Origin of the sequence: Algibacter agarivorans (genome assembly GCF_039543245.1) — a bacterium.
Lineage (GTDB): Bacteria > Bacteroidota > Bacteroidia > Flavobacteriales > Flavobacteriaceae > Algibacter_G > Algibacter_G agarivorans.
This window is the reverse complement of record NZ_BAABJJ010000029.1, coordinates 57672-115342: the sequence shown is the minus strand read 5'-3', so window position 1 is coordinate 115342 and position 57671 is coordinate 57672. Positions and strand designations below refer to the sequence as shown.

At 32.6% G+C, this 57671-nt stretch carries 55 protein-coding genes (2 of these 55 cut by a window edge); 26 read left to right on the top strand and 29 right to left on the bottom strand.

Annotation, left to right across the window (positions count from 1 at the left end; translation table 11 throughout):
• Window positions 1-304, top strand: partial view of a hypothetical protein gene (locus ABD935_RS09860; protein WP_345191811.1) — the 3' portion only. It extends 53 nt beyond the left edge of the window; only the last 304 of its 357 coding nucleotides appear in the window; the start codon falls outside the window, past its left edge; its stop codon occupies window positions 302-304.
• Window positions 305-309: 5 nt separating this feature from the next.
• Here ABD935_RS09860 and ABD935_RS09855 read toward each other — a convergent pair whose 3' ends face one another.
• The 5 genes from ABD935_RS09855 to ABD935_RS09835 all read right to left on the bottom strand — a co-directional run bounded on the left by ABD935_RS09855 (window position 310) and on the right by ABD935_RS09835 (window position 3799).
• Window positions 310-1074: an exodeoxyribonuclease III gene (locus ABD935_RS09855; protein WP_345191810.1), complete on the bottom strand. Its 765-nt coding sequence runs from the start codon at window positions 1072-1074 to the stop codon at window positions 310-312.
• Window positions 1075-1203: 129 nt separating this feature from the next.
• Window positions 1204-1704: a hypothetical protein gene (locus ABD935_RS09850; RefSeq protein WP_345191808.1), complete on the bottom strand. Its 501-nt coding sequence runs from the start codon at window positions 1702-1704 to the stop codon at window positions 1204-1206.
• 184 nt (window positions 1705-1888) lie between these two features.
• A complete protein-coding gene (locus tag ABD935_RS09845; protein ID WP_345191807.1) occupies window positions 1889-2704 on the bottom strand; it encodes a hypothetical protein in 816 nt (271 codons plus the stop codon).
• Between the two features lie 157 nt (window positions 2705-2861).
• Entirely contained in the window at window positions 2862-3248 is a 387-nt protein-coding gene (locus ABD935_RS09840) for a hypothetical protein (protein ID WP_345191805.1), read from the bottom strand.
• 200 nt (window positions 3249-3448) lie between these two features.
• Complete coding sequence (locus ABD935_RS09835) at window positions 3449-3799, bottom strand: carboxymuconolactone decarboxylase family protein (RefSeq protein ID WP_345191804.1); 351 nt, start codon at window positions 3797-3799, stop codon at window positions 3449-3451.
• 130 nt (window positions 3800-3929) lie between these two features.
• Between ABD935_RS09835 and ABD935_RS09830 the strand changes: the two genes are divergently transcribed.
• The 4 genes from ABD935_RS09830 (at window position 3930) to ABD935_RS09815 (ending at window position 9929) form a co-directional block, all read left to right on the top strand.
• Window positions 3930-4319 (top strand): hypothetical protein, encoded by a 390-nt coding sequence (locus ABD935_RS09830; protein ID WP_345191802.1) that lies wholly within the window; start codon window positions 3930-3932, stop codon window positions 4317-4319.
• Window positions 4320-4370: 51 nt separating this feature from the next.
• Window positions 4371-4859, top strand: a complete 489-nt coding sequence (locus tag ABD935_RS09825) for a hypothetical protein (RefSeq protein ID WP_345191801.1) — start codon at window positions 4371-4373, stop codon at window positions 4857-4859.
• 383 nt (window positions 4860-5242) lie between these two features.
• Complete coding sequence (locus ABD935_RS09820) at window positions 5243-8206, top strand: CheR family methyltransferase (protein WP_345191799.1); 2964 nt, start codon at window positions 5243-5245, stop codon at window positions 8204-8206.
• Between the two features lie 4 nt (window positions 8207-8210).
• On the top strand, window positions 8211-9929 hold the full coding sequence (locus ABD935_RS09815; RefSeq protein ID WP_345191797.1) for a sensor histidine kinase: 1719 nt from the start codon (window positions 8211-8213) through the stop codon (window positions 9927-9929).
• A 95-nt stretch (window positions 9930-10024) separates the two neighbouring features.
• Here ABD935_RS09815 and ABD935_RS09810 read toward each other — a convergent pair whose 3' ends face one another.
• Window positions 10025-10402 carry an arsenate reductase family protein gene (locus ABD935_RS09810; protein ID WP_345191795.1) on the bottom strand — a complete coding sequence of 126 codons (378 nt, stop codon included), beginning with the start codon at window positions 10400-10402 and terminating at the stop codon, window positions 10025-10027.
• A 300-nt stretch (window positions 10403-10702) separates the two neighbouring features.
• Between ABD935_RS09810 and ABD935_RS09805 the strand changes: the two genes are divergently transcribed.
• The 3 genes from ABD935_RS09805 (at window position 10703) to ABD935_RS09795 (ending at window position 15405) form a co-directional block, all read left to right on the top strand.
• On the top strand, window positions 10703-11578 hold the full coding sequence (locus ABD935_RS09805) for a universal stress protein (protein ID WP_345191794.1): 876 nt from the start codon (window positions 10703-10705) through the stop codon (window positions 11576-11578).
• Window positions 11579-12268: 690 nt separating this feature from the next.
• Window positions 12269-13789, top strand: coding sequence for a cytochrome c biogenesis ResB family protein (locus ABD935_RS09800; protein WP_345191792.1), 1521 nt, complete (start codon window positions 12269-12271; stop codon window positions 13787-13789).
• Window positions 13790-13890: 101 nt separating this feature from the next.
• Entirely contained in the window at window positions 13891-15405 is a 1515-nt protein-coding gene (locus ABD935_RS09795; RefSeq protein ID WP_345191790.1) for a cytochrome c biogenesis protein, read from the top strand.
• On the opposite strand, the gene ABD935_RS09790 is transcribed toward ABD935_RS09795, so the two are convergent.
• The 6 genes from ABD935_RS09790 to ABD935_RS09765 are packed head-to-tail and all read right to left on the bottom strand — an operon-like array spanning window position 15398 to window position 23008.
• On the bottom strand, window positions 15398-16201 hold the full coding sequence (locus ABD935_RS09790; protein WP_345191788.1) for a hypothetical protein: 804 nt from the start codon (window positions 16199-16201) through the stop codon (window positions 15398-15400). The two genes, ABD935_RS09795 and ABD935_RS09790, sit on opposite strands and share 8 nt — an antisense overlap.
• Before the next feature lie 4 nt (window positions 16202-16205).
• A complete protein-coding gene (locus ABD935_RS09785; protein WP_345191786.1) occupies window positions 16206-17786 on the bottom strand; it encodes a hypothetical protein in 1581 nt (526 codons plus the stop codon).
• Between the two features lie 51 nt (window positions 17787-17837).
• On the bottom strand, window positions 17838-19064 hold the full coding sequence (locus ABD935_RS09780) for a hypothetical protein (RefSeq protein WP_345191785.1): 1227 nt from the start codon (window positions 19062-19064) through the stop codon (window positions 17838-17840).
• A complete protein-coding gene (locus ABD935_RS09775) occupies window positions 19043-20878 on the bottom strand; it encodes a cytochrome c3 family protein (RefSeq protein ID WP_345191784.1) in 1836 nt (611 codons plus the stop codon). The genes ABD935_RS09780 and ABD935_RS09775 overlap by 22 nt, the downstream gene beginning before the upstream one ends.
• Before the next feature lie 7 nt (window positions 20879-20885).
• On the bottom strand, window positions 20886-22235 hold the full coding sequence (locus ABD935_RS09770) for an NAD(P)-binding domain-containing protein (protein WP_345191783.1): 1350 nt from the start codon (window positions 22233-22235) through the stop codon (window positions 20886-20888).
• Window positions 22223-23008, bottom strand: coding sequence for a hypothetical protein (locus ABD935_RS09765; protein ID WP_345191782.1), 786 nt, complete (start codon window positions 23006-23008; stop codon window positions 22223-22225). The genes ABD935_RS09770 and ABD935_RS09765 overlap by 13 nt, the downstream gene beginning before the upstream one ends.
• 284 nt (window positions 23009-23292) lie before the next feature.
• Here ABD935_RS09765 and ABD935_RS09760 point away from each other — a divergent pair, with 284 nt between their 5' ends.
• Window positions 23293-23778 carry a hypothetical protein gene (locus ABD935_RS09760; protein WP_345191780.1) on the top strand — a complete coding sequence of 162 codons (486 nt, stop codon included), beginning with the start codon at window positions 23293-23295 and terminating at the stop codon, window positions 23776-23778.
• A 29-nt stretch (window positions 23779-23807) separates the two neighbouring features.
• Here the strand turns inward: ABD935_RS09760 and ABD935_RS09755 are convergent, their stop codons facing one another.
• Window positions 23808-24899, bottom strand: a complete 1092-nt coding sequence (locus ABD935_RS09755; RefSeq protein ID WP_345191779.1) for a hypothetical protein — start codon at window positions 24897-24899, stop codon at window positions 23808-23810.
• Between the two features lie 71 nt (window positions 24900-24970).
• Between ABD935_RS09755 and ABD935_RS09750 the strand changes: the two genes are divergently transcribed.
• From ABD935_RS09750 to ABD935_RS09740, 3 genes are read left to right on the top strand one after another with little or no spacing between them, the layout of a single operon-like run.
• Entirely contained in the window at window positions 24971-25522 is a 552-nt protein-coding gene (locus tag ABD935_RS09750) for an RNA polymerase sigma factor (protein ID WP_345191777.1), read from the top strand.
• A gap of 17 nt (window positions 25523-25539) precedes the next feature.
• A complete protein-coding gene (locus ABD935_RS09745) occupies window positions 25540-26451 on the top strand; it encodes a FecR family protein (protein ID WP_345191776.1) in 912 nt (303 codons plus the stop codon).
• The gene (locus ABD935_RS09740; RefSeq protein ID WP_345191774.1) at window positions 26444-28939 is read left to right on the top strand and encodes a TonB-dependent receptor plug domain-containing protein; all 2496 of its coding nucleotides are present in this window, start codon (window positions 26444-26446) and stop codon (window positions 28937-28939) included. Before ABD935_RS09745 ends, ABD935_RS09740 begins: the two co-directional genes overlap by 8 nt.
• A gap of 53 nt (window positions 28940-28992) precedes the next feature.
• Here the strand turns inward: ABD935_RS09740 and mnmE are convergent, their stop codons facing one another.
• The 6 genes from mnmE to ABD935_RS09710 form a co-directional block, all read right to left on the bottom strand.
• Complete coding sequence (mnmE, locus tag ABD935_RS09735; protein ID WP_345191772.1) at window positions 28993-30423, bottom strand: tRNA uridine-5-carboxymethylaminomethyl(34) synthesis GTPase MnmE; 1431 nt, start codon at window positions 30421-30423, stop codon at window positions 28993-28995.
• 12 nt (window positions 30424-30435) lie between these two features.
• Complete coding sequence (locus ABD935_RS09730) at window positions 30436-31266, bottom strand: CvfB family protein (protein ID WP_345191771.1); 831 nt, start codon at window positions 31264-31266, stop codon at window positions 30436-30438.
• Between the two features lie 483 nt (window positions 31267-31749).
• Entirely contained in the window at window positions 31750-32088 is a 339-nt protein-coding gene (locus tag ABD935_RS09725; RefSeq protein ID WP_345191769.1) for a DUF2853 family protein, read from the bottom strand.
• A 96-nt stretch (window positions 32089-32184) separates the two neighbouring features.
• Window positions 32185-33945: a 2-succinyl-5-enolpyruvyl-6-hydroxy-3-cyclohexene-1-carboxylic-acid synthase gene (menD, locus tag ABD935_RS09720; protein WP_345191767.1), complete on the bottom strand. Its 1761-nt coding sequence runs from the start codon at window positions 33943-33945 to the stop codon at window positions 32185-32187.
• A gap of 49 nt (window positions 33946-33994) precedes the next feature.
• Complete coding sequence (locus ABD935_RS09715) at window positions 33995-35125, bottom strand: chorismate-binding protein (protein WP_345191765.1); 1131 nt, start codon at window positions 35123-35125, stop codon at window positions 33995-33997.
• On the bottom strand, window positions 35125-35550 hold the full coding sequence (locus tag ABD935_RS09710) for a PaaI family thioesterase (RefSeq protein ID WP_345191763.1): 426 nt from the start codon (window positions 35548-35550) through the stop codon (window positions 35125-35127). Before ABD935_RS09710 ends, ABD935_RS09715 begins: the two co-directional genes overlap by 1 nt.
• A 51-nt stretch (window positions 35551-35601) precedes the next feature.
• On the opposite strand from ABD935_RS09710, the gene ABD935_RS09705 reads away from it, so the two are divergent.
• Window positions 35602-36237 carry an alpha/beta hydrolase gene (locus ABD935_RS09705; RefSeq protein WP_345191762.1) on the top strand — a complete coding sequence of 212 codons (636 nt, stop codon included), beginning with the start codon at window positions 35602-35604 and terminating at the stop codon, window positions 36235-36237.
• A gap of 134 nt (window positions 36238-36371) precedes the next feature.
• Window positions 36372-36947 carry a GNAT family N-acetyltransferase gene (locus ABD935_RS09700; protein WP_345191760.1) on the top strand — a complete coding sequence of 192 codons (576 nt, stop codon included), beginning with the start codon at window positions 36372-36374 and terminating at the stop codon, window positions 36945-36947.
• A 100-nt stretch (window positions 36948-37047) separates the two neighbouring features.
• On the opposite strand, the gene ABD935_RS09695 is transcribed toward ABD935_RS09700, so the two are convergent.
• Both ABD935_RS09695 and ABD935_RS09690 read right to left on the bottom strand, forming a co-directional pair.
• Window positions 37048-38280: a DUF6161 domain-containing protein gene (locus tag ABD935_RS09695; RefSeq protein WP_345191759.1), complete on the bottom strand. Its 1233-nt coding sequence runs from the start codon at window positions 38278-38280 to the stop codon at window positions 37048-37050.
• A 193-nt stretch (window positions 38281-38473) separates the two neighbouring features.
• Window positions 38474-39079 (bottom strand): pyridoxamine 5'-phosphate oxidase family protein, encoded by a 606-nt coding sequence (locus ABD935_RS09690; RefSeq protein WP_345191757.1) that lies wholly within the window; start codon window positions 39077-39079, stop codon window positions 38474-38476.
• Between the two features lie 156 nt (window positions 39080-39235).
• On the opposite strand from ABD935_RS09690, the gene ABD935_RS09685 reads away from it, so the two are divergent.
• Window positions 39236-39592: a hypothetical protein gene (locus ABD935_RS09685; RefSeq protein ID WP_345191756.1), complete on the top strand. Its 357-nt coding sequence runs from the start codon at window positions 39236-39238 to the stop codon at window positions 39590-39592.
• Here ABD935_RS09685 and ABD935_RS09680 read toward each other — a convergent pair.
• A complete protein-coding gene (locus tag ABD935_RS09680; protein WP_345191754.1) occupies window positions 39585-40532 on the bottom strand; it encodes an NAD(P)H-dependent flavin oxidoreductase in 948 nt (315 codons plus the stop codon). The two genes, ABD935_RS09685 and ABD935_RS09680, sit on opposite strands and share 8 nt — an antisense overlap.
• A gap of 173 nt (window positions 40533-40705) precedes the next feature.
• Here ABD935_RS09680 and ABD935_RS09675 point away from each other — a divergent pair, with 173 nt between their 5' ends.
• Window positions 40706-41206, top strand: coding sequence for a nicotinate-nucleotide adenylyltransferase (locus ABD935_RS09675; protein ID WP_345191753.1), 501 nt, complete (start codon window positions 40706-40708; stop codon window positions 41204-41206).
• A 97-nt stretch (window positions 41207-41303) separates the two neighbouring features.
• Here ABD935_RS09675 and ABD935_RS09670 read toward each other — a convergent pair whose 3' ends face one another.
• Both ABD935_RS09670 and dnaK read right to left on the bottom strand, forming a co-directional pair.
• Complete coding sequence (locus ABD935_RS09670; RefSeq protein WP_425550214.1) at window positions 41304-42533, bottom strand: class I SAM-dependent rRNA methyltransferase; 1230 nt, start codon at window positions 42531-42533, stop codon at window positions 41304-41306.
• Window positions 42534-42802: 269 nt separating this feature from the next.
• Window positions 42803-44707, bottom strand: a complete 1905-nt coding sequence (gene dnaK, locus ABD935_RS09665) for a molecular chaperone DnaK (RefSeq protein WP_345191750.1) — start codon at window positions 44705-44707, stop codon at window positions 42803-42805.
• A 490-nt stretch (window positions 44708-45197) separates the two neighbouring features.
• Between dnaK and panB the strand changes: the two genes are divergently transcribed.
• Genes panB through ABD935_RS09645 form a run of 4 tightly spaced genes read left to right on the top strand, consistent with a single transcriptional unit; the run spans window position 45198 to window position 48561 of the window.
• Window positions 45198-46016: a 3-methyl-2-oxobutanoate hydroxymethyltransferase gene (panB, locus tag ABD935_RS09660; RefSeq protein ID WP_345191749.1), complete on the top strand. Its 819-nt coding sequence runs from the start codon at window positions 45198-45200 to the stop codon at window positions 46014-46016.
• 52 nt (window positions 46017-46068) lie between these two features.
• The gene (locus ABD935_RS09655; RefSeq protein WP_345191747.1) at window positions 46069-46422 is read left to right on the top strand and encodes a four helix bundle protein; all 354 of its coding nucleotides are present in this window, start codon (window positions 46069-46071) and stop codon (window positions 46420-46422) included.
• 19 nt (window positions 46423-46441) lie between these two features.
• Complete coding sequence (locus ABD935_RS09650) at window positions 46442-47140, top strand: RluA family pseudouridine synthase (RefSeq protein WP_345191746.1); 699 nt, start codon at window positions 46442-46444, stop codon at window positions 47138-47140.
• A 41-nt stretch (window positions 47141-47181) separates the two neighbouring features.
• Window positions 47182-48561 (top strand): aldehyde dehydrogenase, encoded by a 1380-nt coding sequence (locus ABD935_RS09645; protein WP_345191745.1) that lies wholly within the window; start codon window positions 47182-47184, stop codon window positions 48559-48561.
• 114 nt (window positions 48562-48675) lie between these two features.
• Here the strand turns inward: ABD935_RS09645 and ABD935_RS09640 are convergent, their stop codons facing one another.
• From ABD935_RS09640 to ABD935_RS09625, 4 genes are all read right to left on the bottom strand, one after another.
• On the bottom strand, window positions 48676-49476 hold the full coding sequence (locus ABD935_RS09640; RefSeq protein WP_345191743.1) for a sensor histidine kinase: 801 nt from the start codon (window positions 49474-49476) through the stop codon (window positions 48676-48678).
• Window positions 49477-50167: 691 nt separating this feature from the next.
• A complete protein-coding gene (locus ABD935_RS09635; RefSeq protein WP_345191741.1) occupies window positions 50168-50686 on the bottom strand; it encodes a hypothetical protein in 519 nt (172 codons plus the stop codon).
• 100 nt (window positions 50687-50786) lie between these two features.
• Window positions 50787-51413: a CPBP family intramembrane glutamic endopeptidase gene (locus ABD935_RS09630; protein ID WP_345191740.1), complete on the bottom strand. Its 627-nt coding sequence runs from the start codon at window positions 51411-51413 to the stop codon at window positions 50787-50789.
• Complete coding sequence (locus tag ABD935_RS09625; protein ID WP_345191738.1) at window positions 51414-51872, bottom strand: Lrp/AsnC family transcriptional regulator; 459 nt, start codon at window positions 51870-51872, stop codon at window positions 51414-51416.
• A 158-nt stretch (window positions 51873-52030) separates the two neighbouring features.
• Here ABD935_RS09625 and ABD935_RS09620 point away from each other — a divergent pair, with 158 nt between their 5' ends.
• The gene (locus tag ABD935_RS09620) at window positions 52031-53236 is read left to right on the top strand and encodes an aminotransferase class I/II-fold pyridoxal phosphate-dependent enzyme (RefSeq protein ID WP_345191736.1); all 1206 of its coding nucleotides are present in this window, start codon (window positions 52031-52033) and stop codon (window positions 53234-53236) included.
• A gap of 53 nt (window positions 53237-53289) precedes the next feature.
• Here ABD935_RS09620 and ABD935_RS09615 read toward each other — a convergent pair whose 3' ends face one another.
• Window positions 53290-54312, bottom strand: coding sequence for a metal-dependent hydrolase (locus tag ABD935_RS09615; protein WP_345191734.1), 1023 nt, complete (start codon window positions 54310-54312; stop codon window positions 53290-53292).
• Between the two features lie 94 nt (window positions 54313-54406).
• Here ABD935_RS09615 and ABD935_RS09610 point away from each other — a divergent pair, with 94 nt between their 5' ends.
• The 5 genes from ABD935_RS09610 to ABD935_RS09590 all read left to right on the top strand — a co-directional run.
• A complete protein-coding gene (locus ABD935_RS09610) occupies window positions 54407-55879 on the top strand; it encodes a Na+/H+ antiporter NhaC family protein (RefSeq protein WP_345191733.1) in 1473 nt (490 codons plus the stop codon).
• A gap of 146 nt (window positions 55880-56025) precedes the next feature.
• Window positions 56026-56670, top strand: coding sequence for a peroxiredoxin (locus ABD935_RS09605; RefSeq protein ID WP_345191732.1), 645 nt, complete (start codon window positions 56026-56028; stop codon window positions 56668-56670).
• 73 nt (window positions 56671-56743) lie between these two features.
• The gene (locus ABD935_RS09600; RefSeq protein WP_345191731.1) at window positions 56744-57058 is read left to right on the top strand and encodes a thioredoxin family protein; all 315 of its coding nucleotides are present in this window, start codon (window positions 56744-56746) and stop codon (window positions 57056-57058) included.
• Window positions 57039-57296 carry a DUF6952 family protein gene (locus tag ABD935_RS09595; protein WP_345191729.1) on the top strand — a complete coding sequence of 86 codons (258 nt, stop codon included), beginning with the start codon at window positions 57039-57041 and terminating at the stop codon, window positions 57294-57296. Before ABD935_RS09600 ends, ABD935_RS09595 begins: the two co-directional genes overlap by 20 nt.
• Before the next feature lie 238 nt (window positions 57297-57534).
• On the top strand, window positions 57535-57671 hold the start of the coding sequence (locus ABD935_RS09590) for a serine hydrolase (RefSeq protein ID WP_345191727.1). It continues 1318 nt past the right edge of the window; only the first 137 of its 1455 coding nucleotides appear in the window; the start codon lies at window positions 57535-57537; its stop codon lies off the right edge, out of view.

The following is a 57671-nucleotide window of genomic DNA, read 5'->3' as shown; positions in this document are numbered from 1 at the left end:
CTTTTTAGATTTTTATTATGGTTTAGATATGCAGTTTTTGGCAAGCGATTTATTAAAGATAGGCTTAACGCCTAAAGAAATATCTGACGCTGTTCTTAAAGCTATTAAAACAGGGAAAACTTCAGGAATAGAAATACGTAAGCATTTTATGCCCGTTTTTACTCAAGTCAATACAAGTATTGTAAATGATTGTAAACTTTCAAAAATGGGTTACGGTTTGGTTTTGCTTAATGCCAATTCAGAGTTATCCTCGGTTGCGGAGTGGCAGATAAAAATATTAAATAACTTCTTTGATTTGGCATAGTATAGCTATAGCAAAATTTCAAGTCCAATTGGGCAATGATCGGATCCATAATATTCTGTGTGGATCGTTACTGATTTAACTTTACCCACAAAAGATTTGCTCACTAAAAAATAATCAATACGCCACCCTGTATTTCGTTCTCTAGCTTTAAACCGATAGCTCCAATAGCTATAAGCTATTTTATTAGGGTGCAAATATCTAAACGCATCTACAAAACCGGCATTAATTATATTGGTCATTCCATCAATTTCAATTTGGGTATAACCAGCAGTTTTGTTGTAGTTGGCTTTATCGTTTTTTAAATCAATAGGTTGATGTGCTACATTAAAATCACCAGCAATAATTACGGGCTTTATCTCTTCAAGATTTTTTAAATAGTTAAGAAAATCGGTATCCCATTTTTTTCTATAATCAAGCCTTTCTAGTTGTTGCCCGGAATTTGGCACATACACATTAACAAGATAGAAATTTGGGTATTCGGCACAGATTACTCGGCCTTCATGATCGTGTTGGTCAATGCCCATGTCATTGGTTATTTTAATGGGCTTCGTTTTAGAAAGCAACACTGTACCGGAGTATCCTTTTTTAGTTGCTGAATTAACGTAAAGATTGTAATTTGTTAATCGAGCTATAGCCAGCTCTACCTCTTTATCCTGAGCTTTGGTTTCTTGAAAACAAATAATATCTGGATTCATTTTTTTGATATCTTCAAAAAAGTCCTTTTTCACGATGGCTCTTATGCCATTTACGTTCCAGGAAATGATGGTCATCTTGATTTAGATTTAGTGATCTACTTCTAATACCAAATTAAACATATAATGTCGCATATAAATCGTTTCTTTTTACGTCATTATATATTCAAATTAGTATAATACCAATTATCTATTGGATTAAACGGTTCAATTAAGGTTGTCTTTAAACAGATTTTTTAATGCCATTCCTAAAACTTTCATATCGTGGTTAAATTCACGTTCAAATTCTTTTTCACTTTCTTTTGTCTTCTCATTGAACTCAATCAAATTATCTTTGAATCTTTGGCTTCGAATAGCTAATTTATCTTTTAGAACTATGCTCTTTTGTTCTAATTCATCCAGTTCTTTAGTAAGCTTTTTTTGTTCCTTTTTACTGATTTTCGCAATTCTTTCCCGTAAATTTTCTATCTCTTTTTCAGTATTCTGAATGGTATTTTCTGAAGTGATTTTAAAATTTTCCCAATCGTTTTTTATGGTCATCTTAATTTCTTCGGCCGTATCTATCGCCCCTTGTTTTAAGTCTTTATTTAGTTCCGTTACATCTTCTTTGACTTCTTGTGCGTCTTTTTTGTATTTTTCACCACAACTTGCCAAAAGGATTCCTGCCATAAGACCTATTATGGTTAAGGATAATATGCGCTTTTTCATAATTTCATTTTATATAAAATAATTTATTTATAAAAATGGTGAGACTGTCTGAAAAGTGAATTTTTAGTCTAAATGTCATATTGAGTGAAGTCGAAGTTTTAACACCTTTACAGTCAATCTATTTCGACTGCGCTCAGTTCGACAAGTGCTAATTCACTTTTCAGATAGCCTCTTTATCTTTAATTCAATCAAGAACTTCTTCCAACTGATGATTTAACTTGTTTAACTTCGACTTTTGTCTGTTGATTCTTCTTTTGAGCCTATCTATCCTTGTTTGTTTGATGGTATCAAAAATGGTATCCTCGTAATTATCTAGTTTCGATTGTAATTTCTTAATTTTGGCTTTAGTCTTATCCTTGATGCTTTTTAGAGTAGACTTTCTTTTTGCCTCCATATCTTCAATCTTTGCTTTACGTTTAGTTTTCAATTCGGTAATTTTAGCAGTGATCTTTGTTTTTGCATCATCAGTGGCCTTTTTAAGCTTTTTACGTTCGTCTTCAATTTTATCTTCTAAATCGTCAATCTGATCCTCTATAAAATCATCGAATTCTACATCTGCTTCACTTCTAATAATTTCAGAATTAAAGGATTTAAGAGCATTGTCAATAAATATAGGATTTTCTTCGCCAACCTCAGCAACTATGGTTATGTCACCAATTTTCATTTTGTTATTTATTTTTCTTAAAAAGTCTTCTTCAAAATCATAACGGGAAAAATCAAGGATAGCGCCTACAGTAGTTCCAGAAAACAAACCAACAACCAGACCTATTGGACCAACCAAAGCACCTATTAGGCCACCTAATGCCATTCCTGTAAACGTTCTCCATCGTTCTTCCTTTGTTTCATCCTTCAAGACTTCATACTGGTCGTCCTCTTTTTTACGAAACATCATGTACTCATATAACGTGATGTCTCCATAATTGTCCAATTCTTTTATTTTGTGCAAAGCTTCTATAGCTTTAGTTTCTTCCTTAAAAGAAACGATAATAATGTTTGCCATTTTTTTAATTATTAAATGTTATTTAATTTCTTATTTGTACTCCATTATGGGTTATTGGATTAAAACTAATTTATTGAAATAATGAAGCCAATGATCTAGATCAGTAAAACAGAACAATCTTACGTGATTTTTGTTTTTTAATAACCGCACCTATGACCTAAATATGCTTAGAAAGAAAACGAAAAAACGCCTTTTTTAAGTCGGCATAAATCTGTCTTTGCGTTTCCATTCTGTTTCTAAACGCCATGTGTTTTTTAACAAATGATTGGTTTAGTACGTCTTCTCCTTTTTTGCTGTGATCGCTCATATTGATCTCGTGCAAAGCAATATCGTCCTGCAATTTATCTATAACGGTTCCATGAAGTGTAAACTGGTTTTGAAAATGTTCCAATTGCACTAGAACGTTTTTATCAGTCCATTGCATTACTAATTCGCTTAACCTTTTGTTGAAAGATTTAAGTTCATCTTCCCAAAAGGCAAGTTCGCTTCTCCATTGTTTATGCTCAAAATGCAAGCTCGAATTATAAATAACTTCTGTTTTCATTGGTTTATTTTTGTAGTTAAAACTAGACTGATATTCCTTATACCATTTCCGCATTGAAATCACCGTAATAAAACGCCCTTTTTCCCTTTCTACTTTAACATAAAAAGAAACCGTAACTAAGGCTATGCTTTATTTTTCTATTTCGTATAAAGAAAAAATTCATCATTTTATTTTACAGTAATTTCAATGCGGAAATGGTATTACTGTTCTAAAACAACAAATTGTCCTAGAGCTGCCATAGCCTCACAACCATATACCATTGCTGGACCTCCTCCCATAAGTATGGCTACGCTAATGGTTTCCATGATTTCTTCGGAAGTGGCTCCTGCCTTAAGCGCATCGTGCACATGAAACGCAATACAACCATCGCACCTTACGGTTATGGCAATGCCCAGGGCTATAAGTTCTTTTGTTTTTGTAGGCAAAACACCTTCTGCAATACTTGCTTTATGAAGGTCATTAAACCCTTTCATCGTATCGGGTATTTTAGTTCCCAATTCATCCATTAATTTGGTGAGGTCGTTATAATTTTTTGAATAATCTTTTACCATAGCTCAAAATATTAAGTGTTTAGTCACTGCTCTTAACAAAGCTATTTTAAAAAAGAAACCCTTAAAATGACGTAGGTCATTTCTGTTCTTTCGGCTCTTTATTTCCTTTGTTATCATAAACACAACCGTAATGAAAAAAAGAAATTATGCAATAGCATTGCTTATAATAATTAGTGCATTAGCGGTACAAAGCTGTGGTCCAATAGTCATTTCCTCCAGACCTGATATACCTCCACCACCTTGGTTTTATCCAAATAGAGTTGAGAATGTACGCTATGTGTACTTTCCTGAGTTTATGATTTATTATGACCTCACATTGAGGAATTATATCTATCGAAACAATAATGTATGGGTTCGAGTAAATGTATTACCCCCACGTTATAGAACCATTAATTTAAACCGAAGCAGGTTTGTAAGGGTTAAGACTTATCGTGGCGATAACATAAGTAAGTATCATCGGGAAAACAATACTACTCGAAGACGAACAAATACAAGCAGTACAAGAAGCAGAAGGAACTAGAAAGCCGCTTTATAAATTTAAACTGAAAATGAATTAAAAACTAAAAGTATCATGAAAAAGGCAATAATCTTATTACTGGTTTTTACTATTACAGGATGTAATAGCCAAGACAAACAGAAAAAGCAAGCTACAAGTGATAAAATCGATACCACGATTGTTAAGCCCAAGGAAGCGTGGGATGTTCATAAAGAATATGATGAATTTGGAAATCTCATAAAGTATGATTCCATTTATTCTTGGTCATACTCAAACATCGCGGGAGATTCTCTTCGTGTAAATTTAGATAGTATTATGGATTCATTTAAAGGCTATTTTAATAAAAACCAAGCTTTTAAATGGCAAGACGATTTTTCATATTTTCCTGAAAATGATTCTCTTTTAATGAATGATTTTTTTAAGAAGGATTATTTCTTTAGAAATTGGCAATCTCAGCATTCTGAATTAGATAAAATGATACAGAAAATGGATTCTTCCCGTAATGCGTTCTTAAAGCGTTTTCATCCAGGACTGTTAGAATCTAATAGTAAATCTAAGTTGTAACAATTAGGGTTTTATTGGTTTACTTCAATTTTTAAAAATTGAATCCATGACATTATTAGATTATAGGAATCTTTAGTTTAAAATTGAAGATGACTCATATCAATAGTAAATACCTGCCTTTTAAAACGGTGGATGTTTGTGTACAACATATTTTTTATAATATTAAATAAATCGCATTTAGTATCTAACAGAATTGGTATAAAAACATGACAAAAGCTATTTAACTAGTTGTTTTTTTTGAATATATTTGATTTTACTTGATAGATTATTTTAAAATGTGAGCGATTAATAAATTGGATTATTTAATACAGAATAATTATATTTATGCTATCATATAAATGTAATTTTGTACAACCCTTTGTTTCAATAACTAAACTGATTTCATGGCAAAAAGAAATAGCACATCGCCAAAAACTACAACGAAAAAAGTTGCATCAAACAAGAAAACCATACAAAAGAAAGAGGATGCATTTCTTATCGTTGGTATTGGCGCATCTGCTGGAGGTCTAGAAGCCTTCAAGACTTTTTTTTCAGAACTGCCTGATGCTCCAGGAATGGCCTTTGTAATCGTACAACACTTGGATCCTACGCATAAAAGCTTAATGGTAGACTTGCTTAAAAAGTATACCAAAATGCAAATCAGTGAAGTAAAAAATCATACAGAAGTCCTAAAAGATCATGTTTATATTATTCCGCCAAATAAGGATATGGCTATTTTTAATGGCATTCTTCATTTAATGGAACCTTCTTTACCAAGAGGATTTAGAAAGCCAATCGATTTTTTTCAACGCTCATTGGCAAATGATCAGGGCGTACGCGCCGTTGGCATTATTTTATCTGGAACAGGTACAGAAGGTACCATGGGACTCAAAGATATTAAAGGTCATGGTGGACTAACCATTGTACAGGATCCTGAAACGGCCCAGTATGATGGCATGCCTCGTAATGCTATATCTGCAGGTGTACATGATTTTATATTACCCATTAAAGAAATCCCAAAACTACTGATAAAATATTCTAAAAACAGGAATTTAAAACCCATAGAAAAACCATTAGAAATTGTTAAGACCAAAGACCAGTTAGAAAAAATTTTCATTCTCTTACGCAATGAAACGGGTTGTAATTTTGGTGATTACAAAGATAGTACAGTTATACGTCGCGTTGAAAAGCGCATGGCAATTAACCAAATAGCCAAGTTAGAAGATTATATTAAATACCTCCAAAAAAACACTGAAGAAGTCATAAAACTATTCAAAGAACTCCTTATAGGCGTGACCAGTTTTTTTAGAGATACAGATCCTTTTGACATCTTAAAAAAAGAGGTTGTACCAAAAATTATAGAAAAAAAATCTAATGGAGATACTATAAGAGTCTGGATTCCCGGATGTTCTACTGGTGAAGAAGCATATTCTATTGCTATTATCTTTAATGAGGTTATTTCTAAACAAAAAAAGAATTTAAAAGTACAGATTTTTGCCTCAGATATTGATGAAAGAGCTATTAATTTTGCACGCTTAGGTGTGTATCCCGATACAATTGTGACCGATGTTAGCAAAGACCGATTACATTCTTATTTTTATATTGAAGGGCAAAGCTATCGCATTAAAAAAGAAATACGTGACCAAATTGTTTTTGCAGAGCATAATCTAATGAAGGACCCTCCATTCTCAAAATTAGATATGATTAGTTGCAGAAATTTATTGATATATCTAAATATTGAAGCACAAAAAAAGGTGTTCTCTATTTTTCATTATGCCTTAATTAATGAGGGCGTTTTATTTTTAGGTAGCTCTGAATCTTTAGGAGAATATGCCGATGCATTTGAAGTGATTGATCGAAAAAACAAATTTTTCAAGCGTAAAAATCTTCAGCCCGATAAAATGCCTCAATTAGGCTATAACTTTAAAGATTCTTTACCTACTATTAAAGCTACAACAGTTCCTATACTTAAGAGAGTTCAGCATGATAACCTTGCTATAATAACACAGCGCCTTTTAATTTCAAATTATGCTCCTGCTTGCACAATTATTGATAACAAAGGAGATGCCGTCTATTTTTCGGGCAATACAGGTAAATACTTGCAACCTTCTCCAGGGGAAGCCAGTTTAAATGTAGTTGATATGGCTAGAGAAGGGCTTAAAACAAAGTTAAGTTCCATTATTTCGAAAGCCAGAAAAAGTAAAAAGCTAGAAGTGACTTCCAACGTAAAAGTAAAAACAAATGGAAACTTTCAGACTATTAAATTGACTACAAGACCTCTAAACCAGTCTTTAAATGATAATGGTTACCTCATGATTATTTTTGAGGATATAGAAGTAAGCAGGGAAAAGCCAGGAAAAGTTAAAAAAGTGGAACCCGAAAATGTTTCTGAGGTAAATGCATTACAGCAAGAACTCGACACAACCAAGGAATACCTAAGATCTACTATTGAACAATTAGAAGTCTCTAACGAGGAGCTAAAATCTTCAAATGAAGAATTACAATCCAGTAACGAAGAATTACAAAGCACCAATGAAGAACTAGAAACTTCAAAAGAAGAACTACAGAGCGTTAATGAGGAAATTGTAACCGTAAATACAGAACTGCAGGGTAAGATTGACGAACTTGCCCAGGCTTATGACGATATGAACAATTTATTGGCAAGTACAGAAATAGGAACTATTTTTCTGGACGATAAATTAAAAATCAAGCGCTTTACCCCATCTATGTCTAAAATCATCAACTTAATTCAAACTGATATAGGGCGTCCTGTAGAGCATTTATCTTCCAATCTTAATTATGACACCCTTGTATCTGATGTAAAAAATGTACTTGCAAAACTTACACCTTTTACAACACCTGTAAAAAGTCATGATGGTATTTGGTATCAAATGCAAATCATGCCTTATCGTACTGCACAAAACGTCATAGAAGGCGTCGTTATTACTTTTGTTGATATAACCATAGAAAAAACACTAGCAGAAGAGCTAAATAATATTAAGGAAAATTATGAGCATTTGCTAGAGTCAACCAAGACTATTGTATATACACAAGATAAAAATCTTATTTACACAGGCATTGCTAATACGTATCCAGATATTAAATATAGAAATATTGAAGGCAAAACAGATAAAGATTTCTTTTCAGAAAAAGATACTAAAAAACTGGAGGACATAAAGAAAAAAGTACTCAATACTGGAGAGTCCATTCGAGAAACAGTTTCCATAGAATTGGGAGGTAATACAAAGCATTACGATTTAACAGTTAGGCCTTTGTATGTGAACAAGACAATTAATGGTATAGCGTGCACTTCAACCGATGTTACAGAACTTAGTGTGCTTCAAAAAGTAGAATCCAAAAAAAAATAAAGAAATGTCTAGTGCTGATGAACATAATTTACGTGCTAAGGCAGAAGCCAAAATTAGAGCACGATCTCATGCCATTCAAAACCTTACCTTAGAGGAATCTAAATCCTTGCTTCACGAATTAGAGGTGCATCAGGTCGAGCTCGAAATGCAAAATGAAGAGCTACGAGAAGCTCAGCACAGGTTGGAGGAAGTCCGTGATCAATACACAGATTTATTTGATTTTGCACCAATTGGCTACTTGGTATTAACTGAAAAGGTAATTATTAGAAACATCAACCTTACCGCCTGTGCTTTACTTGGTATAGAGCGTTCTTTTATTATCGGGAAACCATTTTCTGCATATATTTCAAATGGCGAATCGCGCACATTATTTTTAAATTTACGTAAAGCCTTTAAAACTGGTGTATTGCCTTCTTTTGAAATTGAAATGAAACACAAAAGCAAAGGTAATTTTACGGCCTTACTACAAGGCATAATCACAATAGATCAAAAAACGAATAATACAGTTTGCAGAGTGTCATTAATAGATATTACAGAGCTCAAAAAAGCCGAAATTTTACAACTACAACACAAAAGCTTACAAAAGGAAAAACAAAAAATACAAGAATACCTTAATCTGGCACCTGTAGTTTTTCTCTTGATAGATACAGATTATAAGGTGCAGATGATCAATAAAAAAGGATGTGACCTTTTAAGATATGAAAATCCAGAAATATTAGGAAAGCATTGGTTTGACCACTTTATAAGTTTTACAGATATCAATGGAACAACTGTTACGCAGCAACACATAAAGAATGAAAAAGGACTGCTAAATCCGTGTTTTGAAAGCTTATTAAAATGCCGTAACAATGAAATGCGTTTAATGTCCTGGACCAATGTAACGCTATTAGATGACAATAATAAACCTATTGGAACTCTAATTGCAGGTGAAGATATTACAGAACGAAAAAAGTTAGAATCGCGACAACAAAAATATACAGAAGAATTAGAAGACATAGTTGCAGAGCGTACTGAAGAATTAAAAGAAGCGTTACAACAAGAAAAAATTATTAGCGAAATGAAAAGTGCCTTTGTTTCTATGGCTTCACATGAGTTTCGCACACCGCTTACCAGTATTCTTTCCTCAACGATATTAATCGAAAAATATAATGATTTAAAAGAAAATACCAAAGTAGGAAAACATGTTGAACGTATCAAATCATCTGTAAATCAGTTAACAAACATCCTTGAAGACTTTCTTTCTATGGAAAAATTGGAACGTGGCATTGTTACAACTAGTAAAGAAACCTTTGATTTGAAAGCATTTATTTTTGACACAATTGAAGAATGTAATTGGATGCTTAAAGAAACACAAAACATTAATTATATTCAAAAAAGTCCTATAGAAGTTTTTATGGATAAAAAGATTTTACGAAATGTACTGTTAAATCTAATTTCTAATGCTACAAAATATTCACAAACCGATGTAGAAATTAGAGCTTCTTTAAATAAGGACATATTAAATATAGACATTGAAGATAAAGGTATTGGTATACCTGAAAATGAACATAAGCATCTTTTTACAAAATTTTTCAGAGCAAAAAATGTTACCAACATTCAAGGAACCGGTCTTGGTTTAAGCATTGTAAAACACTATGTTGACTTACTTGAAGGCACTATTGCTTTTTCTAGTAAACTAGGTGAAGGCAGTACCTTTAAATTAATGCTTCCTTTACATACATAATACCAATTCTGTATTGCGGACTTGCAACAAAAAAGTGGACTTTTAGTTGAGAGTTTTAAAAAGGCGAGTATTCTAAACTCAAAAAAGCTGTCCCCTTATATTTTAATAATATCGGTAGGCGTTTCCACTAGAATGGTTATATCTCCTCGTAATGCAATAGGTTGTTTCATAATATCGGGATTGTGTTGTATCATCTTAATCCAATCCTCAGAAGAAAAATTATGATGTTCAAAGCGCGATTTATAAGAAGGATGTTCTTGATTGACCAAATCTTTTATCTCTAAGTGCAGTCGGTCAGCTAATTCGGCTATCTGAGTTCCCGTAAGAGGAGTTTTTAAAATGTCAATGTCTCGAATAGGTAGCCCTTCTGCTTTAGCATAAGCCAATGCCTGTTTTGCTCTTACAGATTTAGAGCTGTAAAAGAACGTGATTTGTCTGTCTGAAGTGGCTATTTCTCCCATAATATTTAGCATTAAACTAATTATTTATTTTGATGTGCTTCGCGATTGGTCATCGGGTTTTTATCTAAAGTACAACAGAGTTCAGGATAGTTTTTTAATGTTATGAGTAAGTTTGAGATTTCTGTTTAGATGTACATTGTTTTACTTATTCACTTTAAGCGCTATTCTGCATCAAAAACATATTCACCATTAAGTCCTTTTCTATAATTATATAAGACAAAAATAATTTAGGAGGTCTAATAATGAAATGACCTAGGTCATTTAGCTCCTTGGTTTCGGGTTATAACTTTGTTTTATTGAAATAATAAAAAGATGAAAAAAATCTTATGCGCTACCGATTATTCTAGTAATTCAATTACTGCTTTAAAGTATGCTTACGGCATCAGTAAAAACCTGAATGCCAAACTCTTCGTAACTCACATATTTGACTACCCGACAATATTGCTAACGGACGTAGAAGAACCTTTTCCAGATATTGAAGCAGATGCTTACAGAGAGCACAATGCTAAACTTAAGAAATTCTGTTCTAAGCATTTAGGAGCTAACTTAGGTGAAAGGAATGTGATCATGGAGGCTGTAGAAGATAAATCTGTGGTTAATGGTATTGTTTCTAAAGCTGATGAAATTCGTGCCTTTATGATTGTTGTAGGAATGAAAGGCAGCAATTTATTAAAAGATCTCATTATGGGCAATACTACAAAGAAGCTCATTGACAAGGCGCACTGTTTGGTATTGGCAGTCCCTGAATATGCCAGCTACGAACAGATTAACACCATTGTTTATGCTACAGACTATGAAGCAGATGCAGATATTGAAGTTATTCAAAAAATTGCAGGAATCGCACAAGCCTTTGATGCTACAATACATGTGGTTCATATCTCTACAAAAAAAGAGTATGCGGGAGAATCACAAATGGCATGGTTTAAAGCCATGCTAAAAGAGAAGGTGGATTATGAAAAAATAACGTTTGAAATTATATTCTCAGAAGCCATTTATGAGTCTCTTAGAATATATCTAGGAGATATTGGAGCCGATTTAGTAGTTATGCTCGAAAGAGAAAAGAGAGGAATTCTCAGAAAATGGTTCCACCAGGATTTAGTAAAAAAACTAGAAGGCTATGGTAGGATTCCGTTAATGAGCTTTAACGAAAACAACTTTGGAATGTTTCATTTCCTAAACCTTAAATGATTTAAACAGCTATAACAATGTCAAGAAGAATATATAGAATATTGATAGTGATCTCTATAGCATTGGGTGTTTATTTATATACCATCAAAGAGACTCACACTAAAATGTTTCTAATTGTAATTTCAAGTCTCGTTTTTATGCTTTTAAATATGGGCATTCACGGTTTGATTGCGCACTCATTAAAACCCAGTGTAAAGGGAGATGTTATTGCATATCCACTTTTAATAAGAGCACTTTGGGCGGTCTTGTTTTTCTTATTTGTGTTTTTTATCCTTCCCGTTTTCTGTCCTAATTTTCTATTAAACTTTAAGTAGTATTAGAATTCAAGTACTTAGGCACTTTATACCAAATAAGCTTCAAAGTGATGGGTTAAATTCGTTTCTATTTTCTATTTACTTGGTTATAAAATTATTCTGCGTAATCTTATTGGGTTAGTTGTTTATATAATGAACTCATTTAAACTTTTTTGATTGAAGCGAAAAATAGAAGTTTTTTTGCTCAATTGAAGACTTTTTTGAACTGCATAGCATCGTTACGGAGTTATAAAAAGACAAAAAGTGAGTGAAAAATATCATTTTACAGCCAATTAAAAAAAGTTTAAATGAGTTCATTAAGAGTACTGTGCAAACCAAGGATGTTATCTTCCAAATATTGCTTAGTCATAACAAGAATCCTAATTAGTTGGTATTTATGAATATACAATTTGCCCCAATAACTAAATACTTTAAGCTTTTTTTTAACACACAAGCTGCTGGTCTCTATGTGTTATTATTTGCTATTTCCATAGCGGTTGCAACTTTTATCGAAAATGATTTTGGTACAAGTGCTGCTCAAAAGGTCATCTTTAAAGCGTGGTGGTTTGAATTACTTCTTCTTTTATTTAGCATTTCAATTGTAGTTAACATCTTTAAGTTTAGAATGATATCACAAAAAAAGTGGTCACTATTACTTTTTCATTCGGCAATCATTGTTATTTTTTTAGGAGCAGGAATAACAAGATATTTCGGATTTGAAGGTATGATGCATATTCGAGAAAATACAGCTTCAAATAACTTCTTATCTTCCAATACCTATTTAAAATTTAAGGTTAAAAAGGATGGAGAAACTTACAACTTTAATGAACCTGTACTTTTTGCTTCTTTGGGCAATAATAACTGGCAAGAATCATACTTGATTGATGGTGATTTAATAAACGTTAAAGTAAAAGCCTATATACCAAATCCAAAGCAAACATTGACCTCTACAGAATCTGGCTTGCCAACGCTCAAAATTGTTGTAGCAGGAATGAATGGTAGAGAAGAATACTTTATCAGCAAAGGACAAACCAAGCGTATTAGAAATGTTATATATAATTTCAAGAATACTGAATTAACAGGAGCTATTAACATTGTTTATTCTAAAGATTCCTTACGATTTAAAACAAATAAACCTTTAACCCAAATGGTGATGGCTACTCAAAAAAGAGACACCATATTCCCAACTCATACTTATAGCTTATTAAAACTACGTTCTTTATATTCTGATGGGATGAATAATTTTGTATTTTCTGAATTTAACAAAAAAGCTAAAATCATTTTAGAATCGGAATCGGTTAAAGTAAAAAATGAAAGTGTTACTGCACTAACTATGGATGTTTCTGTAAACGGAACTGTTCAAGAAACGACAGTTTATGGAAGTCGAGGCATGTCAGGAAGACCACAAATGGTAAATTTTGACGATATTGATATTGCTGTTTCGTATGGATCAAAGGATATTCATTTACCGTTTTCAATTCATTTAAAAAAATTCATTCTAGATAAATATCCAGGAACCAATAGTGCTTCCTCTTACGCAAGTGAAGTGGTTTTGTTAGATGAAAGGAATGACACAAAAATGGACTTCAGAATCTTTATGAATAATATCTTAAACTATGAAGGGTATCGTTTTTTTCAGTCTTCTTTTGATAAAGATGAAAAAGGCACATACTTAAGTGTAAATAATGATTATTGGGGAACTCTAATTTCTTACATAGGTTATGCCTTATTAACTATTGGTTTAATCATGGTGTTTTTTAGTAAAAACACCAGATTTCATCAAGTGTTACAAAAAATTAAAAAGATTAGAGCTAAAAGTGGTACGTTTATTTTAATATTGCTCATACAATTACATCAAGCTCAATTTCTGCCCAAACTCATGACCATAGTTTACATCAAGACCAAGATGCTTACTTAGCTCATACTGTTAGCAAGGAACATGCAGACACCTTTAGCGAACTTGCAGTTCAAGATTTTAAAGGGCGCATGAAACCTATTCATACTTTGTCTAGGGAAATTATGCGAAAAATACATCGTAAGGAAAGTATCGACGGGTTGAGTGCAGACCAAATATTATTGAGCATGTTTGCAAATAGTCGTGATTGGCATAACGTTAAAATTATTAAACTCGGTAATCACAAAAAAATATTAGACCAATTACGTGTAAATACAAATTATGCTTCTTATCGAGATTTCTTTGGTGAAAAAGGCATTTATAAATTACAAACTGAAGTACGAAGAGTTTACGACCTTAACCCAAAAGATAGAGGTGTTTATGAAAAAGAATTGTTAAAAATTGATGAACGGCTTAATATTTTAAGCATGGCTTTTTCTGGGAGCTTGCTTAAAATAATTCCTATAAAAAACGATGCCAATAATACATGGATTGCTCGACATAATCATGGTAATGATAGTCACGAGAGTCATGTTGCTATCAACTTTTTTAATGCTTATGGTAATGCACTTAAAACAGCAATTCAAACCAATGATTATACAGACGCGAACAATTTATTAAACGAACTTAAAGGGTATCAAATTAAAAATGGTAGTGCTATTTTACCCTCATCAACAAAAATTAATGCAGAGATATTTCTTAATAATTTCAACGTTTTCAATCGTTTGGCAAGTTTTTACTTTATTCTAAGTCTGACCTTTTTATTGTTTTTATTCTTATCCATTTTTAAACCTAATACCAAACTAAAAACCATATATAAAATACTCATTACACTTGTTGTTTTAGGCTTTGTTGCTCATACTATTGGTCTTTGTTTACGTTGGTATGTTTCTGGAAGAGCACCTTGGAGCAATGGTTATGAATCCATGATTTACATTGCATGGACCACTACCCTAGCTGGCGTTATTTTTACTAGAAAATCCTTTGGTGGATTGGCAGCAACTATGGTATTAGCATCCACAATACTTATGGTATCCATGCTTAGTTTTCTCGATCCAGAAATCACGCCTTTAGTACCCGTTTTAAAATCGTATTGGTTAACTATCCATGTATCCTTAGAAGCTGGTAGTTATGGATTTTTAATGTTGGGAGCTATTATCGGTTTAATAAATTTAATATTGATGATTTTCATTACTAATGCAAACAAAGAGCGGGTTAAAAGAATTGTTACTGAAATGTCATATATAAGTGAATTAACGATTTTTGGTGGCTTAGTTATGGTTAGTGTAGGCACCTTTTTAGGTGGTATTTGGGCTAATGAATCATGGGGACGCTATTGGGGTTGGGATGCTAAAGAGACCTGGGCACTAGTTACCATTCTTGTATACGCTTTTATATTGCACATGCGCATTATTCCAAAACTAACAGGTTTATTTGTTTATAATGTGTCTACTATTTTTGGATTGGCAACGGTTATAATGACGTATTATGGTGTAAACTATTATTTATCAGGATTACATTCTTATGCCACAGGCGATCCAGCACCTATTCCAAAATGGATATACATCGTCGTAGCATGCATCATTGTAATAAGTGTACTAGCATATCTAAAAAAGAGAAAGCATAAAATAATTACTTAATAACAACGCCATTCTCTAAAATCAAATCGTATTTATAACCCGCACCAAAATCTTTATTTAAGGTTACGAGTGCTTTTATGGTAAGTGCTGAACCTTCAGGAACAAACGCATCTGATGTTACTACAAGGTCGAAATCATCTTTACTACCATCTTTCAAATGAATCCAATTTCTATTCATAATACCTGCATTAATCTTAGTACAAATACCATTTAATTGAATGGTCTTGCCGTCATATTTTTTTGGGTTCTTCACTAAATCTGCAATGCTAACAGAACCTTTATCTATTACAACCTTATCGGTGTGAGTTTCAATAGCTACTTTTGTAGGCGTGTTTTGTTTTATCACTGTATAATCACTTGTGCCAATTTTTCCTGAATTATTGGCATGATTTTCAGGAACGAGATTAGTTACTAAATACACCGTTTCAAAAACCCGATTATACTCTTTACTTTCAAAATTTGTTTTTAGCAATCCACCCCTATACAAATACGTTTCGCCAACTTTTACGTCTGTTTTTCCAGTAGCAATCCAAAACTTTTTATCGCCTTCGGAAACATTGAGATACACATATTTTTTTGTGGGCAACACTTCATTTACTATCACTTTATGAAATTCTGATGAAGGTGTCTTATTAAAGTCTACACTTTGGTTTGATGGTGATTCACTAAATATTCCTGAAGACGTTTTTGAGCTATTATCTTCTACAGTAGGACTAATAACTTTGGGATTGTTGTTACAAGCAGTTATTATTATAAATAATGGAGTAATGACTGAAAATTTAATGATGTGATTCATAATTTTATTTTTTTCGTTTTCTAAAAAAGCGTTTTATAATTCGTGTATTTATTCTAAAATTATCTTCTTGATTATAGGTTGAATATTCTCCTGAAAGGCTTATTATTAATGACCTATCCAAATAATAAGACAAGTACGTACCCACATAATGTTGACTAAATTCTGGTACGTTTGTGGTGTATTTGTAATTCACAAATCGATAATAAAAATCAGCATTCAATCTATCGTCCATAAATTGTCTAGAATATCTTAATGATGCTATATTACTATCTAAATAGTTAGATGAATTCATGTTATAAGTTAAAGACATTCTACCGTCTATTGGTAAATTAGAAAAACTAACAAACCCATAGATATTATCGGATTTATTTTGACTGTTACTTTGAAACCGTTTACTATAACTAAAACCTGTAAACACACTCTTAAATGGTTTTATATTAATTCTAGCTCTAATACCTTGTCTTGCTATATCTTCGTCCAAAATTTCTTCAATATCAGTTTCATAAGTCTTATAATAAATAATTCGTTTTCTTGAATCGTATGATAATGCTAGGTTAACTTTTCTATTAAAACGGTATCGCGCCGAAACATACAAATTAGTCAATCTAGGGCTGTTACTTATAGAATCATTAACCTTATTAAATATATCTAGTTCCGCAGTCGCAAAAAGGTTTAGTTTTTTATTTATGGTACTAGAATGTTGAAAATACGTAAATCGTCTATCCAAATCGCTATTATTTCGTTGTTCAGCAATCCCTAATGTAGTTTGCGAATGAAGGTTTTCACTATCTGTCAATCTACCAACATAAGCACCATATTGCAATAAGTCTGGATTAAATCCATAATCAAAAATATCTGGTCTGAATCCAGCTATGGCACCAACATAATTCTTACCGAAAAACTTTTCAGCCTGTAAACCATCAATAGCGCCAAGTGATGATATTTTATAGTTAATTTTTCTACCTGCAGTAATTGATAAGGTTGAATCAACATCGTACCGCACAGCCAAATTAAACACCCTTAAATAGTTATCGTTACTCAAACTATTAGTTTCACTAGAATTTATATTATATCTATAATTAAGATAGGTATCCACTGAAAAATTAGAATGGTTAATATGATTAGCGTTTATGGAGAGTCGTGTCATCAATCGATGACGGTCATCTCTAACTTCTGAAACTGTACTATAACTTGAAGCAGATAATCGCGCCCTAATATCTTCAGAATAAGTTTTTTTTGAGTTTTTTGATATCGCTTTTATCGAGTCATTATAACTTATTCCAATGTTTTCTACTACAGCTTCTTCTTCAATTACCCGCTCTTTAATACTTTTAATTAAGTAAGTCACTATCATGCCTTTTTCAATTACACAATCCCCTATTTTAACTGAAACCACCGAGTTTGAAGACTTGTTGTTAACCAATAAACAAGGCACATTATCAATAGTCTTTAAGGTATCTCCTACTTTAATCATAGCTGTATTATCAAACTTCACATATACATTTTTAGATGTTATAAAAGTTATTTTTCCCTTTAAAGGAACCTTAGTTTCTTGTCCATAAATAAGAGAGCACGTCATTATCATAGTCAATATGAAAATATTCTTAATAGTCATAATAGGTTAAGTTCTCTAATATTAAGGGTTTGGATGGCATGTTACACATGCACTACTTTCATACACATATCCATTAACCTCACTATGGTCATTATCTACTTTACTTTGATTATTATGTTCATGACAATTGAGACAATTATATACTGAATAATCATTTGCATTATTATGACAATCAACACAATCATTCCATTCTCCTCGATGTTTACCACTATCAATTGGGAAATACTGCCCATCGTGATCAAAAATTGCAGGTGTCCATCCCGGATTGGTGGTATGACAAGCCACACAGTCTGTTGGGAAATGGGCTGCAGTGTGGTTTGGGTTATTTGTGTTATCGTAATCTGTTTGATGACAAGTTACACAATTAGGGTCGGCATCTGAATAATTTGAAGTTGTATGGCATTGTGTACAATCCTGTATATCATGTCCCAATGTTAATGGAAAAAAGTCATGATTTATTGTTGCTGGTGTCCATCCAGGATTGGTAGTATGGCACGATACACAATCTGTTGAAAAACCAATATTTCTATGTTGAGGATTTAACGTACCATCATAATCAGGTTGATGACAAGTTACACAATTAGGGTCGGCATCCGAAAAAGTCCCTGTGGTATGACATTGTTTACAATCCAAATTATCGTGTCCTAAGGTCAATGGAAAAAAATCATGGTCTCCAATATTATCTGAATCCCATCCATTACCAACAGGGTTATGGCACTCTAAACAATTTGTCGAAAAATTAGTGTGATCTGGACTCTTAGCCGCCATAAAATCTTCTCTATGGCAACTTATACAATCGTTTCCTATGTTATCAAATCTTAAATTCGTTTCAGAAAAATGGCAGTCTACACAACTTAAACTACCATGCGAACCAACTAAAGGGAAACCATTTTCTTCATGAATCTCAGGAACATTATCCACTAACCAAGTATTGGATGTATGGCATCTAACACAATCATTCCCAACAGATGCACTATGGATATCATTATGACAAGAAGCACATTGATTTGGAGTTCCTTTAAAAACTAGTGTTTCATGGCAAGCTTTACAATCCGTTTGAGTATGGGCTCCTTCTAATTTGAAATCTGTTTTATTATGATTAAATCGCATTAAATAGATATCCAATTCCCAGCCCGAAGGATTATGACATTGATTACAACTCACCTTTAACTCATCACCATGAGGTGTTTGAGCAAAAGTAGATGTAAATATCAAAACCAATAAAATTATTGATGACAGTCTATACATTCTAATTTATTTAATTTATAAATTATTTCTTCTTTACCGTTTACCGTAGTGCTGGTATGACAAGCTCTACAATCAACTTCAGTGTGCTTACCTTCTAGAGAGAAATTTGTGGTATCATGGTCAAAATTTTCAGGTATCCAACTTGTCGTTACATGGCACCTTACGCAATCTGTTACACCATTAATGGCGAATGTGTTTTCATGAACGTTATCATGACACGCAATACAATCTGTTTCTAAATTGGTGAACTTTTGAATTATTTCATTTTTATTATTTTCACTTTCGGTGAAATGGCAGTCACGACAAGCTACCTGTTGATGTTTGCCTTCAAGTGCCCAATCTGTTTTTGAATGGTCAAACGAATTGATACTAGACCATGTATCATTTATATGACATGCCGTGCAATCTTGTTTCGGATAAAATGTAACTGATATGTAATTTTCGTGAATATCATTATGGCAATCCACACATTTTGAACCCAGTTCTCTAAATGTCCACCTATCCTTTTCTTCACTCACATGACAAGCATAACAAGGTGTTGCGACATGTGCACCTTTGAGAGGGAAATCAGTTTCTTGATGTTGATCTAGAGTATATAAACTATAATCAAACCCTTCTTGTAAAGAATGACATTCAATACAATCTGGTGATATGTTATTGACTGCAAACTCGCCTTGGTGATAATCATCATGACATTTATTACAAGCCGAAAAATCAATGGCCATAGTGAAGCGCCCTTTGTGGCATTTTTTACAATCTACTTGAAGATGCTTACCTTCTAATGGATAATCAGTAACACTATGGTCAAAATTCTTTATTTCCTTTATTGACAAAAAGCTTGTCTCTCTATGGCATTTAGCGCAATCAAGTCCAAATTTACCTTCATGAACATCGTCATGACATTTCACACAGTTATTCTCATTAGTCCTCAAATTATCTTGAAATACCAATAATGGGTTGTCCGATTCTTTATGACAGCTAAAGCAATCTACTTCATTATGCTTTCCATTTAAAGTGAAATTAGTCGTATTATGATTGAAAGTATCACCTCCAAAAAATAAACTAAAATCATCTTCTTTATGACATGATTTACAATCTCCCGGAAGTTTGCGTTCATGAGGATCTTCATGACAGGACACACAATCTTCAAAAGCTAAACCAGCAAATTCTTGAAACTCTTTTCCGTTTCTAGTAGTTTCTTTGTGGCATTCAATACATTCTAAATCTTTATGCTTTCCTTTTAACGCAAATTCTGCATCATTATGATTAAAATTTGAAGCAGGTCTAAATTCTTTAAAATCATGACATTGCACACAATCAGCAGAAAGCGTTTCTTGATGAAAATCGTCATGACAGGCTAAACACTCTTGGTCTAAACCCAAAAATGTATGCTTCTTTTTTTTAATTTCGATATTTTGAATATTATCTGGCATATGACATTCTCTACAATCTACTGTGGCGTGTTTGCCTTCTAATTCGTAACCTGTTTCTTCATGATTAAAACTATCTTCATCAAGGTGAATCATATCAAATTTTCTCCCGTGATGGTCGCTATGGCATTTGAAACAATCTTGTTTTATAACTTTTACTTGTCCATGCAATCCTTCCTTTTTGTTTATGAGCGTTTGAATCTCTTTATGGCATTCTAAACATTTTCTATCTAAAACTTTTTCACCCAATTCATGGCATTGTGTACAATTACTCATGCCTTCTAATTCCTTATGTGCTTCAGATAAATCTCCAGGAGATATCTGCCCATAACTTATTGTTACTGAAAAGACCACAATTGCTATATGTACAATTAAATTTTTCAAGTATGGGTTAATGACTTTTTATGGTATATCCAAAGCGTTTGGTTATTTGTACACCTGCTTTTTCTAAAAAGCTGGTGGGCAATTCTCCACCAGCAAAAATGTATACCAAATCGTTTGCTAATTGTTTTGTTTCGCCATTTTCATCAATCTTAAGTAACACATCATTTTCGTTAATTGATGCCACATTAGAATTATATATAACATTGAGAGAGGCATCATTAATAGCCTCATGTACCTTTTCTCTATTTTTAGGTTTTAATCTGGCAAACTTGTCTTTTCTATAAGACAAAGTTGTTTCATTTTCATTTTTTAAAAGTAATGCCGATTCAATGGCTGAATCTCCTCCGCCAACAACTAATATTTTTTTATTTTGAATGTTTTCTGGTTCTAATAATCGATACGCTACTTTAGTAGAATCTTCACCAGGAACATTTAATTTTCTTGGACTTCCTCGTTTTCCTACCGCTAATAAGACATTATTACATACATATTCTTCGTTTGTATTTGTAATAACTTTAAAGGTTTTATCTTCAGTAGGAATAATGCTTTCTACTTTTGTATGCTCTTTAATTTCAATATCATGTGCTGAAATTACTTTTTTCCATAATTGCAGCAATTCATCTTTTGAAGTGTTAAATAGCTTCGCTTTTCCGTACAATGGTAAATCCATAGGTGCGGTCATTACTATTTTAGACCTTGGGAACGTATAAACTGTTCCACCCAAAGAATCTTGTTCTAAAGTCACACTGCTTAAACCATGTTCTTTTGCTGCCAGTGTAGCTGATATTCCTGCTGGTCCTGCTCCAATAATGACCACATCTACAACACCTTCTTTAGATGACTTTTTACTTTTAATCATGTTTTCAATAGCCTGTTGCCCCTGCTCTACGCTGTTTTTAATAAGCCCCATGCCACCTAACTCTCCAGCTATGTATATACCCTTAAAATTAGTTTCGAAAGTTTCGCTTACATGGGGCAAATCAACACCTCTACTTTCCGTTCCAATTTTTAGCGTAATAGCCTCAACAGGACAAGCATGAAAACAAGCGCCATGACCAATACAATTAGCTGTATTAATTACGGTTGCTACGCCATCAATAATCCCTAAAATATCTTTTTCTGGACATGCTGTTATGCAAGCGCCACTGCCAATACAAAAATTAAGATTGATGTGCGGATATAATGAAACAGGCTCAAACAGACCTTCTTCTTTGGCTAATTCTACCTTTTGTTCAACAACAACAGATTCTACCTTTTTCTTCCTCAAATAAAAAAAGACGGTTGTTGCACAAAGCATAAATACCGTACCGTAAACTAATATTTGTTCTATAAGTACTTCTCCCATTAGAATATCCATTTATAACCAAAAGCAACTGTAATTGCTATGTGAATAATTACAATAACCAGCATTATTAAAGCAAACGGCAAATGTGCCACATGCCAGTATTTGAGTAACCTTTGCATGGTTTCCAAACGTGCTATTTTGCCCGAAAGCCTCATGTCGTCTCTGACCAATTTTAATATGTATTTTTGGTCGTTTATTGGTAGTTTTTTAAGACCTAATTCTTTTTTTAATTGCCTTACATTTTTATAAGATGTATTTTCTGCATTAGTCACATTTTCAATGACTTGTAATGTTTGATTATTAATATTAAATTTTTCATCTAAAACAGCCCCTAAATCTGTTTTTAGGTTTTTCACTTCCCTTAATGTCAATGCTCTACCCTCTATAGTTCTAGGGATTTGCATGTAAATAAATCGTCCAACAACCCCACTCAACACAACCGCTACCATGCTCCAAAAAGCAATGGACACAATACCTCCAAACTTAAAAGCTGTATGAAATAAAATAAGAATTGGTCCTAGTGTACATAAAAAAATATGAAACTCTAATAAGTACTTTAGGCGGATTTTCTTTGATAAAAAATTATATCGTTTTCTGGCTATATAAATAGAAACACCAAATAATATCATTAGTGTACCAATAATACCTAAACCTTGACCATAAATCCCACTAGGTTTAAACCAAGTATGACGTAGGTGATAAAATCGTTCTTCTAACGGCGTGATATAATATGTGTAACCTGTGTACGCAAGATATGCTGTTGCAATTACAGTAATTACAACCATTACTGTTATATATAGATTGTGAAGGGATCTTGTCAAAATATTATATATTAATCAGTTAGTTTTTAACTCCTAGAGTTAATCTTTATTTATATAACAACTGAACTAAAAGTTTTACGTGAAGAATTTATATTTTTTTAAAAAAAATTGGAGTGTTTTGTGTAAAATGGAGATTTATGTTGTTTTATTACTAAAAGGTATAAAATTATACAATTTCACAAAATTCTCTCTTGCCCAAAATCAACTACAATACCATGACTTAACCTTTTTAACTAAAAACTTGTATTATGATAAATGCCCTAAAAAATCAAAATATCACCTACACCGCTTTTGATAGTGATATTACATTTTATGCTTCTAAATCTTATTCAAGACAACCACTAAAGAATACGTTTCAAATTGAAGCTTCTATTGATGCCTACAACATTCAAATAGATATGTTCAAGAAAACTGACAAACCTGAAAAAGGTGTTATTAATTTCCAATCATTTCCCGAAATTCAATTTAGGGGCGAATTATTAGAATTTGATTATTCTGAATTATACGAAAATGAATCAACTGTAGTTTTAAAGGGAGGGATAAAAGTGCTTTGCAAGAAAAAACAAAAAACATTTTTAGGTAGTGTTAAAAGAATTGAAGATACAATCTACTTAAAAGCAAATCTCTCATTGAACCCTTATGAATTTGAATTTGAAAAAGTATTAAACTGTCAAAAACCACTACATTCCGCAAAAGCCATTTCGGTTGAAATTATGCTACATTTAAAAGCCTAAAAACACTATTCGTAAGTAGTTTAATTTAATTACGGACAATCCTGACGCAGTTTTATGTGGTCTTCCAGATTACGCAAATCCAATCGTGTGCCGTCATCTTCAGGATTTATTTCATGTAACCTCCAAATAGCACTAATTACTGAGAAATCTGCGAATTGTATTGATAGCCTTAAACCACTATTAGTACTTACTGTCCAACTACCATTAAAATCAGTATTTGAAGCATCTGTTGCTATGGCTGTACCATCTGCATTAAAAGTAAATCTATAGCCGTTAAATTGGTTTTCTATATGCTGTTCATCAACTTCAAATTCTTTAACCTCCCATTTACAGAGCATCAATAAATCTTTAAACTCTTGTTCTGAGGCACTAATGTTATCGTCTTCATCAGAATCATAATCATCATCTTCATCACAATCATCTATAGCATCTTCAATAGCATCTTCTAAATCATCCAAATTACCAATACTCAAAAATGTTCCATCAGAACCCGTTAATTCTATTGGAAAATTGATATTTACAATCAAATAGTCTTCAATATCATCTATAAATTCGTAAAATTCTTTATCAGTATATATCGTTTCAGAACCAAGTTCATCAATTAACGTATTGTAAGTTGTAACGGTAATTGGATAATTAAAATCAATACATTCAATATCGTCATCGTCTTCATTTTCATCAGGACAATTATTTCTATAACTGTTGAGTTCACTTTCGGAAACCACAAGCGATTCAGTAAAATTTTCTAATATAATAGTGATAGGAAACGTAATAACCAAGGTGTCTGTATCTGTGTCGCTATCATCAAAAATAGCTTCAATCGTATCAAAATCGTCTTCATTATTAACAGTAATCTGAAGACTATTAACAACTAGACTAACGGGAAGTTTTATAGTAATACAACTTGCTTTATCAATAATATTATCGATTGAGCCATCTTTAAGCGTAGTACGTTGCACCAAATTTGCAGCCACTGATGTAGGAACCAATGGCATTTCTTCTGGCACTTCCTCAAATCTGTATTCGTCTTTCCTGCAAGAAGATAAAACGATTAGGCACAATAGTACTAGAAATATTTTTAGGCTTAGTTTCACAACAACAATTTTAATAATTCGTTTCATATATATAACAACTAACTCAACAAAATTACATTTATATTTTTTTTTCTAAATTTAATGAATATTCAACTGCGATGCCCAAAGAAATTAAAAATCACATCTGCGAGGAAGAAACTTTTACAGGTATTTACTCTAAATACTCTAAAAGCCTGCACGATTTTTTATACTATAAATTTGGAGAATATTTAGACCCCAATGATAAAATGCAAGAAGCATTTATAAAACTGTGGGAAAATTGCAAAAAAGTTCCTCCAAGTTCTGCACGTGCGTTTCTTTTTAAAGTGGCTGGTAATATGATGTTAAATGATATCAAGCATAGAAAAGTAGTCCTACGCTATATTCAGACAAAACCAAAAGAATACACTAATGAAAGTCCTGAGTTTATTATGGAAGAAGCTCAATTTTTTGATAAATATCAAAAGGCATTGAGCAAACTACCTGAAGAGCAACGTATCACTTTTTTATTAAGTAAAGCAGATAAAAAACCGCATAAAGAAATTGCAGAAATGTTAGGAGTTACACGACGTGTTGTAGATAGCAGGGTTTATAACGCCTCGTTAAAACTTAAAGCCGAACTAGAAGAATTCAATAAGTTTTACGCAAAAAAGCCTTCTAAATTGTTATAGTAATAGAAGTACGAATTATGGAAAAAGAATCCTTAAATAAAAAATGGCTTGAAGGAAGGCTAACAGAAGAAGAACAAATTGCTTTTGATGTGATTGAAGACAATGAACTTTTAAAACAAATTATTGATAAAGCTCCTGCTTTTAGTGCCTCTAATTTTTCAGAAGTCCAAGATGTAGAAATCCTAAAAAGCAAAATAAAATCTAAAAACAACTTACTCAATAAGCGCAATTGGTTAGTACCAATGCTTAGAATTGCTAGTGTTTTTGTAATAGCATTTGGAATCTATTTCCTGTTCTTTTTTAATAATGCTATTAACATAGAAACTGCAATAGGAGAAAAAAGAATGGTTCAACTGCCAGATGCATCAGAAGTGATGCTAAATGCAGTTTCAGAAATTACATTTAATAAAAATACTTGGGCTGATAAAAGAGAGCTTATACTTGAAGGTGAAGCCTTTTTTAAAGTTGCTAAAGGCTCAACTTTTGATGTTGTTACCTCCATTGGAAAAGTAAGTGTTTTAGGAACTGAATTTAATGTTAAGCAACGTAAAAACCTGTTTGAAGTAAATTGTTTTGAAGGTCTGGTAGCTGTATCCTATAAAAAAGAAACTTTGAAATTATTACCGGGACATATTTATAGAATATTAAATGGTAAGATTTCATCTGATACCATATCGAATAAAGAAAAACCTTTTTGGATAAATCATACTAGTTATTTTAAGAAAGTGCCTTTTCATGAAGTTATTAAAGAGCTAGAAAGACAATACAAGGTTGTAATTACGGTTAATCAAAAAGACGAGAGTTTATTATTTACTGGTGGGTTTACTCATAAAAATTTAGAAGAAGCTTTAGAGTCAATAACCACTCCTCTAAAACTCGTTTATGATATGGAATCACCAACTAAAATTTCATTACATCATAGTGAATAAACTAATTTTTGTTATTGTTTTTCTTAGTCTTTCTCTTAATGCTCAGGTTCAACAGAAGAAAGTACCATTCGTTGAGGTCCTAGAATATTTAGAAAGCAAACACCCTTACCAATTCAATTATTTGTTTCAGACTATTGATGAGGTTTTAGTTTTTTATCCTCCAGAAAAGAGCTCTTTTGAAGATGCCATTGCTTTTTTAGAAAAACACACAGAACTTAATTTTTCCATTTTAAATGATTTTGTTTCAATAACTAATACCGATACTTTTTTTTTATGTGGCTACCTCAAAGATATTGAAACAAAATCTCCTATTGCTTTTGCTACCATACAAAGTAAAAACGCATCTGCCAGTAGTGATAAAAATGGATATTTTAAACTTGAGATTAAAAAGAAAAAAGAAACTATCATAATTCGTCATTTGGGGTATAAACGACTTAAAAGAGCTTTCCGCTTTTTCAATACAGAGACTTGTGGAACTATTTACTTGGTACCTGAAGTGGTAAAATTACAACAAGTGGTGCTTTCTAATTATTTGGCAGAAGGAATTAATAAACTATACAATAGTTCATTTCAAATAAATTTTTCAGAATTTGGAATTCTTCCAGGATTAATTGAAACAGATATTTTACAAACAGTACGAGCGCTACCAGGGATACATAGTGTTGACGAAACAGTATCTAACATAAACATTAGAGGTGGTAGTAATGATGAAAATTTACTGCTTTGGGATGGCATCAAAATGTATCAATCAGGACATTTTTTTGGGTTGATTTCTATTTTTAACCCGAAAATGACCGATAAAGCAATACTTACTAAAAACGGAACAAGTGTCCATCATTCAGATGGTGTTTCAGGAACAATCGAAATGCATTCCAGCGAGGATATTAATGATGATTTTAAAGGCAGTATCGGTGTTAATTTTTTGAATCTGGATGTTTTTGCAGACATTCCAATTAGTACGAATTCGTCATTACAAATATCTGCAAGAAAAGGGCTAAGTGATTTTTTTAAAACACCAACTTATAATTCTTATTTTGATAGAATTCAACAAGATTCCGAATTAGAAATGAACACGGAAGATGTCAATAACTCTAATATTGAATTCGACTTCTATGACACGGGGTTACGATGGCTGTACCAAATAGATGAAAAAAATCAATTTCGATTGAATTTATTAACAGTTAGCAACGAGCTTATTTTTGATGAAAATGCTACATTAAATGGAATTGATGAATCCCGCAGAAGTAGCCTTGTTCAAAATAGTTTTGGTGCTGGTTTATTTTATAAAAGAATTTGGACTACCAAATTTGAAACCGCTTTGCAAATCTACGAGACAGATTATAAGCTGAAAGCGATAAATGCCAATATTATACTAAACCAGCGTGCTTTACAAGAAAACAAAGTGTCTGAAACTGGAGTAAAACTAAATACGACATATAAAGTGAATGAGCAATTTTCGCTTTTAAATGGCTATCAATTTATTGAAACACAAGTCACTAATTTTGACGATGTAGATAACCCAGTATTTAGTTTATACGTTGTTGAAGTTTTGAGAACCCACGGCTTATATTCACAAATAAAATTCTTATCTGAACACAAAAAGAGTAGCATTACAGCAGGTATTCGTGCAAATTATATTCCTAAGTTAAATAAATACATTTTTGAACCACGCTTAAGTTTTAATCAAAAAATAAACCCTTATTTTAATCTTGAAATTCTTGGAGAATTTAAGCATCAAATCACATCCCAGATTATTAATTTTCAAAATGATTTTTTTGGTATTGAAAAACATCGATGGCAGTTATCTAACAACACTAATATTCCTGTAATACAAAGCAAACAGGTTTCTTTAGGATTACAATATAATCGTAATGGATGGCTAATAAATGGTGAGGGTTATTTTAAAAAAGTAGCCGGAATAACCACGCAAAGTCAGGGATTTCAAAATCAATATGTATTGGCAAGAACTGACGGTGACTATAAAGCATTTGGTTTCGATTTTTTGGCAAGAAAACAATTTGATAGTTTTAATATTTGGTTAAGTTATACTTATATGGACAATTATTATAATTTTGAAATGCTTCAGAATAATAACTTTCATACAAATTTTGACTTTACGAATGCTTTAACCTTGGGTACAACATATTCATTAAATGACTTTAAAATTTCTACTGGATTAAACTGGCATTCTGGAAAACCTACAACACGCCCTATCTCAGGCAATGAAATTAGTGGAGGTACTATAAATTACGAATCTGCAAACAGCAGTCGCTTAAAAGACTATACAAGAATTGATATATCTTCTACTTATCAATTTGATGTGAGCAAAAACACAAAAGCAAACATAGGCGCATCTATATGGAATCTGCTCAATCAAAAAAACAACTTAAACACATATTACCGTATCGACAATAATGATGGACTTGAACAAGTTTCGCAAGCTTCATTAGGTATAACACCTAATGTCAGTTTTAGGATTTCTTTTTAGCTTGAGGCTTTTTTCTTTAAATAATACATTTTAACATCAAACGAAAATGCTAGTTACTTTCCGATACAGAAATTAGCAAATATATTCCCTAACAAATCATCATTGGTAATTTCACCAGTAATTTCACCAAAATGATAAAGCGCTTGACGAATATCTATCGCCAATAAATCGCCTGATAAACCTGAATCTAAGCCGTGCTTTACTTTATAAATCTCTTCAAAAGCTTTTAATAAAGAATCATAATGACGGGAGTTAGTAACTATGGTATCATTGTTTCTTAATGCGCCAGTATTCACAAAACTGAGCAGTTTTTCTTGTAGTGCATCTACTCCAATTTTATGTTTTGCAGATAATAAAATAAAGTGAAACCTTTCAACAGAGCCTGTACTGAGCGCAGTCGTATTACTCAAGGTGACTTCTAATTTTGATTTTTCTTCCTCAGAAAGTTTATCTATCTTATTGGCAATAATAACCAATGGTTTCTGAGGGTATTTATTTTTAATCTTTTCAATCTCAATTTGAAATTTTGACTTTTTAGTTTGAAAATCTTTAGCATCAAATAAATAAATAACAACTTGAGCCTGGTCTATTTTTTCAAAGGTTCTTTTTATACCAATACTTTCAACCACATCTTTAGTCTCTCGAATACCAGCAGTATCAATAAAACGGAAACCAATTCCTCCTATCGAAATTTCGTCTTCTATAGTATCTCTGGTTGTTCCTGCTATTTCTGAAACAATGGCTCGCTCTTCATTTAACAGAGCATTCAAAAGTGTGGATTTCCCCACATTTGGTTCTCCTACAATAGCTACAGGAATACCATTTTTAATAACATTACCAACAGCAAAAGAATCAATCAAACGCTTTAAAACAAATCGAATACGTTCAACTAAATCCTTAAATTGGCTTCTATCAGCAAACTCGACGTCCTCTTCAGCAAAATCAAGTTCTAATTCTATAAGAGAAGCGAAGTTTAAAAGTTCCTCGCGCAGCTTCGCTATTTCAGATGAAAACCCACCTCGCATTTGTTGCATAGCTATTTGATGGGACGCTTCATTATCACTAGAAATTAAATCAGCAACCGCTTCTGCTTGAGATAAATCCAATTTAGCATTTAAAAATGCACGAAGCGTAAACTCTCCAGCAGTAGCCATTCTACAGCCTTTTCTAAGAAACAATTGAATAATTTCTTGTTGTATATAATTGGAACCATGGCATGACACTTCCACGACATCCTCACCAGTATAGGAATTAGGGTTTTTAAAAACAGATACTAAAACTTCATCTACTATTCTTTCTCCATCAATAATATGCCCTAAGTGGATGGTGTGTGTTTTTTGATTGCTAAGTGCTTTTTTAGATGTAACAGATTGAAAACACGAATCTGCTATCATTATTGCATCCTTTCCTGATAGTCTAATCACAGCAATGGCACCAGCGCCGGATGGTGTTGCTAAAGCTACAATGGTGTCTTGATTTATCATGTTGTAAAAATACTAAACTAAATAAATCCCATCTGGCTTAATTTCTATCAAGCGTTGTCTATACAAAGTCCCTATAGCTTTCTTAAAGTTTTTCTTGCTCATTTGCAAAGCGTCTTTAATAGCTTCCGGACTCGATTTATCTGTTAAATTAATATACCCACTATTATCTTGAAGTTCCTGCATAATCTGTTCTGCATTAGGTTCTATATTTCTAAAACCTATTTGACCTAAGGCAATATCAAGTTTATTACCAGGACGAATTTTTTTAACAATCCCTTTAAGTTTATCACCAATACTTAAATCTTTAAAAATACTGTCTTTATAGATTAGTCCCATGTGCTTCTTGTTCACAATCACATTCATACCAATATCAGATGGGTGGGACACGATCAAATCGACTTCATCAAATTCATTAACAGTTAATTCTTTATTATCTAAAAATCTATTGGTTTTACTGGAAGCCACTAACCTATCGGTCTTTTCATCCAAATAGCAATGCACCAAATACCAACCGCCTGCTTTCATTTTAAAAGCTTGCTCACTAAACGGACAAAACAATTCTTTTACTAAACCCCAATCTAAAAAAGCACCGAAATCCGTTGCTTGGTTACAACGTAATAAAGCAAATTCACCACGCTTAATATATGGCATATCCGTTGTTGCAACAGGGCGCTGTTCATTATCTAAATACACAAAAACATCAAGCTTATCCCAAATTTTAAAAGCCTCAGGCACATAACGGTTTGGCAATAACACCTGGTTATCTTCATCATCAATCAAATAAGCACCGTGATCAGTTTCACGAAGTATTTCTAGCGTATTTATTTCCCCTAATTTTATCATGCTGCAAAGGTAACAATTTTTCAATCTTGCACTAAGTTTACAACCATTCAACTTAATACTTATTTATATTTATTTTTTTGGGCGCATCCCTATCGGGTCAGGCTTTCACTACTCGCTCCCTCCTAAGGTCGGGGAGCTCAAACAAACCGTTCAATCCCTTGCGCAGGCAATCGCAGTAACAGTAATATATTGCCATTTAATTTTCCAACCCAAAGTTTATCAAATTTTAAAAATAAAAACGCTTTAAATACTTTTGCACTCAACCCTCCTAATTTCGATTAATCGAAATTACCCTTACTTTAATACAAAGGGAGTAAAAAGTTTAAGTAATATTTTTAGGAACAAAAAATTGTGACAGATACTATTAATCAAAACCTTTTAATTAAAAAGACCCTTCAGGTTTTTAAAACCTGAAGGGTCTGGAGATTATATAAAAAAAACGCTACAATTACGTAACGCTTTATACTTTATAAAAACAGAGTTCTAATAAACAGACTCTTTTCCAAAATGTTTAGTAAGCAAATAGTAAACTACGGCTCTATACTTATTACGGTTAGATTGTCCATATTTATCCATAACGGCCTGAATACCTTTATCTAAATCAGCACCATCTTTTAATCCTAATTTTTTAATTAAAAAATTGTTTTTCACGGTAGCTAACTCAGAATCATCAGATCCAGAAACCGTTGCAGCATCCTTGTTATAAATAGATGGACCACAACCAATAGTAACTTTAGTTAATAAATCCATGTCTGCGTTTACACCGCATTTGTCTTTTAAATCGGTAGCATATTTTGCAATAAGCTCATCTCTTTTACTCATAATGATTTCGTTTTTAATGTGTTAATAAATACTAATTGATAGCTGTTATAAAGATAACTATTTATTAGACACAATAATTACTTACAAGTCACATATTCAGCTGATAAAATCGAAGTAATTTAGCAGCACGTCGTCATTAATTTGTTTTGGTGTAAAAACCTCTAATAATTTGGGCTGATCATCTTCTAAATAGAAAGATTTTAATGCTGATTTTAATGATACTTCATCAGAAATTGATTCATATTTAAACCCATACATATTACATAAATGTTCTGCCGTTAACTGATGATTCGTTTCAAAATAGGTGTCAAAATTCTCTGTGTTTTTGTGTCCTGGCAAAATTCTGAAAATACCACCACCTTGATTATTCACAATAATAATTTTAAAGTTTTTAGGAATATAGTTATTCCAAAGCGCATTACTATCGTATAGAAAACTTAAATCACCTGTAATAAATAGGGTTGGTTTTTTATTAGCCACTGCACAACCAATAGCTGTGGATGTGCTTCCATCAATACCGCTGGTGCCTCGATTACAATACACTTCAAGAGTTTTATTTATTTTGAATAATTGTGTATAGCGAATTGCAGAACTATTACCAGATTGCAATATGTATTGGTCTGGAATAGATTTTAAAATACGACTAAAAACCTTAAAATCTGAAAACGGAATTTGTTCTAAATAGGTTTTATGCTTTTTTAAACGACTTTGCTTTACAGTTGTCCAAATGGCTTTGTAATTGCTTTTTACATAATGTGTAACTCTTGGTAAAAAGGCTTCAAAAAAGGCATTTGGTGTTTTTTGAATATGGTTATCTAAACAAAAAAACGTGTCATTCGCCATTTTACCATCTATATGCCAATGGTGTTCAGGTTGATATTTACGCAGAAATTGTTTAATTTTTTTAGACACAATTAAACCACCAAAAGTGACTAAAATATCAGGCTGAAGTTCCTGCTTTTCTTCATCAGAAAGAGGTGCAATAAGTTGGTCTATACTCGAAAAAAAACTGGGGTGATGTAAATTAGATGTCGTTTCTGTTAGCACAATAACGCTATCATCTTCAGCCAATTCATCTATCCATTTTTTTTCAATTTGGTTAGGCGAATTCACACCAACCAAAATCATTTTTTTTGATGCAGAATTCCAATCCTCAAAACAAGATTGCAATACGTAATCTTCAATGTTATCAGACTTTACATTAATAGCTATAGTCTTTGGTGACACACTTAATGCTTCAACCGTTTCATAAAGCGGTTCATCTAAAGGAATATTAATATGCACAGGTCCTTTTTTAAGGACAGCAAGATTAATAGCTGTATTTATGTTTTCTTCGTTATGCGTTTGAATATTTTTTTGCAAGCCTAGCAAACGTTCAAATTTATCTTCTAAATTTTTAAAAATTGGTAATTCTTCATGTTCAGGAATATTCTTTTCATCCTTCAAATCCAACTTTAAATTAGCAGAAAATAAAATATGATTTTCAAAAACATTTTTTTGGTTAATGGTTTGCCCATCACCAATACCAATTAAATGCTTCGGTCTGTCTGCTGATAAAATAACTAACGGGATATTACTATAAAACGCTTCCGCCACGGCAGGATAATAATTTAACAAAGCACTACCAGACGTACAAAGTACAGCAGTGGGTTCTTGCAATTGTTGGGCTATCCCTAAAGCGAAGAAAGCCGCAGACCGCTCGTCTACAATGCTATAACACTTAAAAAAAGTATCATTAGTAAAGCCTATAGTTAAAGGGGCATTTCTACTACCTGGAGAAATAATAATGTGCTTTATGTTTTTTGCTTTACAAAGCTGAATAACGGTTTGAGCAAGCGGAATTTTTGGGTATGTCATGTACGCATTAATCTTAGCGCAAAAATAAGAAATAGGGCGTTAAATCAATCTATGGCAAGATACTTTTAATTACCAAAGATTTTGAAACCGTTTCTTCCCATTCACTTTCAGCACAAGAGCTTTCAGTAATACCACCACCTACATAAATAATAGCCTGTTTATTTTTAAGCTGCATACAACGTAAATTCACGTAAAGTTGTGTACTATTTTTAGTAACGGCATACGCTCTGTTTTCTATGTTTCGTCGACCAGAACGTGGTGCTTTAGTTATTTCTAAATTCAGTTCACCTAAAAACCCGGTGTAGAATTCACGATTATAATCCTCTTGTTTTAAGATGAATTGTTTTGCCGGTAGTTTTGGTAATCCACAAACTGCGGGCGTTGGGTGTAAAGCCCCTATAACTTGCTTTAAGGATGTTTTAGATTTTAACTGAGCAGAAATCATGGTTTTTAAGTGTATCAAATTCCCTGCTTTTACGGTTTCAACATCAGAAACCTTAAAACTTTCAACCGATGGTTTTAAGTTGTCGATTATAAAATCGGTAACAAATTGCTGCTCTTGTTTTTCTTTAGGCTGCCAAACCACATCCAAACCGCCTTTATAATCTTGAGTGCCTGCCAATGCCATAATAGAAAATCGGTTGCCTTCTATTTTTATTAAGGTTTCTGGAGTAGCACCTAACCACAAGCCTACTTTAGGGTGGTACCAACAATATACAAATGCCGATTTGTAAGCGTTTAATATATTTTTAAAGATTGTAAGCGGATTGGCATCAGAAAGATTTACCGTTTCCTGTCTAGATAAAACGACTTTCTTTAATTCAGATTTTTTTATAGCTTCAACACCTTTTTTAATAAGGCTGATGTGATTTTTTTTAGAATCTGTTGTGGCTGAATTGATATGCATTTGCACTTCGACAGGCTCAGTGTGACTTTCTAGATTTAGATTGGCTAAACTTATCACTTCAGAACTATCACTTGGAATTAGCACTGTTTTTTCAGCATCGTCAAATGGCGAAAACACAAAACCCTTTTCGGTAAAATCTTCAGTAAAGTGCAAATTATCATTACTTTGAAGTCGTGCACTGAGATTGTCTTGGTTTGGTTTTCTGTAAGCTACAAAAGGCAATTGATTATGAAAATGCGATCCAATACGCTCAAAAAAATCGTTTGAGGTCATTATTTATTTTTAGGTAACGAAATGGTAGATAGCTTACAAATAGATATCAAATTATCGGCTTCGTCGGTTACACGAATATCTAATAATTGCGTGGTTCGGCCTTTGTGTAAAAACGTAGCTTTAGCGTATACAAAACCTTCTTTAACACTTTTTAAATGGTTTGCTGTAATTTCTATGCCACGAATAAAAAATTTTTCTGTATCCATGAAAATATGGGAAGCAAAACTACCTACACTTTCTGCTAAGGCAACTGTAGCACCACCATGCAGCACGCCGTCTGGTTGATGTACTCTAGAATTTACAGGCATTCTAGCTACTAAAAAATCATCACCAAAATCTGTAATTTCAATATTTAAGGTTTCCATCAAGGTGTTTTTACAAGCTTTATTAGCTTGTTCTAAAACATCTTTTTTAGATAATTGCATAGAATAGTTTATTTTTAAATCGTTAACAAAAATACAAAACATAAGTTGTAAATGAATTCACGAGAAAAAGAAATATCATATACTACAACCAACTCCTATTCTACCTTAAATACGCTAACAAAATCGACTAAAAATGTTTGGTTTGTTTGTCATGGTATGGGGTATTTAAGCCGGTACTTTTTAAAATATTTTAAAGGCTTAAATCTAGACGAAAATTATATCATTGCCCCACAAGCAAGCAGTAAATACTATATTCAGCCTGGGTTTAAACACGTAGGCACAAATTGGCTAACTAAAGAAAATACTGTAAAAGACACCGAAAATGTCATGCGTAATTTTGATGCCATATTTGAAGCTGAAAACATCCCTGATAATCTTAATTTAATTGTGTTTGGATATTCACAAGGTGTTAGTGTGGCAATGCGCTATGTGGCAAAACGGCAATTACAATGCGCACAACTCGTTCTGCATTCTGGAGGTATTCCTAAAGAATTACAAGCTGAAGACTTTGCATTTTTAAATACTAAAGTGAGCTTAATTTGTGGTACACATGATGATTATTTAAACGAAGAACGTTTGCAATCTGAAACAAAAAAAGCACAAGATTTATTTAATAATCAATTGCATGTTATAATGTTTGATGGTAAGCATGAAGTAAATGTGGATATTATAAATGACTTATTATAAGTTGTCATTGCGAGGAAGCATGACATGGCAATCTCATGAAACAAAGCGACACATATAATTAGAAACAACATAGCAAACAACAAAAAGATTGCCACATCAGGCAAAAAGGCCTGATTCGCAATGACGTACATACCATGAACATACCAACCCTAGAAAACAAACGCGTAAAACTCACGCCTTTAAATTTAGAAAACTATACCCACCTAACGGAAATTGGTCAACAAGAAAACTTGGTACAATACTCCCCAAGTAAAGTTGAAACGCCCGAAGATTTAAAACAGTACGTGCAAACAGCTTTAGATTGGCAAATCAATAAAACCGCTATGCCTTTTATTATTTTTGACAAAAAAGCAAACACCTATGCCGGCACATCACGTTATATGAACATAAATTGGCACAACAGCGTTTTAGAAATCGGAGCCACTTGGATAGGACGCGAATTTCAAGGCACAGGCTTAAATATGAATATTAAATTTTTAATGCTGCAATATGCCTTTGAAACCCTAAAGTTTGATAAAGTAGAGTTTAGAGTGGATGAACGTAACATCCCCTCTAGAAAAGCCGTTGAAAAAATTGGTGGCATCTTAGAGGGTGTTTTGCGTAAAAATACGCTGATGCTTGATGGTTTTAGGCGGAATACCTGTTGTTATGGGATTTTGAAGGAGGAATGGGATGGGATCAAGAATGATGTTTTTGCTGAATATTCATGATGCTAGGCTCGACTGTGACGAACACTTACTTGTAACAGAACTCGTCGGGAGACGAGGGCTAGTAGGTGATTTTCTTGTCCTTGCATCTGGTTTGAAATAACTATTTGTTTATTATTTTACTTATAAAATCATTCGGCATAGTCGGTCCAGAATCATCTTTAAGTAATCCAGTGTCAGCTCTACTAAATAGAGATTGCATAATTAACTGTCTATCTTCTTTTTCAACTTTAGAGTCATTCAATAGAGATAGATAGAAATATGTTAATGTATTACGTTCTTCACTATCTCTTGCCAAATGAAAAGAACTAAACATAACTTTAGTAATTGCTTTTATGCAGAAAGCCATAAAAGAAATAAAGGTAATATAGATTATTGACCAACGGATTGCTGCACTTTTGTCATCTGCAAAAAAGCTTGTATAAATTTCTTCAGGTACCTTCCAAAGCAGTTCTCCTAATGACCATACGACTAAAACCACAAAAACTATTAACGCTGCAAATGAAATCCATCCTTGAGTTCTTAAATTTTTAGCACGATTATTCCAATATTCAGCTGGTTTTTTTAAGCTTAATAAACTGTCATAAGTGTTTTCAAGTTCAGCGATTTTATCTTTAACTCCACTGTTTTCATCAGTTCCGTCATACCAATCATTAAATAAAGATTCCTTTTCAGATTTGAAGGTGTCTATTAAATTTACATATTTTTGGTAATCTTGATTAGCTTTGGTTAAATGTCCAGTCAATTGAGTTTCTGATTCACTTAGTTGACTTCTTAAATCATTTTTAATCTTACTGATAGACGATTTTTCTTTTTTCCTTCGTTCTGTTATTTCTGAATTATCTTTTAAATCAAATTCATAGGCGAGAAGACTCCCAATTAAATTATTTCTATCTGCTAAATTCGTATTTGTTTTAACAATGTAGTTGTATGCTCCAGTAGTTGAATCAGGTATTCTGTTATTTATGTCAGTCAAAAATTCCGTTTGACTTGAGTCATAGGTGAAATAATTACCGTTTTTTTGAATTTGACCTTTCTCAGTTCTCCAGTAGTTTTCAAGATTCCCTTTAGTTTCAAGATGCCGTGAATTCAAAAAATTATCTAGTCTGCCTTTTAAAGTATTAAAATGTTGTTTTGAAGAATTTAATTCTGATGGAATATTTTCTAATTTCTCCCAGCCAGCAAGCTGTTGACTCACAAACTTGTGTATTGAACTAAATCCTTTGAGGGTTAGAGAAAATTCAATATGAGGATATTCAATTGTAACTTCAACTGAATTGAACCAATCCGATTCGGAGGATTCAGCAATTTTCTTTCTAATTTCTGTTGTTGTCATATTTTTGTTTTCAGCATGTTCCTAAAGATTAGGATATGAATCCGTTTCAATGATTTATATCCACCGATAAGCAAAGTTAGAATTTTTCTTACTTAAATAAGAGTGAAGTTATAAACACTTATAAACAAAAAACACCTTCCAAAAATTGGAAAGTATTTAACAACTAGTTCAAACAAATAAGCCTAAACCGCGTTTACAAATCCTTTTTATAACGCTTCATCATAGCATCTCTAGATTCTGGAGTTTCTTTAGACCCTAATTGGTCTTTTAGCATTTGCCCGATAGTTGGAAAATCATCTCTATTAATTTGGGTGTTTTTATCCCATAATTTAGAACGCATAAAGGCTTTAGCACAATGCAAAAATAGTTCTTCTACTCTAATAACAATACAGGCTTTTGGCGGATTTTGTTCGGCTGTAAATAGGTTTAGATAGGCTTTATCAGTAGATAAATAGGCTGTTCCATTAACACGAAGCGTTTCATCAATCCCAGGAATTAAGAATAATAACCCAATAGTGCCAGTCTCAACGATATTAGAAATACTATCTACCCTATTGTTGCCTTTGGCGTCTGGAATAACAATTTCTTTTTCGTTCATCACTTTTACAAATCCAGGATGTCCACCTCTTGGAGATGCATCTTGTTTTCCTTCTTTACTAGACGTTGACAATACTAAAAAAGGGGCATGATTTATAAAATTAATAGCGTGAGGTTCTAGACTATAAAGCAATTTATCTTTAGCTCTTCCTGTAGCATAACCATATAATTCGCGAAGTTGAGATTCATTTTCAATTTGCATAAAAAACCCTTTTAAATGTGATAACCAAAAGTAACCATTTTAAAAATTGATTAACAATTAAAATTCATGGTAACCATATAAATAGGTAGTTCATCAAGTATTTATAAAGCTATTCATAAATATTATCTAAAATTACGTTTTACAAAATGTTTTAATATGAAGACCCTTATAATAATATTAGCCTTATTGTTTACAAGCCTTAGCAACGCACAATTTATATCTGATGATGATGTATTGCATTTTGGAGTAGGTGCTTTAATTTCTAGCACTACTTACTCATTAGTTTATTCTAAAACAAAAAACAAAAAGAAAGCCTTTTGGTATAGTTTAGGTCTATCATCTTTAGCTGGTTTATCCAAAGAAATTTACGATGGCTATATAATAAATGGACGTTTTGATACTGGTGAATTTGTGTCAACTACTGCTGGTGGTTTAGCAGCAAGTACAACACTTAGTTTATTTGTTGGAAAAAAAAGGGATAAAAAACATAAGAACGTGGCTTTAGTTAACTAACTAAATGCCTGATTATATCTTTAGTTGGTAATATTTTATTGGTATGCTCTATACTTGGACCTGCAACCCAAACGGTTTTATAAGTGGCTTTAGTGGCGGCCTTTTTAGTTGCATTCATACCGATTGAAAACCGAATCATTTTCACCCATTTTTTAAGTTTTTTGTTTTTATTCAAAACAGATTCTAACCCCGTTTGTTTTGTGCCTATTTTTTGTACATAAGGCGTATTAATCACGGTACAGGGTGTTCCTGAAATACGCTCGGTCATAACAATATCATCAGCTCCATAATCTACGCATGCTTGTTTATATTCCTCTGTTACGTCTGCTTCAAGAGAGGCTATAAAAGGACTTCCTACAGAAACACCTTCTGCTCCATAACTCAACATGTCATCAATATCTGCTTTGCAGCCAACGCCACCAGCCGAAATGATTGGAATGCTGCAATGCGTGCTTAATTCTCTAATTAATGCTTCTGGTGTTTTATCTCCTCTATGACCTCCTGCCAAATTATTTACAGCTATAACCGCATCAGCACCTAATTCTTCAACTTTTTTGGCAAATTTTAAATCTACCACATCACAAAATACTTTTATGCCTGCTTTATGGGCTTGCTTTATGGTTTCTTCTGGGCTGCCTAATGAGGTTATTATAAAATCACAACCTTCTTCACAAATCACTTCTAACTGTCCTTTGTACTTTAAGTTCGATTTGTTAACAATTAAATTAAATCCAAAAGCCCCCCCTTCTGGTTTTGCTGCTTTTAATTCTCTTAAAGCTATTCGTAACTCATCAAGTGTTCGGTAATTCAACGCCGGAATACAACCTGCAATACCTCCATGCATGGCTTCTTTTACCATGGCTACGTTAGAAACCAAAAACATAGGTGCCTGAATAATGGGGTGTTTTATATTTAGAAGTGCTGTTAGTTTAGTTGCCATAATTATTTTTTTCAAATATAATAAAATATTATGCATGCATAGTAACTGATATTCAAATAGTTACAGATTAGTTCATTATCATAAATGTTAAATATCTGATTTTATGATATTTATCATTTACTTACTATGCATGCATAATTAATTTTGTGGTTGTAATATAATTATATTTTATCATGAAAAAAATAGTCCTAGGTTTATTTATTTTTGGATTAACCATCCAAGTCCAATCACAAACAGTTTCATTACCCGAAACTTTAATCTCAGTAAATTACAAATATTTAGATGCTGTGGATTTAGACCATGTTCCCGAACGTGTTAAAAAGTTAGAAAAAGAAGTTCTTAATTATAAAAACATAGAACAGTCAAAACTTTACGATGATGAACATGATATTTACAGCGTATCTTTTTATGTTCCTGAAGGAAAAATAGTTGCTGCCTATGATATACATGGGAAAATTGTTAGAACTATTGAAAAATACAATAATGTAAGATTGCCTTTAGTAGTCATGCAAGCAGTGTCAAAGCGGTTTCCTAATTGGGGAATAGTTGAAGATGTGTATTATATTAAATACCATATTGAGCAAGATTCCTTAAAACAGGAATACAAAATTAAGCTTAAAAATGCTGATGAAACGATTACGGTTAAGACCGATGAAAAAGGTGCATTTTTATAATAATTTATCTGTTTGATACAAAAAGCGCATTCAAATAATTTGAATGCGCTTTTTTTGTTGCTAATATTCTTTAAAAGTCTACATTCAAAGACTAAATCTAATCTAAAAAACGATAATAGCTACATTTTAAATAGGCCCCTTCAGGAAAACCAATAGGATGATCTGTATCGTGTTGCGTCTTGAGAACTACTTTATAACCTCTGTTAGTTGAAACCAAGGTTTGACTATTAATATCTAAAAACGCTTGAGATAAAACTCTAGAAGAACAAGAAGCCAAGACTAAAAGTCCATTTTTAGCAGTTAGTTTTTCACCTAACTCAGCTAACTGAGCGTACTTCTTTTTAGCTAGCTCTATTTCTGAAGCTTGCTTTGCGAAACTTGGAGGATCAATAACAACAACATCAAAAGTGATTTTGTTTTTAATGAGTTTTTTTAGTTCTTCAAACGCATCTCCAGCTATGGTTTTATGTTTTCCAACGTAGGTATTCAACTTACCGTTTTGAATGGCTATTTCTAATGCTTGTTTGCTAATATCTAAACTTGTTACTTCTTTAGCGTCATTGTATAAGGCATGCACAGAAAATCCGCCAGCATATGAAAACACATCTAGAACCGTCTTGCCTTTACTCCACTCACCTACTTGTTTTCTATTGGCTCGATGGTCTAAAAAATAACCCGTTTTATGGCCTTTAATGACATTTGCAGAAAAGTTAACGCCGTGCTCAACAAATTCGACAACTTCATCCTCTAGAGTACCAAAAACGACTTCCCCATTTTTAAACTGATGAGATTTTGATTGCTCTAAACTTCTGCTTAAACGAATGACGACAGTTGCTGCTTCTGATGTTTGTTGCAAACTTGGAATAATGGTTTCTAAATAAGGTAACCAGATTTCGGAATATATTTTTACAACTAAAACGGATGCATAAACATCTGCTATTAAGCCTGGAAAACCATCGTTTTCACCAAATAATAATCGGTAGCTATTGGTATTTGTTTTTAGTAAAGGTTGTCTTTTATTATAAGCTTCTTTTATTTTTTTTTGAAAAAACGCTTCATTAATTTCAGTTTTCTCATGGCTACTATGAAGCATTTTAATCCGAATTGGTGAATTGGCATCATATAAGCCTAAACCAACTACTCTATTTTTATTTTTACTGAAAACAATAGCTAAATCACCTGATTTAGCATCGTCATTTATTTTAGTGATATTATTAGAAAACACCCAGGGATGCCCTTGTACAACAAACTGCTCCCCTTTTGAGTTTAGCTTTACTGCTAAACGTTTAGGAATATATTTTGATTTGATTTTATTAGAAAAGGACATATATAATGATACCATTTAAGTGGTTGCGAAAGTACAAAATTTGAAATTCTATTGCGAATCCCAAATTCTTATAGGAATGCGGTAATCTATTCTTGTTTGGTCACTGCGAGGAGACACGACGTGGCAGTCTGTTTAATTTTTAGTTCGATAAGTAAGATTACTTCGGTCATTCTTCCCTCGTAATGACGTTACAAACAAAAAAAACGCAACCAAATTAATGATTGCGCTTTTATAACTTCAAGCTTCAGCATTCCAGCTTCTAGCTTTTTTTATTTCACTTCTTCAAAGTCTACATCTTCAACATCACTACCTTCTGCTTCACCGTTTTGGCTAGCATCTGGTCCTGGAGCTTCTCCTCCACCTTGTGCATCAGCTTGTGCTTTGTACATTTCTTCAGAAGCGACTTTCCAAGCTTCGTTTATTTTATCTAAAGCAGGAGTAATAACTTCTAAATCTTTAGCTTCGTAAGCTTTTTTCAATTCTTCTAAAGCATCAACAATTGGCTGTTTTTTATCTTCCGACAATTTATCACCAAATTCTTCTAATTGCTTTTCCGTTTGGAAAATCATAGAATCTGCTTCATTTAATTTCTGAGCATTTTCTACAGCAGCTTTATCTGCATCAGCATTTGCTTCTGCATCCGCTTTCATTTTTTGGATTTCTTCTTCAGTTAATCCAGAAGATGCTTCAATACGAATATCTTGTTTCTTACCTGTAGCTTTATCCTCAGCTCCTACTTTAATAATACCATTGGCATCAATATCAAATGTTACTTCAATTTGTGGTGTTCCACGTCTTGCTGGTGGAATATCACTTAAATGAAAACGTCCAATTGTTTTATTATCTGCCGCCATAGCGCGTTCACCTTGTAATACGTGAATCTCTACAGAAGGTTGATTATCTGCCGCAGTTGAAAATACTTGCGATTTCTTAGTTGGAATCGTTGTATTTGCTTCAATAAGCTTTGTAAATACGTTACCCATAGTTTCAATACCTAATGATAAAGGTGTTACATCTAAAAGTAATACATCTTTAACATCTCCAGATAAAACACCACCTTGTATACCAGCTCCTAAAGAAACAACTTCATCAGGATTAACACCTTTACTTGGTGCTTTTCCGAAAAATTTCTCAACCTCTGCTTGTACAACAGGAATACGTGTAGAACCACCTACTAAAATCACTTCGTCAATATCACTTTTACTTAAACCAGCTGCTTTTAATGCCGCAGCACAAGGCTCAATAGTACGTTTTACTAAATCGTCGATTAATTGCTCGAATTTAGAACGTGTTAATGTACGTACCAAGTGTTTTGGTCCGCTTGCAGTAGCTGTTATATATGGTAAATTGATTTCAGTTTGCGCAGAAGATGATAATTCAATTTTCGCTTTTTCTGCAGCCTCTTTTAAACGTTGCAAAGACATAGGGTCTTTACGTAAATCCATAGACTCTTCAGCGTTAAACTCATCTGCTAACCAGTTAATGATTTTCTCATCAACATCATCACCACCTAAGTGTGTATCACCATCAGTAGATAACACCTCAAATACACCATCACCTAATTCAAGGATAGATACATCATGAGTTCCTCCACCAAAGTCAAAAACAACTATCTTTTGGTCCGTACCTTTTTTGTCCATACCGTAAGCTAGAGCAGCCGCAGTAGGTTCGTTAATAATACGTCTAACTTTTAAACCAGCAATCTCACCAGCTTCTTTAGTGGCTTGACGTTGACTATCGTTAAAGTAAGCTGGCACAGTAATTACTGCTTCAGAGACATCAGTTCCTAAATAATCCTCAGCCGTTTTCTTCATTTTTTGAAGAATCATAGCCGATAATTCTTGTGGCGTATATAAACGGCCATCAATATCAACTCTAGGCGTATCATTATCACCTTTTACTACTTTATAAGGTACACGTTCGGCTTCTTTTTTAGACTCAGAATATTTATTACCCATAAAACGTTTAATAGAATAAACTGTTTTAGTTGGGTTTGTTACCGCTTGTCTTTTAGCTGGGTCACCAACTTTAATCTCACCGCCTTCTACAAAAGCAATAACAGATGGTGTTGTTCTTTTCCCTTCCGCGTTAGGAATAACTACTGGCTCGTTACCTTCCATTACAGAAACGCAAGAGTTGGTTGTTCCTAAATCGATTCCAATAATTTTACTCATAATATATTTTTTTATTGTGTTGAATGTTCATTTTTAATTTCAAGTTCTATAAGTCAATCTTTATGCCAACTCAAAAATGCTGACACAGTGTCATATTTTTAGTTTTCAGTCACAGTCTCAGTTTACAGTCTCACTCATGCGCAATCAAACTTTGGACTTCTGTCATCCGTCTTCTGTCTGTTTTTTCTTTTGGGCGCAACCACAAGGGTCGGGCTTTCTCTACTCGCTCCCTCCTAAAAAAGTCGGGGAGCTCAAACATGCCGTTCAATCCCTTGCGCACCTGTCCGCTAAGTCATGTAAAAAACAAGACACCATTTCTATCCGCAACGCTTTGTGTCTTTACGAGACGTAATACGTCTTCAATTCATGTTAATTCAGAAATTACAAACCAAAACAACTGATAACCAGCATTAAAAGTTGGCCATAAAGAAAACTCAAAAAGTATCTTCTTAATTTAGTATTTTTACACGCAAACAAAACTAAAAGAAACATGTCTGTAGCCAAAAAAGAATATAAACGAGTTACCGTAAAAACATTAGTAGATATGAAAGCCAATGGCGAAAAAATATCTATGCTTACTGCCTATGATTATACTATGGCAAAAATTGTTGATGGTGCTGGGATAGATGTTATTCTTGTGGGTGATTCTGCGAGTAATGTAATGGCTGGACATGAAACCACATTACCAATTACATTAGACCAAATGATTTATCATGCATCTTCGGTAATTCGTGCCATTGATAGATGCTTAGTAGTAGTAGACTTACCTTTTGGAAGTTATCAAAGCGACCCGAAAGAAGCTTTACGTTCTGCAATTAGAATCATGAAAGAAAGTGGCGCACACTCTGTTAAAGTTGAAGGCGGGCGTGAAATTAAGGAATCCATAAAACGTATTTTAAAAGCTGGCATTCCTGTTATGGGGCATTTAGGTTTAACACCCCAATCCATATATAAATTTGGAACTTATACCGTTCGTGCCAAAGAAGAACAAGAAGCAGAAGATTTAATTTTAGATGCCAAAATGCTAGAAAAAGTAGGTTGTTTTGCCATTGTATTAGAAAAAATACCCGCTAAATTAGCTAAACAAGTAGCTGAGAGCGTAAGTATCCCTATCATTGGTATTGGTGCTGGTCCAGATGTAGATGGACAAGTATTGGTTTTACATGATATGCTTGGTATGACACATGAATTCAATCCACGTTTTTTGCGTCGGTACTTGCATTTATATGAAGAAATGACAACTGCCATTTCTCAATATGTAGAAGACGTAAAAACACAAGATTTCCCTAATGAGAGTGAACAATATTAATCTAGACTTCTTAGATTTTTAGAAGATTAGACTCCTTTATACAAAATATTTTATGCACAGATTTAAAGAATTGGAAATTTGGAAACGAAGTAGATTATTTTGTTCAAAAATTTATTCTATCACCTCAAATTTTCCTGATTCTGAAAAATTTGGAATTACAAATCAACTAAGACGGGCTTCTGTATCTATTCCTTCAAATATAGCAGAAGACTCTTCAAGAAGCTCTAATAAAGATTTTTCTAGATTTTTACAAATAACTTTAGGATCTACTTATGAAATTGAAACGCAGCTATTGATATCTAATGATTTAAATTTTATAACCAATTCAGAATTGGAGAATACAATTTCAGAATTACAAGAAATCATTAAAATGATTTCTAAGTTTAAATCGACTCTAAAATTCTAATAATCTAACTAATCTAAGAATGTCTAAAATATTGTCTAACAAATCTAATTTACATGTTTTATTTGAAGACAATCACATCATCATAGTAAACAAACGCGCTGGTGATATTGTTCAAGGCGATAAAACGGGAGACAAACCCCTAAGCGACGTCGTAAAAGAATATATCAAAGACAAATACAAAAAACCAGGTAATGTCTATTTAGGAACCGTTCACAGATTAGATAGACCAACAACTGGTCTTGTTATTTTTGCAAAAACAAGTAAAGTTTTACCTAGGCTAAACAAATTATTCCTTTCAAAAGATATAAAGAAAACATATTGGGCCATTGTAAAAAATGAGCCACCAAAGACAGAAGACACCTTAATTAATTGGTTGAAAAAGAACCCTAAAAATAATAAATCAAAAGCATATTCTAAAGAAGTTTCCGAAAGCAAAAAAGCGATTCTTCATTATAAAGTCATCAAAAAATTAGATAATTATTATGTACTCGAAATCAACTTAGAAACGGGCAGACATCACCAAATACGTGTACAATTATCTAATATAGGATCCCCAATTAAAGGCGATTTAAAATATGGTTTTGATAGAAGTAATAAAGATGCCAGCATCAGTTTACATGCCAGACATATAGAATTTATTCATCCCGTAAAAAAAGAACCCATTTCAGTTGATGCGCCTTTACCAAATGATGCCATTTGGAATGCTTGTTTAGTTTAAATTGGTATAATTTGAATACCTTTAGAAAAAAGCTTTAGTAATTGAATACGATACCTGACATAATTAATAATCAACGCCAATTTTTTAAATCCCAAAAAACAAAAGATATTGCTTATAGATTATCACTTTTAAAAGCCCTAAAAGTCGAAATTATTGCCAATGAACAAGCCGTAATTGATGCTTTAAATAAAGACTTTAAGAAATCTGAATTTGAAACGTACCTAAGTGAATTTGGACTTGTTATTTCTGAATTGAATTTAGCCATAAAAAACCTAAAAAAATGGACTAAGCCAAAACGTGTTACATCTTCATTATTAACGTTTCCATCAAAGGATTACATATATAAAGAGCCTTATGGTTCTGTACTAATAATTGCACCATGGAATTACCCTTTCCTATTAGCTTTAGACCCTTTAATTATGGCAATTGCTGCAGGCAACACTGTAATCTTGAAGCCAAGTGAATTAACAGTGCATACTTCAAAAGTAATTACTCAAATAATAAAAAACGTTTTTCCTGAAAAAATAGCAATTTCTATTGAAGGTGGTCTTGAAACTTCAACTGAATTATTAGCACATAAATGGGATTATATCTTCTTTACTGGAAGTACAAAAGTTGGTAAAATTGTAGCTAAGGCAGCTGCGAAATACTTAACACCTGTTACTTTAGAACTAGGTGGGAAATCGCCTTGTATTATTGATGATTCGGTGAATTTAAAACTGGTAGCCAGACGATTGGTTTGGGGGAAATTTTTAAATGGTGGGCAAACCTGTATTGCACCAGATTATGTTATTACTAAATCTAATATTAAACAGGAACTTATTGATGCTTTAAAAACTGAAATTATTAAACGATACGGCAATAATCCAAAAGAATCAGCAGACTTTCCAAGAATTATAAATGAGAAAAATACATCAAGACTTTCTGAATTATTGAAAGATTCAAATATCGTTTTTGGTGGTGACATTGATGTAAATAATTGTTATATATCCCCTACTTTAGTTGATGAACCTAGTTTAGAAAGCAAATTAATGCAAGAAGAAATATGCGGTCCTATTTTACCAATATTGACTTTCGAAACTGAAGAAGATATTGAAAAAATCATTTGGAATTTAGAAAAACCATTATCGCTTTATGTCTTTTCAAAAAACACATCATTTATTGAAGAAACCATTAAAAAATACAGTTTTGGTGGTGGTGTAATTAATGATTTACTGATTCATTTTGGAAATCACAAATTACCTTTTGGGGGTGTTGGTGCCAGTGGTATGGGAAATTACCACGGCAAACATGGTTTTGATTCATTCTCGAACACAAAGTCCATTATAAAACGTGGCAATTGGCTTGACCCTTCGTTTAGATATCCGCCTTACAAAGGGAAAATGAAGTTATTAAAAAGGGGTTTTAAGTATTTTGGATAGAGTATACTTGTCTTGTCGAAATGAGGTACGATTGAGACATCTCATCATTAAAACTAAACATGTCAAATACTGATGCGATTTCTCCTAGAGTCGAAATGACAAATCATGTAAAAATCAAGTTAAAGGATAATCTAATACAAGTTCAACACCTTCACTTGGTTTAGAAGATAAATCTAAAGTCGCGTTAATTAAAGCAGCTCTACTCTTCATGTTAATTAAACCTGAGCCTTTTTCCACTTCATTGACATCAAAACCTTTACCATCATCCTTGGCTGTTATAATTAATTTTTCTGGTTGGTAATCTAAAGTAATATTCAAGTTTTTAGCTTCGGAATATTTAACCGAATTAGAAAGAAATTCTTGAATAATCCTAAAAACAATAATCTCATGCTTTCTATTAGAAAATTCAACCTGATCTCCTATTATTTTTAATTCGGCCGAAGTAAATTTCATCTTCTTTAAACGATTCAACTCATTGGTAATTGACTTTTCAAAACCAATATTTAAAACCACTTCATTGTTTAAGGTTTTTGAAAGTGCCCGAACTTCAGACAAACTTTCCTTAAGCGCATCAGAGGTGTCTTTAAACTTTTCCTTAACATCATCTTCAACCTGCATTTTTAAAATACTCAATTGCATACTAGCAAAAGACAATAACTGCCCCACATTATCATGCAACTCCCAACCAATATTTTTTAGCGTTTGTTCTTGGGTTTCGGTTTGAGCTTGAGCAATTTCTGCTTCAAAAGCTTGTTGCTGTTTTATTCTATCTTCGAGTAATTTGTTTTTTCGTTTTAAAAACACAACAAAAAACACAATAACCAAAGTGGTTACAATAACCAAAACGGCTATCATATACACTAATAAATAACGTTCAGAAGCTGTACTAGCTAATCGTTCTGTGGTCTGCACCATATTAAAGCAAATGTAAAGGTTGAATACATTATTATGTTAGCTAATAAATAAATAAAATACCTTAATTGAATATAATTAATATCTCTATTAAGCAAATAAATATCAAAAAAAACAATAGGTGTTATAATTAACCACCAAATAAAAATGGCAAAACTGATATAAAAATTCAATGATTTATAAAAAATTAATATTTTATTACTTTGTAAAACTTCAATAAAATAAAATACTGTGCACATAAATATGATAAAAGCACCAAAAATACTTATGGCTGGGAAATATCTTATAAAATATTCGTCCCAATTTAAAAGAATATAAACAAAAGAAAAAACAAAGAAAATAAAACCAATAAATTTAATAATTATTTTAAATTTTTTATTGCTTAATATTTTATTATAATAGTAAGCAAAAAATAAAATGGCACCTATTTTCCAAAACAAAGTTGACCACCAATAGTTTTTCTCGAATACTGTTCCTTCTAAAAAATTAAAAAAACCATCATTTTTTACATACTTGGTGTAAGTATTACCAAAATCGCCTAGAGAAAGATATATTAAAAAAAATATAAAATACTTTGCATTAGTATGTTTATATTTTTTAAAAAGTACAATCCCAGTTATAGCTGCCATGAATTCAACAACTCTAGTTATTTCAGTTCTATGTTCAAATAAGAATTCTTCCAAAAAATGTATTACTATTGTGGATAGTTTCCATCACCTCCGCCTCCATTATTCAAGGGCGGTGCAGGAATATCAGTATCTTTTGGTGGCAAAAATACATTTAAACTACTAGCTTTAGAATTATTTTTAGGCCCAGTTGGCACAATAAACATCGTATTTCTATTCTTTTTAATTGGGTTTGAATTTTTACCATAGTTACCTAAATACACGCGAATCCCAGTCATATTATACCCTAAAGTATCTGATTTGGCTTTAGCGTAAGCTAAATAGTCATTAACATCCTTTAGAGACCACCATACAGAACGTATTTTTTTTCTTGAGCCTTCAATTTCAATAGTAGAATCTATTTCAGTAACGTTATTATTTTCCCAATTTTTACTCAATATTTTGGCTTCAACAACAGATATGGTGTCTTTAGGCACCGCTTTCTCTATATCCATAGTGTACATATCGTCACTTGGTCGGGGACAAAAATAATACGTTAATACAGCTCCAATAATGAATCCTAAAATAATAGGTCCTAATTTTTTCATGTTTTAATTTGATTTTTGGTTAATAATAGCTGCTCTAAAATAGTAAAAAGATTTTATCCTCGTAAGATTATATAACTTTAAATTAAAATTCATCGATAAGTCATGTAGGAAAACCGAGCATGACTCCCATGCCAACCGTAAATAACCAACACCCATAAATAGCGTGTTCTATGGATACCAAAAGGGTGGATTGTGTTTTATTATAAGTGAAAGCGAATAATAATCCACCTAAAAATGTTAATATAATGACTAAACTATTTTTAAAAAACAGGTGTCCTAAAGCAAATACAATAGCATTTAAAAAAACTAGAAACCCTTTGTTTTTAAAGAGGTTATGATACCGTTTAAAATAAAATGTTCTAAAAATTAATTCTTGAGGATAGACTGAAAAGAGACTATATAGAAATAATATAAAAACCCAAAGTTTGGGTTTATTTAACAGTACATTAAAAAGTGTCTCTTTATCTGTTATCCAAACAAAAAGGGTTGTAAGAATTACAATTACAACACCTTTTACAAATGTTTCTTTCCAGAATAGTTTCCAATTTAAATTGGGGGCTATTTTTAATTTTTCATTTTCTACTTTTAGTAAAACATATACAACATATAAAAACCCAATACCACCTATAACTAATTTTATCCATGGTGAAAAGTTTAAAGCAAAACTGACCGGCACTAAAATAAAAATAATAAAAAACTCTAAACTTTTATATCGGATTGAATTCATTTAAAAACTAATTGCTGTAGTATGTTTCACTTCATTTATAACAAACATGCTGTGTGTGCTTCCAATATGATTAATGGTTGTCAGTTTTTTTACCATAAACGCTCTAAAAGCTACCATATCTTTTACTAATACCTTTAACAGATAGTCGTAATCGCCACTAATATGATAACATTCTAGCACTTCATTTAATCTTTTAACTTCTTTTTCAAAACTAACTACATAATCTTGGCTATGCTGCACCAATTTTATATGGCAAAAAACTATAAAATTTTTATCAATTTTTTCTTTGTTTACTAAGGCAATATATCCGTTTATAAAACCTTCTTTTTCTAATTTTTTAATACGTTCATATACTGCAGTTACTGAAAGTCCTAATTTATTTGAAAGTTCTTTATTGGTTTGTTTGCTATCCTTCTGAAGATACTCAAGTAGTTTTTTGTCTGTTGCATCAAATACCATAGTTGAAAATTTTTCGTTGAAACGCCTGTTATCGATAAAAATAACATATAATAATCTAATGATTTAATAAATAGCAGTTTTATTTTCATATTATGAATAATATCATTGTTTTATAATCTAATTATTTTAAATTTTGTTATAATAAAAACAAAAAGACCATGGCTTTTAAACCTGCAAATAATATTCAAGATTTACAATATTTTGGTGAATTCGGAGGTGTTAATCCTTCTATTTCAGATTCATCAACTTACACTTTTTTATCAGCAAAAACCATGTTTGATACTTTTGAGGGCAATGCAGATGGGTGTTATTTATATTCCCGACACTCCTCACCATCAAACTTATATTTGGGAGAAGCTTTAGCCGCTATGGAAGGTACGGAAACCGCCAATGTATCGGCTTCTGGAATGGGTTCTATAACTCCCGTTATACTTCAATTATGTAGTGCTGGCGATCATATTGTTTCCAGTAGAACTATTTATGGGGGCACTTATGCCTTTCTAAAAAATTTCGCACCTAGATTCAATATTGAAACAAGTTTTGTTGATGTTACAAAACTAGATGCGGTTGAAGCTGCTATTGCAAAAAACACAAAGGTGCTTTATTGTGAGTCTGTAAGCAACCCACTTTTAGAAGTTGCGGATATAAAAGGCTTAGCCCTTATTGCAAAAAGATATGGTTTAAAACTGGTCGTTGACAACACATTTTCTCCGTTATCAATATCTCCTGTTGTTTTAGGAGCTGACATTGTTATACACAGCTTAACTAAGTTCATCAATGGCTCTAGCGACACTGTTGGCGGTGTAGTTTGTGGCGCTCAGGAATTTATAGATGATTTGCGAAATATAAATGATGGCGCCTCTATGTTATTAGGTTCTACTATGGACAGTTTACGAGCGGCTTCTATTTTAAAAAACCTAAGAACGCTTCATATTAGAATGCAGCAACATAGTAAAAATGGTATGTTTTTAGCAAAAAAGTTTGAAGCCGCTGGTTTAAAAACGGTTTACCCTGGTTTGAAATCACATCCATCTCACGAGTTATTCAAGAGTATGATGAATACACAATATGGGTTTGGCGGAATGCTAACTATTGATGTTGGTTCTCTAGATAAAGCTAATGAACTTATGGAACTCATGCAGCACAGAAACTTAGGATATTTGGCAGTAAGTCTTGGTTTTTACAAAACTTTGTTTAGTGCTCCGGGAAGTTCAACATCATCAGAAATCCCAGAAAACGAACAAAAGGAAATGGGGCTAAGCGATGGTTTAATTCGTTTTTCTATTGGACTAGATGCCGATATTGAACGGACTTATGACATGATGAAAACTTGTATGGTGGAAATAAATATTTTAGAAGCTTAAACACACCAAATTATATGGAGCTGACATTTTTAAGCTAAACTTAAGAAAGGCTTTTATTTTCCTTTAAGACGAATCCACAAGGCACTTAAAGCATCAGATATATTGTCTTCACTACGCTTAAAAGGTTTCATATTTATTTGATTGTTTTCTTCATAAAGTAGAAACTTAAAAACTGAAGATTTAGAGTTTTCTTCATTGGTCAACGGATATCGTAAATCATTATATTGATATTCATTATCTCCAATTTTATAAATACTATAATAGTCGTTGCTAAACCAAGCCAAATCTTTTATTCGGGGATACTTTTCTGCTGTTAATGCCTTTTCTTTAGGTAATGCTTTAAAATCTATAAATTGGCTTTTTTTGTCTAACAAAGAATAATAAGCAACATAGTATAACGAGTCTGATTCGGCTACGCCATACCATAATACATTATTAAAAATGGTTGGTTGGGTATAGTATCTTTTAAAATCCAATGCTTTGCTAATTAAGGATTCTTTAAATACCGAATCCATGTACACTTTATTCCCGAAAGTAAAAAGCATATAGAAAGAACTTATTCCTAGTCCAAACTTCAACCAAAAACGCCTATTAAAAGATGTTCTTTTGAAAAACATCAAAACAATCATACAAATTAGAAATGGCAAAGTATAAATAGGGTCTACCACGGCAATATTATTAAACGCCACTCTGTAATTACTAAAGGGCGCAAATAATTGTGTGCCATAGGGCGTAAAACAATCTAGAATTGGATGCGTGAATAGCGACCAGAAAAATAAATTAATCCAATCGTTTTGAGTGGTAGTATGCAATCGTTTTCCTGAGTTGTATAATTTATGGACCAACCACCCTAGAAAAAATGCTGCCAAAACGGAAAACAAGATGGAGTGCATAAACCCTCTATGGAATAACATAGCGTCAATCTCATTACCATAAAGCCAATTTCCAACAAAAACGTCTAAATCTGGAATTGTACCGCCAATGGCGCCAAATAACAAAGCTTTGTTACCAATTTTTTTTCCAAGTACCGCTTCTCCACAAGCAGCACCTAATACAATTTGGGTTAACGAATCCATTTACTTCTAAATAATGAAACACAAAAGTACTGAACTATTTCTATTTGCATACCATCAACGAAAATCGTAACATTACGTGACTAAATTTTTCTAAATGCAAGACAAAAAGCATATTTCGGAGTTCAAGGCTGATAATCAAAATATTATTGAAAACAAAGCATTGAACTTCATGGAAGCTATGATTCCAGTTGTTATATTAATGGGTCTGTTAGCGTATAATATATTCTTTGTTGAAGGTCAAGAATGGCTAGGAACCTATACCAATCAAATCATTTTACTTCTAGGTGGTGGTGTAGCAGCAATTGTTGGTTTTTTTAATAAGGTTTCCATAAACTTAATGCTATCTGAAATATGGGAAAATCTAAAGAGTGTTTTTATCCCAGTAATGATCCTATTTTTAGTAGGCGCATTGGCTGGCACATGGTTGGTTAGTGGTGTAATACCTGCTATGGTGTATTATGGTTTACAGGTTTTAAGTCCAGAAATATTTTTACCTGCATCGGTAATAATTTCTGCTGTAATCTCTATTGCTACAGGTAGTTCATGGACCACTTCTGCAACGGTTGGAATCGCACTTGTTGGTATTGGTACTGCATTAGGGATAAACCCAGGAATGATTGCTGGTGCCGTTATTTCCGGCGCCTATTTTGGAGATAAAATGTCGCCGTTAAGCGATACCACAAACTTGGCTCCTGCTATGGCTGGAACCGATTTGTTTACACATATTAGATATATGAGCTTAACAACAGTGCCAACTATAATGGTAACACTAATTATTTTTAGCATTTTAAGTTTTACTATTACAACTTCTGGTAGTGCAGATGTGAGTAATTTATTAGAGACTATATATGTAACTTTTAATATTTCGCCATGGCTATTTCTAGTTCCGTTGGCTGTCATCGGATTAATACTTTTAAAAACAAAACCATTAATAGCCTTAGGTGCAGGCATTTTATTAGCAGCAGTATTTGCTTTTATTTTTCAACCAGAGCTTTTAAATAGTTTAGGAGATTCAAAATTATCATCTATAATTACTTCCATTTTTACAGACACACAAATAACTACAGAAAACGAGAAACTAAACGACCTCTTTTCTGCGGGCGGCATGAAAGGCATGCTTTGGACAATCTACCTTATTCTTTGCGCTATGGTATTCGGCGGTATTATGGATGGCATTGGAGCGCTTTCTAGAATAACGAACGCTTTATTATCTGTGGCCACAACTGTTTTTGGATTATTTGCAAGCACCGTAATTAGTTGTTTAGGCTTAAACACGATTGCATCAGACCAATATTTAGCCATTGTTATCCCTGGTAAAATGTTCAAAAAAGCTTTTGAAGATAAAGGTTTAGCACCCGAAAATTTAAGTAGAACTTTAGAGGATTCTGGCACAGTAACTTCAGTGTTAATTCCTTGGAATACCTGCGGTGCTTACCAATCTGGTGTTTTGGGTGTAGATGTAAGTCAGTATTTTGTGTATGCAATCTTCAACTGGTTAAGCCCATTTACAACATTACTATTTGCTGCATTTTCAATTAAAATAAAACAATTAAATTCTTCAAAATAACCAGCTAATCGTCTCATTTTCAACAAGCATAAATAATTACTATTAATCAATAAGTATTTAAAATTTTATGAGGTTTCATCTTCTTTAGTTTAAGCTATTTTTGCATACAGAAAACGAATCATTAATTATAAAATTTAAAATACAAAATGGCATTAGTAGGAAAAAAATTCCCAAGCTTAAACGTTGACGCAATGAACGAGATGGGCGATACTTTTAAAGTAAACGTTCTAGAAGAAGCGGTTAACAACAAGAAAAAAGTAGTATTGTTTTGGTATCCAAAAGATTTTACTTTTGTATGTCCAACAGAATTACATGCATTTCAAGCTGCTTTAGGTGAATTTGAAAAAAGAAATACAATCGTTATTGGCGCATCTTGTGATACACCTGAAGTTCACTTTGCATGGCTAAGCACAGCAAAAAACAATGGTGGTATTGAAGGCGTAACTTACCCGCTTTTAGCTGATAGTAACAGAAACCTATCTAGTGTTTTAGGCATTTTAGATATCACTAACGAAACTTACGATGAAGAAACTGGAACTGTTCAAGTTGAAGGTGATAACGTAACATACAGAGCCACTTACATTATTGATGAAGATGGTGTTGTACAACACGAAAGCATAAACAATATGCCTTTAGGTAGAAACGTAAATGAATACATTCGTTTAGTAGATGCCTTAACACACGTTCAAGAAAAAGGAGAAGTTTGTCCAGCAAACTGGGAAGAAGGCAAAAATGCGATGAAGGAAAACAGAGATGGTGTTGCTGAATACTTAACGGCCCATGTGAACTAAAAAATTCCAAAAAGTTTAAATTCCAAAACCCTCTCATTGAATTTAGAATTTGGACATTGAAAATTAAAGTATTATGGTAAAAGAATTGGAACAAGATAATTTACAAGACCTTGTAGCAGAAAATGACACAGTTGTAGTACAGTATTCAGCTACTTGGTGTGGAAATTGCCGAATCATGAAACCAAAAGTAAAGAAACTAGCCTCAGAGTTGGAAGGTGTTACTTTTGTTATCGCTGACGCGGAAAAGTTTCCAGAAAGTAGAAAGTTAGCAACTGTTGATAATTTACCAACGTTTGCAACTTTTAAAAACGGAGCGTTTGTAAATCAAGTGCAAACGAACAAATTTGATGTTTTAAAAGATTTAGTAAATGAAGTTACCAGTAATTAAGCATCTTACACAGTTTATTGAAGAAAACGACGAAGATTTTGTTGTTGAAACCATTGAAACGCTTGAAGCCCTAACAGAAGTTCCATCTTTAAAAGATGAAGAATTAGATGTTATTGGCGAATTGATTTCTAACATGTATGGCGCTATTGAAGTTCATAAAATGACGAAATCTGGAACACCTAAAAAAGAAGCTCTAAATAATTTTATGTGCCGTGTTATGGGTTCCATTGACAAATAATTGAAAAAGGAAAATTAGTTGTATTACAAAACCATTTTGCGAAAGCAGGGTGGTTTTTTTGTTTAAATTGAAATTTGGGTTTGTAGAAAAAATCGGCTACCTTCGTTTACAGGTGCTGTCCCGATAACTATCGGGATTGTTTCAGTAACGTCGGGTATTAAATATTAAAACAATTTGATATCTGCCTTAGTTAACTTGCATTTCGAAAATCATTACTAACCAATAAAATAGTTGTATCATGTTAAAGCACTCAGTAATACTTTTGGTCCTTCTGCTTGGTTTTAGCCAAACTTGTCACGCTCAAAAACCTGAAATACCTGATGATGTAAAAGAAAATATTGTTAAACGTGTTGAAAAAGGAAGCAATACTGGAAT

Bases quoted from the DNA above. Each gene is read 5' to 3' on its own strand.
- ABD935_RS09695 (WP_345191759.1), bottom strand. From the start codon at position 38,280: ATGACAACAACAGAAATTAGAAAGAAAATTGCTGAATCCTCCGAATCG.
- ABD935_RS09620 (WP_345191736.1), top strand. From the start codon at position 52,031: ATGGCTTTTAAACCTGCAAATAATATTCAAGATTTACAATATTTTGGT.
- ABD935_RS09625 (WP_345191738.1), bottom strand. From the start codon at position 51,872: ATGGTATTTGATGCAACAGACAAAAAACTACTTGAGTATCTTCAGAAG.
- ABD935_RS09635 (WP_345191741.1), bottom strand. From the start codon at position 50,686: ATGAAAAAATTAGGACCTATTATTTTAGGATTCATTATTGGAGCTGTA.
- ABD935_RS09765 (WP_345191782.1), bottom strand. From the start codon at position 23,008: ATGGTTGTAATTACTGTAATTGCAACAGCATATCTTGCGTACACAGGT.
- ABD935_RS09615 (WP_345191734.1), bottom strand. From the start codon at position 54,312: ATGGATTCGTTAACCCAAATTGTATTAGGTGCTGCTTGTGGAGAAGCG.
- ABD935_RS09850 (WP_345191808.1), bottom strand. From the start codon at position 1,704: ATGAAAAAGCGCATATTATCCTTAACCATAATAGGTCTTATGGCAGGA.
- ABD935_RS09790 (WP_345191788.1), bottom strand. From the start codon at position 16,201: ATGAATCACATCATTAAATTTTCAGTCATTACTCCATTATTTATAATA.
- dnaK (WP_345191750.1), bottom strand. From the start codon at position 44,707: ATGAGTAAAATTATTGGAATCGATTTAGGAACAACCAACTCTTGCGTT.
- ABD935_RS09715 (WP_345191765.1), bottom strand. From the start codon at position 35,125: ATGACCTCAAACGATTTTTTTGAGCGTATTGGATCGCATTTTCATAAT.
- ABD935_RS09670 (WP_425550214.1), bottom strand. From the start codon at position 42,533: ATGTCCTTTTCTAATAAAATCAAATCAAAATATATTCCTAAACGTTTA.
- ABD935_RS09835 (WP_345191804.1), bottom strand. From the start codon at position 3,799: ATGGTAAAAGATTATTCAAAAAATTATAACGACCTCACCAAATTAATG.
- ABD935_RS09595 (WP_345191729.1), top strand. From the start codon at position 57,039: ATGAAGTTACCAGTAATTAAGCATCTTACACAGTTTATTGAAGAAAAC.
- ABD935_RS09800 (WP_345191792.1), top strand. From the start codon at position 12,269: ATGAATATACAATTTGCCCCAATAACTAAATACTTTAAGCTTTTTTTT.
- ABD935_RS09755 (WP_345191779.1), bottom strand. From the start codon at position 24,899: ATGAAACGAATTATTAAAATTGTTGTTGTGAAACTAAGCCTAAAAATA.
- ABD935_RS09780 (WP_345191785.1), bottom strand. From the start codon at position 19,064: ATGTATAGACTGTCATCAATAATTTTATTGGTTTTGATATTTACATCT.
- ABD935_RS09675 (WP_345191753.1), top strand. From the start codon at position 40,706: ATGAAAAAAATAGTCCTAGGTTTATTTATTTTTGGATTAACCATCCAA.
- menD (WP_345191767.1), bottom strand. From the start codon at position 33,945: ATGACATACCCAAAAATTCCGCTTGCTCAAACCGTTATTCAGCTTTGT.
- ABD935_RS09830 (WP_345191802.1), top strand. From the start codon at position 3,930: ATGAAAAAAAGAAATTATGCAATAGCATTGCTTATAATAATTAGTGCA.
- ABD935_RS09680 (WP_345191754.1), bottom strand. From the start codon at position 40,532: ATGGCAACTAAACTAACAGCACTTCTAAATATAAAACACCCCATTATT.
- ABD935_RS09795 (WP_345191790.1), top strand. From the start codon at position 13,891: ATGCGAAAAATACATCGTAAGGAAAGTATCGACGGGTTGAGTGCAGAC.
- ABD935_RS09690 (WP_345191757.1), bottom strand. From the start codon at position 39,079: ATGCAAATTGAAAATGAATCTCAACTTCGCGAATTATATGGTTATGCT.
- ABD935_RS09605 (WP_345191732.1), top strand. From the start codon at position 56,026: ATGGCATTAGTAGGAAAAAAATTCCCAAGCTTAAACGTTGACGCAATG.
- ABD935_RS09610 (WP_345191733.1), top strand. From the start codon at position 54,407: ATGCAAGACAAAAAGCATATTTCGGAGTTCAAGGCTGATAATCAAAAT.
- ABD935_RS09810 (WP_345191795.1), bottom strand. From the start codon at position 10,402: ATGCTAAATATTATGGGAGAAATAGCCACTTCAGACAGACAAATCACG.
- ABD935_RS09760 (WP_345191780.1), top strand. From the start codon at position 23,293: ATGATAAATGCCCTAAAAAATCAAAATATCACCTACACCGCTTTTGAT.
- ABD935_RS09725 (WP_345191769.1), bottom strand. From the start codon at position 32,088: ATGAGTAAAAGAGATGAGCTTATTGCAAAATATGCTACCGATTTAAAA.
- panB (WP_345191749.1), top strand. From the start codon at position 45,198: ATGTCTGTAGCCAAAAAAGAATATAAACGAGTTACCGTAAAAACATTA.
- ABD935_RS09655 (WP_345191747.1), top strand. From the start codon at position 46,069: ATGCACAGATTTAAAGAATTGGAAATTTGGAAACGAAGTAGATTATTT.
- ABD935_RS09710 (WP_345191763.1), bottom strand. From the start codon at position 35,550: ATGCAATTATCTAAAAAAGATGTTTTAGAACAAGCTAATAAAGCTTGT.
- ABD935_RS09730 (WP_345191771.1), bottom strand. From the start codon at position 31,266: ATGATAAAATTAGGGGAAATAAATACGCTAGAAATACTTCGTGAAACT.
- ABD935_RS09785 (WP_345191786.1), bottom strand. From the start codon at position 17,786: ATGATAATGACGTGCTCTCTTATTTATGGACAAGAAACTAAGGTTCCT.
- ABD935_RS09705 (WP_345191762.1), top strand. From the start codon at position 35,602: ATGAATTCACGAGAAAAAGAAATATCATATACTACAACCAACTCCTAT.
- ABD935_RS09855 (WP_345191810.1), bottom strand. From the start codon at position 1,074: ATGACCATCATTTCCTGGAACGTAAATGGCATAAGAGCCATCGTGAAA.
- ABD935_RS09650 (WP_345191746.1), top strand. From the start codon at position 46,442: ATGTCTAAAATATTGTCTAACAAATCTAATTTACATGTTTTATTTGAA.
- ABD935_RS09685 (WP_345191756.1), top strand. From the start codon at position 39,236: ATGAAGACCCTTATAATAATATTAGCCTTATTGTTTACAAGCCTTAGC.
- ABD935_RS09815 (WP_345191797.1), top strand. From the start codon at position 8,211: ATGTCTAGTGCTGATGAACATAATTTACGTGCTAAGGCAGAAGCCAAA.
- ABD935_RS09700 (WP_345191760.1), top strand. From the start codon at position 36,372: ATGAACATACCAACCCTAGAAAACAAACGCGTAAAACTCACGCCTTTA.
- ABD935_RS09825 (WP_345191801.1), top strand. From the start codon at position 4,371: ATGAAAAAGGCAATAATCTTATTACTGGTTTTTACTATTACAGGATGT.
- ABD935_RS09840 (WP_345191805.1), bottom strand. From the start codon at position 3,248: ATGAAAACAGAAGTTATTTATAATTCGAGCTTGCATTTTGAGCATAAA.
- ABD935_RS09745 (WP_345191776.1), top strand. From the start codon at position 25,540: ATGGAAAAAGAATCCTTAAATAAAAAATGGCTTGAAGGAAGGCTAACA.
- ABD935_RS09750 (WP_345191777.1), top strand. From the start codon at position 24,971: ATGCCCAAAGAAATTAAAAATCACATCTGCGAGGAAGAAACTTTTACA.
- mnmE (WP_345191772.1), bottom strand. From the start codon at position 30,423: ATGATAAATCAAGACACCATTGTAGCTTTAGCAACACCATCCGGCGCT.
- ABD935_RS09600 (WP_345191731.1), top strand. From the start codon at position 56,744: ATGGTAAAAGAATTGGAACAAGATAATTTACAAGACCTTGTAGCAGAA.
- ABD935_RS09845 (WP_345191807.1), bottom strand. From the start codon at position 2,704: ATGGCAAACATTATTATCGTTTCTTTTAAGGAAGAAACTAAAGCTATA.
- ABD935_RS09630 (WP_345191740.1), bottom strand. From the start codon at position 51,413: ATGAATTCAATCCGATATAAAAGTTTAGAGTTTTTTATTATTTTTATT.
- ABD935_RS09770 (WP_345191783.1), bottom strand. From the start codon at position 22,235: ATGGATATTCTAATGGGAGAAGTACTTATAGAACAAATATTAGTTTAC.
- ABD935_RS09640 (WP_345191743.1), bottom strand. From the start codon at position 49,476: ATGGTGCAGACCACAGAACGATTAGCTAGTACAGCTTCTGAACGTTAT.
- ABD935_RS09820 (WP_345191799.1), top strand. From the start codon at position 5,243: ATGGCAAAAAGAAATAGCACATCGCCAAAAACTACAACGAAAAAAGTT.
- ABD935_RS09805 (WP_345191794.1), top strand. From the start codon at position 10,703: ATGAAAAAAATCTTATGCGCTACCGATTATTCTAGTAATTCAATTACT.